The following is a 56,843-nucleotide window of genomic DNA, read 5'->3' on the forward strand; positions in this document are numbered from 1 at the left end:
AAAAGAAGTACGGTGGCAAGAGCAAGAAGGAAACACCTGTAACCATGCCGAACACAGAAGTTAAGCTTCTTAACGCCGAGAGTAGTTGGTGGGAGACTGCCTGCGAGGGTAGGACGTTGCCGTGCTTTTTTAATATTCCGGCTTAGCTCAGTTGGTAGAGCGCTTGACTGTTAATCAAGATGTCGTCAGTTCGAGTCTGACAGCCGGAGCAAGGTTAAAAGAGAAGGTTTAATAACCTTCTTTTTTTGTTTATGAAAATTAAATTAGTGGCACTAAAAGTTTAGTGAGTGCGTGACTTAACCGCTTTTAAAAGGTACAATATAAGTATATATATATTTTATTTAAAGGAGGAATTTTCATGGTAGGAATTGTATTGGCAAGCCATGGTGGCTTTGCGGATGGAATTGCTCAATCTGCAGAAATGCTCTTTGGCGAGCAATCCAATTTTGCTCATGTCATTTTGAGACCTGATGAGGGACCAGATGATATTAGAGGAAAAATGGAAGAGTCGATTTCTTCATTCGATAGCCAAGATGAAGTACTGCTATTAGTTGATTTATGGGGTGGTACTCCGTTTAACCAGGCTAGCGGATTACTTGAAAGTCATCCATCCTGGGCAGTGGTTTCTGGAATGAATTTACCAATGGTCGTTGAGGCTTTAACACAAAGAATGACTAATCCAGAGGCTAGTGCTCATGAAATTGCAACAGCAATCATTGCTCCAGCAAAGGATGGCATTAAGACTAAGCCGACTAATTTGATGTCTGAGATGCAGACGCAGACAGTTGCTTCATCAGATAAATCTGATGAAATTAAGAATAAATCTATTCCAGAAGGAACAGTAGTTGGTGATGGTCATATAAAATATGTATTGGCTAGAATTGATTCACGTTTATTACACGGACAAGTTGCCACAGGTTGGATTCCAGCAATGCATCCAGATCGTGTAATTGTTGTATCAGATCGTGTTGCTAAAGATGATATGCGCAAAAGCATGATTCGTGAAGCTGCCCCTGCTGGTGTTAAAGCGCATACCGTACCATTAGCAAAAATGGTGGAAATTGCTAATGATTCGCGCTTTGGTAATACTCATGCTTTACTTCTTTTTGAAAATCCAGAAGATGTATTAAAAGTAGTTAAGGCGGGAATCGACATAAAAACAATCAATGTGGGTTCAATGTCATATAGTGTTGGTGATGTAAATGCTAATAACGTTTTATCGATGAATCAAGAAGATGTAGACACTTTTCGTGAACTTGAAAAAATGGGTATTAAGTTTGATGTGCGTAAAGTACCAAATGATAAACCTGGCAACATGGATGCAATTTTAAGTAAAGCGCAAAGTTTGCTTAATGAGCAGAATAAATAGGGGAGTATAATATGAACACTATTCAAATGGTTTTAGTGGTTCTTGTTGCCTTTCTTGCAGGTATGGAAGGTATTTTGGACCAGTGGGAATTTCATCAACCTTTGGTTGCTTGTACACTAATTGGTTTAGTAACAGGACATTTAGATTTAGGTATTATTTTAGGTGGGCAATTACAAATGATTGCCCTTGGTTGGGCAAATATTGGGGCCGCTGTTGCTCCAGATGCAGCTCTAGCATCGGTTGCATCTGCCATTATTTTAGTTCAAAGCGGACAAGGTACTAAAGGAATTGGAATGGCAACTGGTATCGCAATGCCTTTAGCAGTTGCTGGTTTGTTTTTAACAATGATTGTCAGAACAATTTCAACTGCTATTGCACATATCATGGATGCTGATGCTAAAAAAGGTAATTGGCGCAAAATTAATATGTGGCAATGGATAGCAGTCTGCTTACAAGGATTAAGAATTGCTGTGCCCGCTGCATTGCTCTTGGCAATTCCAGCTTCAACGGTTAAATATTGGCTAGGCTTAATGCCAACTTGGCTTAACGAAGGTATGTCAATTGGTGGTGCCATGGTTGTAGCAGTGGGTTATGCAATGGTAATTAACATGATGGCAAGCCGTGAGGTTTGGCCATTCTTTGCGATTGGGTTTGCTTTAGCTGCAATTAAGGACTTAACTTTAATCGCTTTAGGTGCAATTGGTTTAGCAATGGCCTTAATGTACTTAGCACTTGAATCTCAAGGCAATAACAATAATTCAAGTACAAATAATGAAGGTACCGGCGATCCACTCGGCGATATTATTGATGATTATTAAAGTGATATTTAAGAGGAGGAGTTTATTATGGCTGATCAAAAAATAAAATTAACTAAAGCCGATCGCTTCAAAGTCATGTGGCATTCACAATTTTTGCAGGCTTCATGGAACTATGAAAGAATGCAAAATGGTGGTTTTGCCTATTCACTAATTCCAGCATTACGAAAGTTATATCCTAATCAAGAGGATATGGCGGCAGCGCTAGAGCGCCATTTAGTATTTTTTAACGTGCACCCTTATTTGGTTTCACCAATTTTAGGTGTTACCTTAGCTTTAGAAGAGGATAAAGCTAACGGTGCTCCAGTTGGTGACGAAGCAGTCCAAGGAGTCAAGGTTGGAATGATGGGTCCCTTAGCCGGTGTTGGTGATCCAGTCTTTTGGTATACTGTGCGTCCGATCGTTGGAGCATTAGGTGCTTCAATGGCAATTCAGGGTAACATTTTAGGACCAGTTTTATTCTTTGTTATATGGAATGTAATTAGAATTGCCTTTATGTGGTATACACAGGAATTTGGCTATCGGGCAGGTTCAGCGATTACTAATGATATGTCAGGCGGATTACTGCAAAAGGTAACGCGTGGAGCGTCCATGATGGGAATGTTTGTCCTAGGTTCTTTAATTGAACGCTGGGTCAATATTAAATTTACGCCAATTGTTTCCCAAACGCCAATTCAAAAGGGCGGTTACATTGATTGGAATACTCTGCCAGCAGGTGCTAAAGGAATCCAACAAGCTTTAATTGCTCAAAGTAATGGTTTATCCTTGACTAAATTTAAGGTAACTACCTTGCAAAATAATTTGGATACCTTGATTCCTGGTTTAGCTGGTTTATTATTAACCTTCTTGTGTACGTGGCTTTTGAAGAAGAAAGTATCCCCAATAGTGATTATTATTGCTATTTTCATTATTGGTGTTGGCTTACACGTTTTGCATGTACTCTAATAAAATGGTTGAATCAAGTAACAACAAGGTTGATTTTACTACTAGTGCAACATGGTTTCGGGGAATTTCAACTTATGGCAAAGCCATGATTGGAAATAAAGCATTTGAATTTTATAATGATCGTAATATTTCTGATTATGTCCAAATTCCATGGGCAGAAGTAACTTATATTGTAGCGGACGTCCATTTCGGTGGTCGATATATTCCAAGGTTTGAAATTCGAACGAAAGTAAATGGTAAATTTATTTTTTCTACACGAAATAATAAAAAAACTTTACGTGCAATTAGAAATTATGTTCCAGCTGACCGAATGCGGCAAGCATTGGGGTTATGGCAAAAAATAAAGCAAAGGTTGATACATAATTAAAAAATCTTAGATCTTTTGATCTAAGATTTTTTGTTATCTATTTTATTCTTGATGGCGAATTTTAACTAAACTAAATAAAATAATAAAAATTAATAGTGCGGCAATCATTGCAATTCGATTTTCTGGCAAAAAGAGTAATAAAATAATCATTATGATAAAGAAGGCCAGAGTAGCAAAATCTAAATAAGGAAACCATGGCATCTTAAAATCAGTCAAGTCTTGTTCCTTTGTTTGGTTACGATATGCAATATGGGTAAGCAACATTAGACACCAAATAATCAAGAACATACTAGTTGAAGTCGAAGAAATAAAATTAAATGCATTATTTCCAATTAAAATGATAACTAAGGGAGCTAATTCCATTAAAACAGCAGATAGGATAAGTGCGTTTTGTGGAAGTTTTCGGTGTAACTGGCCAAAAGTATGGTTCCACTTACCTTTGCCTTGATAGGTAACCGAGAAAAGTAGTCTACCTGCACTGTACAAAAAACTATTAGTAGCTGAAACAGCTGCGGAAATTACTACAAAGTTAATTAGTGAGCCAGCATTTTGGATACCAGTTGCAGCCAAGGTTTGGACAAAAGGACTGGAGTTAGTCGCAACCTTATTCCAGGGAATTACGACTAAAATCGCCACAATTGCTAAAACATAAAATAAGATGATTCTCATAGGGACTTCGTTAATTGCTTTTTTTATGGTTTTGGCTGGATTTTGGGCTTCGGCTGCAGTTAAACCAACTAGTTCTACGCCGACAAAACTAAAGATAACCATCTGAAAGCCAGCGAAGAAGCCAATGCTACCTTTGGCAAATAGGCCACCGTGACTGTTTAGATTGGCAAAAGTAACTGGCCCCAGACTAGTTTTGCTACCTGTTAATAAGAGGTAAAAGACTAAAATGACGAAGGCAATAATTGTTACAATTTTAATAATTGCAAAGCTAAATTCCAAATTACCAAAAAAACGTGCGGACAGTAAGTTAATAATTAATAATACTGCCACCGTTATTAATCCAGGTAGCCAAGTTGGCAGTCGAGGAAACCAATATTGGAAATAAATTCCTAGAGCAGTCATTTCAGCCATCCCCAATGTGACCCAGCTAATCCAATAAAGATAACCTGAAATCAGACCTATATCTTTACCTAAGTATTTTTTGATAAAGTCGATGTAGGTATGCTTTGACAAATCTGAAACAATTAGTTCACCTAGAGCACGCATTAATAAAAATAAAAAAATTCCCACAATAACGTAAATTAAGAGGACACTTGGACCAGCTCGGCGGATACTATTGCCGACACCTAAAAATAAGCCGGTGCCGATTGTTCCGCCTAAGGCAATTAATTGAATATGGGCGTTAGTTAGGGTTCGTTCATAACCACTATTATTGTTTTCTTCATCTTTTTCATTCATTAGATTTCTCCGAAACTATAAAATATTACATTGATATTACAATAGTCGATTATAGCATTTATTAAATTGACATGCTTATATAAAGATGAGATTTTTTTGAGTTGACAATTATTTTGATAATTGTATGATGAGTTTAATTAAGGATTTATTAAAGGAGATAATCAATGTTTGTTTTAGCTACTTTTTCGTTGAACAATTTATCCATTAAGTTAGTTTTCCCGGAAACAAGTCATGCGCAAAGTTTATATAATCTTATTGAGCAGGATCGATCAGAATTATCACGCTTCTTGCCTTGGGCGAATGAAATAAATGCGCTTCAGGATGAACTTGCTTTTATTAAGCTTATGCGAAGTGAGACCGCGGAATATAAAAAATTGGCATTAGTGATTCTTGTGAATAACCAACCAGCGGGTATGGTTGATCTGCATGATATAAAGCTAAATCATCAAAGTGCGGAAATTGGTTATTGGCTTGGCCAGAAATATCAGGGTAAGGGCATTATGACCGAGGTAGTGAGACATTTGATAGATATCTCTTTTTCTGAGTTAAAATTACACCGGTTAAACCTCTTGGTCGATCATCGAAATAAAGCTAGTAGAGCAATAGCCCAGAGACTAAAATTTGACCACGTTGCATTATTGAAAGATGAAGTAAAAAATCACGACCAGTTTTGTGATATAGATTTATATACCGTGATTAATTCTACCAACTAAAAAATGTACTGGTAATATTTACCAGTACATTTTTAGTTTAATCTTCATAACCATGATGATGAGCTTGGTGCCATTGCCATGCACTTGCAATGAGATCTTCAGCACTTTCAAATTGGGGCTGCCAATGTAAGATGGTTCTAGCTTTAGTAGAATCAGCAACAAGACTATCCGGATCACCGCTACGTCTTGGTCCGATTGTGTATGGAATCTGAATTCCGGTAACCTTGCGCGCAGCTTGCAAAATTTCTAAATTGGAGTAGCCGTGTTCAGTACCTAAATTAAAGACATCTGATAGGTTAGTTTTGATTAAATATTGTAGTGCTAAAATATGAGCATCGATTAGATCGGTTACTTGAATGTAGTCACGTACATTAGTACCATCGTGTGTATCATAGTCATCCCCAAAAATGGTGAACTTATTATCACCCTTAACAGCACTATTTAAAATATTGGGAATAAGATGTGTTTCAGGTGCATGGTCTTCACCTGTTTGTCCATCCTTTGATGCCCCGGCAACGTTAAAATATCTTAGTGCAACTGATTTAATACCATCAGCTTTGTCGGCCCAGTGCATGATTTTTTCTATCATTAATTTGGTATCTCCATATGGATTAATTGGATTTAATGGTGAATCTTCAGTAATTGGTAACTTTTTAGGGATGCCATAAGTCGCAGCACTAGAAGAAAAGACCAGGTAATTCACCCTTGCATCCCGCATTGCCTCAAGAAGGGCAATCATTCCCCAAACATTATTATCGTAATACTTGAGGGGGTTTTTCATTGACTCTGGTACTAGTGAATAGGCTGCAAAGTGCATAACAGCATCAATTTTTTCATTACGCAGAATTTGGCTTACTAAAAATTTATTTTTAAGGTCGCCTTGATAAAACTTGGCGCGATTGTCTACAGCCAGACGATGACCTGTGTATAAAGCATCAAGCACAACTACTTCGTACCCGTTATCCAGTAATTGTTTAACTGCATTTGAACCTATGTAGCCGGCTCCACCAATAACTAATATACGCATTTTTGCCTCCATTTTTGTAACCGTTTAAATAGATTTTAGCATAAATTGGTAAATTATTTATATAAATTACTACTAATTGACACCAGGTAGTTTTTGCACTACATTAATTTTAAGTAAGTCAATTCAGAGGGGAAGTAGGCCAATGATTCACAATTCAACCATTGATCAGCAAATTAATCACAGATCGATTAGAAAGTTTAAAGCTCAATCGTTAACAACCGAACAATTAACAACCTTATTCACAGTTTTTCAGCATACGGCTACAAGTCTATTTATGCAAAATACGACTCTCTTGCATATTACTGATGAGGAAAAACTAGCAAAAATACGGCAATTGTGTAACCAAAAGTATGTAGGGGCAGAAGGCGACTTATTTATTTTTGTAGTTGATCTGTATCGTAATCAGCAGATTCGCCAGCAACTAGGTCAAGATGATGGTCGAGTACATACAACTGATCTTTTTATGCAAGGAATGGACGATACCTTACTTGCATGGCAAAATGTAGCTAATGCGGTGGAAAGTATGGGACTAGGTTATGTGCCACTGGGGACAATTAATGACCATCCACTAGCGCTACTTGAGGTGCTGGATTTACCGAAACTAACTTTTCCTGCACTGGGGATGCAGGTAGGGGTCCCCGATCAAAACCCACAATTAAAGCCACGTTTACCCCTAAAATTCACTACGTTTGAAAATAATTATCCACAAAATTTCAATGTTGCTGAGTTAAAAGACTATGACCAAACTGTGGAAAAATATTATGATTTACGAGCAACTAATCACCGCATTGATTCTTTTACCAAACAAATAACCGGGGCCAAGTTGGATAATAAAAAAATTGATCGCGACCAGTTACCTCAATTGCTGCATCAGCAGGGCTTATGTCTTGACTGGAAATAATAAATAAAAGTCATTCATTTGATTGCATGACTTTTTTTGTTTTGGTATAATTTGAATGTTACAAAAAGCGCTGATTTAGCTCAGTTGGTAGAGCGTTTCCCTCGTAAAGAAAAGGTCGCCAGTTCGATTCTGGCAATCAGCATTTTTAATAGTAATTCAAAGTAATCAACCTTTTTCGAAGATAAGTTAAGGTTGATTTTCGTTAATAAAGGTTCTCATGCACAAAAAATGTACAAAGAAAAAAGTTGTGTGTACGAAAAAGTCATTAGAGGCAGACTAGAAGACGATATAACGGGCTTTGTGCCCGCTATTTTTTGTACCTAAAAATTTATTAATCTTCAGAATTCTTAAATCTGGTAGTAGACTAATTAGCTTGAAATTATTTAGCAAACACTCGGTATATATTCTTATAGTGTGGTAGCATGGGAGTATAATTTTATTCGCGGAATATTTTTTTAATAATTTAGAATGGGGCAGATTCCAATAGCTGTTGATATCAGAAAGGAAAGAAGGATAGCTTTATAGCAATATGAGGGATACTTGGATTTTTCAAAGAAGTAACTGATTTTTTAGAGGTGTTAAATGAAACTTACAGAATATTCTGGAATTAATAAAATAACTTTAGATGATTTCTTGTCTTTAGATGAGGAACAGACTATAAGGTTTGATTTTTTAACGCAAGGGAAAGAAGCGGATTGCACCGAATTAACAAATAGTATTTATCATAAGCTTTTTCCTTGGTTTGACGAAAAAATCATGCGGGCGATACGTTGAATACTTATAGAATAGCGGTAAAAAAGTACTATGGTAGTTACTATCGTTTTTTAGATCGAAAAAAACAGTTAGAAATTATTGGTATTATTAAAAAATATACACCACATAATAGTGACCAGATTTTTGAGTTTGAGGCTACTGATAAGAACGGTCATTCATATTATCAACTATGTAATAATTATCAATTAGGTAATTTTTTTATTTTGCCAGTTCATGGTGGAATTAATCCTAAGAGGGCTCGAGTGCCATACAATGATTTCTTTGATAAATTTTTAATTGTATTGAACGATTTTTATTTTAAAAATTTTACTACCTATACTGATTTTATTGATAAGAACTACTTATGGAGTTTTACAGAAAAGGGTACTAAGGATAATATTTCACTACAAAAATTATCAGGTAAATCAACTTTTGAAGAGTATGTTTTATCAATTACAGATATTGTTAAACAGCGGGGCAAAGAACTGTATGCTCTATTGCATGTGGATGCGAGGTAGAGCACAGCGAATAAATCGTCTACTACAAAACATTAAATGGAGGCAGCGTGGCAATATGTTGTCTATTCCAACTGATTGTCTGCAATGTGAACGTGTAGGTTGGACCTGTGATATGCAAGTTTCGCACCAGCTGCAACTTTTTATTATGATACTGAAGATTTTTACCAAAGTACGCTTGATTTTAAAGGTATTTTGAGTTCAGCTGGCTGGGGCGATGCACTCATCATGGTACCTTGGACTCTGTATCAAAGATATGGACACAAGGAAATATTGCTAGAAAACTATGATGCAATGATGAAGTGGCATAATTATAGTGTAAAAAGTGCTGCTGCAGATAAAAAGGGCAATGACTGTTACATTTTGGATACTACTTTTCACTATGGTGATTGGATGTTTCCAAGTATGATGATTGGAAATCCAGATTCGATGAAGTCAGCTAAAGCAACTAAAGATTTAGTTGCGACCGCATTTTTAGCACACTCTGCAATACTTCTTGCTAAAATAAGCAACCTTTTAGGTGAAGATAGTAATCAGTATATTGAATATGCTAATAAGGTAAAAATAGCCTTTACTAATAAATTTGTAAAAGCTGGCAAGTTAACTAGCGATTATCAGGGATGCTATGTTTTGGCACTGGCGTTTGACATGGTTGAAGACCATAATCTTAAACAGCAATTGTTAGCTAGGTTAGTAGAACTAATACATGGTAACAACGACTGTCTTGATACCGGATTTTTATCTGTTCCATATTTATTAGACGTACTAGTTGATAATGATGAAATAGAATTAGCTAAGCAACTATTTTTACAGGTTTTACAGGATAAAAGTGCCCGTCTTGGTTATATGAAGTTGATCATGGAGCTACTACTATTTGGAGATCTTGGGCGGGGATTCAACCTGATAGTAAAGTAGGGATATTTTCCTTTAATCATTACGTTATGGGATGTGTCCTTGATTGATTTATAAGAATGTTATTGGCTTAAATGTAATCAAGCCAGGATATAAAGAAGTTACAATTAATCCGAAGTTCAAAGGCATAGTTAATGACTTTCAGAGGTGTATGAATTTAGCATTCCTGCAGGATGTAAAGCCACTATTTATCCGCCGGATACGGATAAGTTTTTAAAAAAGTATCCACAAGCAAGTGTTGAAAATACAAGAATCACAGTGAAATCAGGTACTTATCAGTTTCTAATAGCTTAAGCTATTAGAAAGTAGTATTCTTTTGATATGATGCATGGTGGTTAAAAGAATGCTTGATTCAATATTGGATTATTAGATGATCAATTTGTCTTTAAGTTCTACTTATAACTGTCTTTTAGGCTACTTCTGCTAACCAGATAAGATTTAATTATACAAAAAGGACAATTTGTAAAAATAACAAAATGTCCTTTTAATTATTAAGCTCTTTAAGCATAATAATTAATAATATCTTTTAAAGTTTGGGCGGCACCTTCCATACCAGTACCCTCTTCATAGTATTTCTTAAATCGTTCATCACAAACATACATTGTAGCCAAATTTTTGTGATTCGTGGATGAATATAACTGGCTAGGCCACATCATCTGTAAATATTCTTTATGTAAAGTAAAAAGTTGTTTAGCAGCAGTTTGTTGGAAATCAGTAGTACCAACTAGTGGCTTTAACTGAATCAAAATTTGTTTAGTGATTTGTTCTAAATGATCAAATTCTTTTTTGGACAGAGCATAGACTTTTTGCTTACTCGTATCAATAAGATCATTACCATATTTAGTACGAATTTCTTTGCCATACATTTTTTCATTATCATTAATTTTTTGCATTTTAAAGGCAATAAATTTTTCTTGATCGCTCATGTTCATGGGTATTTTTCCTTTCATCGATGTAAGTGTTTGATCTAGGTTATCAATCAATGCCGTTAATCGGTTTCTCTCAGCTATTATTTTTTGACGTTGTTGTTTTAAAGCTTGGTATTGGATTGCAGTAGAACTTTGCATGATTTTTTTGATTTGCGCTAAAGGCAAGTCAAATAATCTTAAAAACATTATCTTTTGTAGTTGATCAACTTCGGCCTTGTCATAATAACGATAATTATTTTTAGTATTACGACGGGCAATTAGTAGTCCCGTCTTATCGTAAAAACGCAAAGTTCTCGTTGAAATTCCTGTTAATTTAGCTAATTCGGTGATTGAATACGACATAATTAAATCTCCTCACTTACATTTTGAAGTATAATTGTTGACGCTACGTCAAGGTCAAGGGAAATATAGCAATAAATTTAAATATTTTTAACTCAGGTTAAATATTCTGTTCTCTTCTTGACTTCAAGTATACTTGAAGGATTATATTTGGTTTAAATTAAAAGAAGGCAAAAATGGATAGAGCAAAAGTAGTAGTTCATATGTATGTCACGATTGACGGTAAAATTGATGGTAAATGTGATAGCCCTGCGTCAAGCAAATATTATAATGATGAACTATTTGTTTTAAGTAATGCTGATGGCAATGGTCGGCGGACGATTCAAATGTATGCTGCTCCTGAAACACTTGATTTGAGTCAATACAGTACTGCTGGAATTAAGTATGAAGATTGGCTACCTGATATTGAATCAGCGACTTGGGCTGTTGCCTTTGATCGTAAGGGAAAATGTGGTTGGAATAAAAATTATTTTCTATATCATAATCAACAAATGCGAGCAATTGAAGTTGTTACGAAAAAGGCACGAAAAGAATATTTGTCCTTTCTGCGTACAATGGAAATTCCCTATATCGTTTCTGGAGAGGAGAATTTTAACTTAAAGGAAGTTTTAGTTAAGCTAAGAGCGCATTTTGGCATTGAAAAATTAGCTCTTTGTGGTGGTGCTAGAATTAATGGTGTCTTTTTAGAGCAGCACTTAGTCGATGAAATTTCTCTCGTCATCTCGCCATATGTCAATGGTGACCGCGAGATTAAGACTACTTTTGAAACAACTAGTAGAATTGATGATCAATTTAAAATAGATTTTATCAAAAAACTGCCAGACGGAGGATTACATTTAATTTTTAAAAAAGGTGAATAAAAATAAGCTGCAAAGATTAATTTTGCAGCTTATTTTTTTAATTAACGACATTAACGGCTTTTCCGTTTAAGAAAGCTGATAAGTTGTTGATTGTAATATCTAACAGGCGCTTACGTGTTTCTTTTGGTGCCCACGCAATATGTGGTGTAATGTAACAATTTTTTGCAGATAAGAGCGGACTGTTTACCGGAATTGGTTCTTGCTCGGCAACATCAACACCAGCTGCTCCAATTTTACCATTATTCAAAGCGTGAGCAACATCTTGCTCGTTAATCAACCCCCCGCGTGCTGTATTAAGTAATAGAACGCCATCCTTCATCTTGGTAATTGCTTCTCGGTCAATCATTTCGGTTGTTTCGGGTGCTTGTGGCACGTGAAGACTAATGATGTCGGCTTGTTGATATAATTCATCCAGGCTAACCTGTTTTACGTAGTCTGGAAGATTAGTTTTTGACCGGTGATTATAAAAAATAACGTTCATTGCAAAGGCATGGGCGATTTCAGCGACTTTTTGAGCGATGCTGCCAAAGCCAATTAATCCCATTGTTTTATCTTGCAGTTCGATTAATGGCTTTGCCCAAAAAGTAAAATCAGGATTGTTGCTCCAGCGTCCTTCGTGAACCAGTTTATTGTGCAAACCAACTTGGCTAGTGATTTCAAGGAGTAGAGCAAAAGTAAACTGTGCTACTGCATCGGTGCCGTAAGTTGGAATATTAGTAACCGGGATGTTAGCTGCCCGTGCAGCCGCAGTATCAATCACATTGTACCCGGTCGCGGTGACTCCAATGTATTTAAGATTAGGTGCTTTGGTGATAACACTTCGATTTAATGGTGTTTTATTAGTTAATACTATTTCGGCATCACCGATTCTGCGCAAAATCTCGCCGTTATCATCAACTGGTGTTCGATCATAAATGGTACATTCGCCCAACTGCTTAAGGGGTGTCCAATCAAGGTCACCGGGGTTTAAGGCATAACTATCCAAATTTACAATTTTCATTTTTTAACCTCATTTGTTCATTTTTAACTTCTAGTTTACTACAGTTTGCAAAAGTACTAACTATGAAACAGTTCAATCCAGGCTAATACTACAATTTGACAGTAAAAATAGATAATTTTACAATGAATTAGTGTTCTACCTTTTTAGCTTTTTTTATATATAGTTTAGTTATTTGGGTAAAAGACAAAGTGGGAAGAAGATGTTTTACTATCCAATATTGCTATTCCAGATTTTGGGAGCGGATGAAAGTAGTTAGTATTCATATAATGTTGTTATAAATGTAAGGAGCAAGTAATGAAAAAGTGCCCTAATTGTGGTGCCCTGATGGAAAATGGGGTTAATTTTTGTACTAAATGCGGTAGCGATTTACGTTCAATTACGTTAGAAAAAGAGCCGGAGCAGGCTACTACTGTAACTAAAAAAACTGCACCAGTTGTGGCTGAAGTTAATCAGCAACATGTTAATTCTGGTAGCTATTTGCAAAATTATTGGGAATGGCTGGTTGAATCATGGAAATGTCCCGCAACTAGCAATTTAGCTGCTCAAAGCTGGTACGGCTGGGTAACAATTTTAATTGAAGATGTTTTATTTGTTACTGGATTATATTTCTTTGCTAAGTCAGTTATTACCAGTGCAATTGGCTTAGTCAATCATTTCGGGGGCGATACTAGAGGTTAGGGCAATTTTGATATTTCTTTTGGCATTGTCTTTCGGGTATTTTTAATTGTCCTGATTTTCCAAGTGATTGTGATTGGTAGTCACTTTGTGGCATATAAATTTATTTATGATGAGCAAATTAATCTATTAGATTTTGTTAACCGCGGTATCCATGCTAGTAACCTAAATTTGATTTTGACAGTCATTTTCTTTTTATTAATGGTTTTAGGACTTAATAGTATCAGATTTACTTTATTTTTAGTTTTACTATTATTTGGTTTGTTCTTTATTGGTCAAGAAGTGGCCTTGCTAGCAAATAACGGTGCTCGACGGGATAAAGCATATGGTGCTTTACTTGCTTTTGGTATTATTTTTATTTGTAGTTTGGTAATGAACTCACTTATTTATAATTCCGTTTTACGGTCAATTTTTAATCAAATTATTTCAGGTTTTAATGGTTCAATGTAGATGGTGTAAAGATGAATAAAAATGAATTTTGTCCAAATTGTGGACAACCAGTTAACGAAAACGAGGAGTTTTGTTCCAACTGTGGCGCAAAGCTGTCTAATAATAAGCAAAGTCGGCAGGAATACCGAATGGATCAGACGCCCCGGCAAGCTGCTAACAATAATCCGCGCCAGCCGATGAAAAAGAAAACTAAGATAATTTTGAGCATTGTGGGCGTTTTGGTTGTTGCTTTCATTGCTTTTTATGCTTGGGGCTCAAATCATTATCAACGGAAAAATCAAGTTGATCAGATTACTGCGTATTTAAAAAATCCGCGGGCAAATTTAGCGGACTATGTTACCTCGGATAATCCTAGTGTGCATGTCACTAATGCGGCTTTGAAGCCAACGCAAAATTATTATTTTGATCACAGTAGTGATGCCGATAAGATGGCAGAAGCTTTTAAGTATGGTGATACTTATGAAGACGTTTCGTTAGTACAGTCAGGACGGTACTTACTGTTTTTCCCTAAATATACGTTAAAATTTAAGACTTTTACACCACATATTAAGACTAATCATGCCAATTCGACGATTTATGTTAATGATGAAAAAATCGGTGGGGTTAATGGTAGTGGTGAAAGTTATTATAAGCAGGTACAGCCACTTTTTCCTGGAAAATATCATATTGTAGTTAAATCGACTGCTGCTGGTCATAAGTTAACTGCTGATAAAAGCGCCAATATTTTTTCAAATAGTGCAATTAATATGAATATCAAGACCGTCAATTTTACGGTTAAAAGCTCTCCTGGTGCGGATGTCTATATTAACGAGAAAAAAGTTGGTATGTTAGATAAGAACGGCGAAAAAGTATTTAACGAATATCCTGCTACGGATGACATGAAGATTTATGTCATGATGAAGGTTGACGGTAACGCAATCAGATCAAAGGTAGTTGATTATGATGATCTAGGCTTTGATGATGACGATGATAGTAGTAGTAATGTCGTTAAGCCTGAATGGCCGGGCTTAATCAGCGAGGATGATGCCAAAAATATCTTGGAAGACAACTTTGAAGATCCAGCTGAAGATGCATTTGTTGGTGGCGCGGAAAATAAGGGTTACCAAGAACTGCATGAGCAGATTGGTAACTTTAATGACAATGACGAAATAATTTCTTATGATATGGATTGTAGCATTGTTTCCATTTCGCCTGCGCCAGATAATAGTAGTAATGTTGTCTATAAGATAACTTACACTTTTGAGCATGATGATTATGAGCATAAACAAGTAATGCTATATTCTGGTTGCGTCTTCCACCAAAATGGTGATGACGATGATGCTTCACAAAAAATTAAAGCAATCGGTAATGGAAAGATTATAAGTGATAAAAAGTATAATAACTAAACTAATAGGGCACATCACATGTGATGTGCTTATTTAGTTTCAAATTACATTGATGAGTAAATTGGCCAAGATAAAAGATCATCAATCTATTAAATTTCAAAATAATAGGAGAACTTAAAATTAATAAATTGCGTAAGAATTATCATGAAAAAAGAAAGTATTGTTCCACTATTTTTTAAAGGAAATTTCCTTTTTTGGAATACTGCATATGTGTTTTCATTAAAGAGTGGGCGAAAACTTAATCTTAAAGACTATCCTGAACTTAATAAATTGGGTTACTGAATTAAGGTTAATGATTAAACTAATTAACGGGTATGGTCACTTTTAGGGCTTCCGGCGTTTAGCTAAAAATTTTGTCGAATAACAGGGCTTCAACCAGATGATTTTTACGTAAATTTAGTTTCTGGTTCAATCATTGGCATATCTTTGGCAATTCAAACTTATGCAGCACCTGGAGCAGCGATTTTTGCTGTGGTAATGGCAGCAATTATGTATGTCTTTTTTGAGCAATCGCCAGTTCATAAGAAGGTAAGCCATGTAGCAGAGCAAGAAGAAGACGGCTTTGATGAATTTTAAATAGCTCATACAAAAATAATGTTAAGAAGCATTCTATTTTGTGAAGATCAAATAGGATGCTTTTGTTTTGTTTTTTTATTCACATATTCTACTAGCTTGAATTTTCCGACAAATGCAAGTTACTTTACTGGTAAAATTGTTCGTTTATATTTACTTGATTTCGCTTACATAAGTTACAAAAGGTTACATTAATTTACTATTATTATCAAAAATTGAGGTTAAAACTAAAATATATTGTGAAATATGTAATTAATTAGGAGGAGAAAGATGAATATTGCGAAAGCGATTCAAGTGACATTTTCCAATGTTGCGATAGTTAGCTCAGTAACATCAACAATTTTTATTATTTTATTGGGTTTTTATTTACGTAAGCGTAATATCTTTACAGAAAAGTATGGTAAGCTTTTATCTAAGATTGTTTTAACAGTTGCGCTTCCGGCTTTGGCATTCAACTCATTTATGCAACCGATTAATGGCGAAACTTTTTCGCAAGGGATGAATGTGTTAATTTGGGGAATTGTAATTTATATTATTTTGATTTTGGTAACCCCAATTTCTTATGCCAAATATCCTAAAGATAAGCGGGATGTTCTAGCAATTTTAACCACTTTTGGTTCAACTACCTTTTTTGGAATTCCAATTGTTGGTGCGGTCTTTGGTACCAAGGGCATAATGTATAGCTCGATTTTTAATATTGGCTACCGGATTTTTTTATATTCTTATGCTTATATTAAGATGTCTGGCTTGAAAATGAATGCAAGCAATATCAAAAAAATGTTTGTCAATCCGGTGGTAATTGCTACTTTTTTGGGACTGATTATGTGGCTAGTGCAAAATTACATGCCACAGGTAGCTGTAAGACAAGCTGTTAATGGCGTAATTAATCCTGGTGCACCAATAATTAAGGTTGCCTTTTACCGAATTGATCAGACTGCAATTTGGTTGTACAAACCACTGCAATATCTGGCTAACCTGGCATCACCACTTGCTTGGCTATCAATCGGTGCTACTTTAGGTTCGACTTCATTTAAAAAAGCTGCGGGAAACAAGACTTCTTGGTATTACAGTTTTAATAAGGTTGTCTTAGTACCACTGCTTAACTTGGTAATATTGGCCATCTTAAATGTGACTAACATCTTACCGATTAGCTATGTTGCCTTAGGTACAATCATTATTATGATGGCTACGCCAACCGCTGCCGTTGCTTCGTCTTATGCGATTAGCTTTGATCGTGAGGCGGTATTATCGTCCAATGCATCCTTTGTATCGACAATTTTAGCGGTAGTGGCAATGCCATTTTGGATTGCCTTTCTCGGTGTTCTTAGTCAAAGCGGATTATTTCATTAATTAGGAGGTTTTTATGTTTAAAATTGTTGCTTATGGCGTACGTGAAAATGAAGTAGATTACTTCAAGAAATTAAATAAATATCATTATGATGTGCAATTGGAATCTGAATTGTTAACTCACGATAATATTGAAACTGCTAAAGGCGCAGATGCTGTTTTGTTACGTGCCAATTGTAAGGCAGACGCACAAAACTTGGCGAAATTAAATGAGTGGGGCATTAAATACGTCTTTACTAGAACAGTAGGTTTTAACCATATTGATCTTAAGACTGCCGCCAAATATGAAATGAAAGTTGCTCGTGTTCCGGCATATTCACCATATGCCGTAGCCGAATTGGCAATGACCTTAGGAATGATGCTCTTTAGACATACTGCTTTGGCAGTCGATATGACCAGGCAGGGAAACTTTAGTGTTTCGACCGCCACTTTTTCTGGGGAAGTTCATTCAAGTACTGTGGGAATTATCGGAACTGGTCGAATTGGGGCGACTGAAGCGCAGCTATATAGTGGAATGGGAACCAAAGTCTTGGGCTATGATCCTTATCCAAGCGACTTCGCTAAACAATATGTTGAATTTGTTGAGCAGGATGAATTGCTAGCAAAATCAGATATTGTTTCAATCCACGTGCCGTATTTCCCAGGTCAAAATGATCGTTTAATCGATGCGGACTTTTTAAAGAAAATGAAACCAACTGCTGTTTTGGTTAATACGGCGAGAACACAACTTGCTGATTATCCTGCTATTATTAAGGCAATCACTCAAAATCAAATTGCTGGTTTTGCTAGTGATGTTTTACCGGACGAAGTTGAAGTGCTGGGACATGATTTTAAAGGCAATATCACTAATGAACTGACTAAGCAGTTAGTTGATTTATATCCTAAGGTTCTACTAACTCCGCACATTGGTTCTTACACGAGTCCAGCTTTAACGGATATGATTGCAGTCAGCTATGAAAACTTCCACCAAGTTTTAGAGACAGGTAAGATTGATAACGACATTAAGTTAGACTAAGTTAATACACAAAAAAGCGAGCTATCAACTGATAGTTCGCTTTTTATTTATTAGCTTTGTAAAGTTTAATTGGTCGACCTACTTTTAGGTAATGTGTTTTGATTGTTAATTCATTAGTTTTTACTAAATAATCTAAATACTTTTTCGTGGTAATCCGTGAGAGTTTAGACTTACGGGCAATCTCCTGATTAGAAAAATAATCGGGTGTTTCTGCGATGATTGCCTTTATTTTGTTAAGAGAAAAATTTGATAGTCCTTTAGGCAAGGAAGTCATTTCTTTTTCTCCAGCAAAATCTTGTGTAATGAAAATCTGATCGAGTTCAGTTTGCGATAATTGTCGATCTTGGTTTAATACCTCATTATATTTTAGAAAATGCTCAATTGCCTTATGGAATCGCTCAAAAGAAAATGGTTTTACCAGGTAATCGAGTACGCCATAGTTTAACGCTTGGTTAACGCTTTGGCTATCTTTAGCAGCTGATAACATGATTACATTCGGATGGAGATTGTGCTCAATAAATAAGTGAAGAAGCTCAGTACCTGAAATTTTAGGTAAATAAATATCGAGTAAGACCAAATCAAGCTGCATTTTTTGCGCAAGGGCTAAAGCTTTATCTGCCCTATCTACTTGATAAAGCTGCATTTTTGCGGGCGGAATTATTTTCATTAGGTACTGTTTATCAACTGAATTGACCATGGGGTCATCTTCCACAATGAGAATCTGTAACATTTTTACTCCTCGCTGTTAATCGGTAATTCAAGATAAAAATTGCTACCATGTGGATTACAAGGTGTAATGTCAATATAGCCGTGATGATTATCGATAATCTGCTTAACCAGCATTAAGCCGTAACCATGACCTTTACCTTTAGTAGAATATTTTTGCTTAAAAAGTTGTTCTCGGACAGCAGGCAAAATACCACTACCGTTATCGGTCACTTCTATAATCAGGGTCGTACTTTCGGTATCATAATTAAGTTCGAGTTTAATGGTACCACTGGTATCAATGGCAGCTAAGGCATTGTCGATTAAGTTACCCAATATCTTGATCAGATCAAGATTTAATTGGGCTGAAACAATTGCTTGTGGCAGATAGGAATCAGGAGTAAGTGTCAAAGTCACTTTTTGCTCTTTAGCCTGATTAATTTTACCGGTTAAAAAACCGACTAAAGCTGGTGATTCAATCTGCTGGTTTAGCTGGCCAAACTCTTGCTGGTAATTAGCATTAACTTTACCAATAAAATTAGTAACATTATCATATTGCTTTAATTCAATCATACCGTAAATTGCCTGTAATTTATTGCGAAATTCATGCGATTGCGCTCTAAGGGCTTGAATGTATTGCTCACTTCCAGCTAATTGTTCAGACAGTTGTTGGTATTTGGATTGATCTTGCAGTAGAGCAATTTGGCCATAAGTTTTGTCATGATAAACTAGCCTACTAGTGGATACAATGTACTCTTTAGCGTTAATTAAGAGCGGAACATTGGTCTTATTTTGTGAATGATTATGATTAAAAATTAGTTTAGCTAAATTGGAATCTAGTGCAGTACCCACTTTAACTGCTGGAAATGTTTTTTTAGCTAAATAATTGGTTGTAATTACGATGTTTTGTTCATTAACGGCAATTAAGATTTCATCAATACTATCAATAATAGCGTGTAGTTCCGTCAGCTTGGTAGCAATTTCATTTGGTTCCATATTAAAAAGAGATTTTTTAATCCTTTGCGCTAAAAAAAGTGCCAAAATTATGCCAGCACATAAAGCAAATAATGAACCAAGAATAACCGCTTTTTGAGCAGATAAAATTGCCCGGTTAATTGAGCTATCGGTTAGGCCAACGCAAACAATGCCAACTTGTTGTTTGTTCTTGAAAACAGGCACAAAGATGCGGTAACCCGTTCCTAAAATACCTTTGCGATGTGAATAATGGCTTTTACCAGTGCTTGATTTTTTAGCATCTTGCGGAGAACTAAATCTTTTGCCAATCCGACTAGTATCAGGGTGGGAGTAGCGCATTAATTTCCGATCTAAAATGACAACGAAATCAACATGAGATGCCTGTGTGATTTGATTGGCATATTTTTGCAATGAATTATTTTGGGTGGGCTGGGGATGCTTTTTTAGAGTTTCCTTAACGGTTGCATCTTGAGCAGCAATTCTAGCAACTCCAGCAATTTTCTCTTTGATTATTTGCTTTTGACTCTGTTTGACATGGTATGAAGCGATACTGCCAGCAGTAATAACAAAAATAACTGTTGTTAAAAAAACTAGTAAAACAGATTTAGTTCTTAAGCTAAAGCTTGATTTTCGTGGCATGTTTTTCCTTTTTATATCGTTACAACTGATTACTATTAGTATAAACTACTAAATCATAAAAAAGCTTAACCAAAGGAAAATTTTATCAAGTGCTTAAATAAATAACTAAAATATCTTTTAAACTAAAAATAGCAGTCATAACTGATAGTTACCAGCTATACTTAAAGTTAATTGATGTCAAAAATTGCAAATTGAGCTAATAGAAGTGTTTAAAGGTGACTAATGTAAATAATATCGGGTTACTAAATTCACTAAGTGAATTAATCAATTCTCATTATGATAGTGGCAATCACGCAATTGTTAGTGGAAAATCTCTCCCGATTAGACCAGGTGACTGTTAATGAAATTATCAATCATGCTTAATGTTTTGCAATCTATTGTCAGACACTTTTGCGAAAAATCAGCTTATTCAAGTTTGATTTGAAATCATCGCTTTCTAAAATAATTTTCCCCATTGATTACTGTTTCTACTTCTGGAAAATACGCTGAAATTTTGAATGATTTTTTACGAAAATTATCGGAAGACAAAATTTTGTAAAGAAGCCATTGATTTAATAATTTTTGAACAACATGATATAGAATAGATTTAGAAAGAAGAAATAACTTGCAGCTAATTATTCTTAATCTGTTTATCAAACATGTTCAAACATTGACAAACAAAATAGAACAATTATACTAAAAGATGAACTAAGTTAGTTGCTTAATCTAGTTTAAAAAGTAGGTAACCATGTTAAAAAGTGAAAGATTAAAGACGATTTTACAGATAGTAAACACGCAAAAGTTTGTAACAGTTGATGAATTGGCTCAAGCCCTCAAGGTGTCTGATATGACAATTAGGCGGGATCTAAATGAATTGCATAAGTTCAACAAGATTATGCGTATTCACGGTGGCGCGCAGATTTTGTCAGACCCAAGCCGTATTGAAAAAAGTTACAAACAAAAAAGAGAGATTCATAGTAAGGAAAAGATTGAAGTTGCCAAGCGCGCCTGCAATCTAATTCATGAAAATGATTCAATTTATGTTGGTCCGGGCACTACTTTAGAATTAATGGTTGCTAACTTGAAAGTTAAGCATCTCAGGATAGTGACTAATTCACTGCCAGTTTTTGAAGTGGCTAAAAACAGTCCTAATAATTATGATCTGATCATGATTGGCGGTTCTTATCGGAGAATCAGTGGTGCTTTTTTAGGGGCTCTTGCTAATAGTGAACTTGCAACAATGTCTTTTTCAGTCGGCTTTGTAGGTGTTAATGGCATTAAAGATACTTCTATGACAACAGCTAACTTAGAAGAGGGTCAAACCGAGAAAATCGGATTAGATCATTCACAAGTTAAATTGATTGTGGCTGATTATTCTAAATTGGATCACAGTGATTTTCATCAATTTTATGACTTGCGCGATGTTGATGGTTTGATTACTAATCATGGTATCGATCCTGAATTGGAAAAACATTATAGTCAATTTACAACCATTTATAAATAGTTGTTTTGAGAGGAGTTTTAGCTATGAAAGTTGTTATTGGTAGCGATCAGGCTGGCTTTGACTTAAAGGAAAAAGTCAAGCAGTACTTGGAGGATCACAATTATGAGGTCTTGGACGTTACAACAAAAGCAGCAGCAGATTTTGTTGAATCTAGCTTGCTAGTTACACGTGAAGTACTGGATAACGGTATTAAAAAAGCCATCATGTTTGATGAATATGGTGTAGGATCGGCAATGGCTTCTAACAAGGTCAAAGGGATGGTTACCGCAAATGTGAACGAGGAAAGAACTGCCCACATGACAGCGATGCACAACGGTGCCAAGGCTATCGCTTTGGGAAGTGGCATTGTTGGTGAAAAATTAGCCTATTCGATCGTGCAACATTATCTTGATACTGATTATGCTGGCGGACGGCATCAGATTCGGCTAAACATGTTAGAAGAAATGATCTGAGGGAGGGCTAAAAATGTTAGATAATGATCGACCACAACCAGAATTTGTTGATCCTAAAATTGATAAGCATACGGTGATTGCCTTGGGTAATGACCATATTGTGACTGCAATTAAAATGGCTATTTCTGATCACCTTAAGGATGAGGGCTATCGTGTAATTGATGAAGGTACACATGACAACACAAGAACTCACTATCCAATGTATGGTAAACGCGTGGCAGAAGACGTTGCTGATGGCCGCGCTGATCTTGGTATCGTTCTTTGCGGGACAGGCATCGGTATTTCAACGGCCGCTGATAAAAATGAGGGTATTCGAGCAGCGATGGTTGGCGACGCTACTCAAGCTGAATATGCCCGCCGTGAATTAAATGCAAATGTTATTGGCTTTGGCGGTATTGTCCTTGGACGTGATTTCATTTTTGATATTGTAGATTCATTTTTGAATGCTAGGTATGCCCCAACTGACGATAACCGCAAATTAATTACCAAAATTGATGGTATTGCAAAGCCAAATCCTGATCAAAAGGATAATGTTCACTTCTTTGATGAAGAAAATAAGAAGTGGGCCGAAGGCGTATACCACGACTAATAAAAGTAAATAAAAAACAAAGTTTAATCGCACACAAATACAAAAGATCATGCAGAGATTGTCGTGGTCTTTTTTTGTATTCGTTAAGGCAGAGAGAAATTTGTTTAATAAAATCAGAATGATAAACAAAGTTTCACTATTTCAATTTGTAGAAAATTAAGAAAATTTGTTGCAATTTTGAATCCGGTTACATATAATATCAATAGACAAGCAAACAAAATAAAACATTTTCAAACAAAAGCGAAAGAGCTTGCCTAGTATGGAAAAGGAGTCTGAGCTGTGAAAGTAGATAGCTTGTTTTCACCAAAAGCTGTATTTGTCAGCGATGCGATTGATTCAACCGCGGTTTTAAGGGAAGTTTCAGAGCAATTGCTACAACAAGATCTTGTTAAGGCTGATTTCTTTACTGAAATCGCCAAACGAGAGGCCGATTACCCGACTGGAATTGACACATCACCGATTACAAAAGAACTGCCTAATATTGCAGTACCGCACACTGAAGGGGAATTTGTTAATACGCGTTTAATAATTCCGGTTGCCTTGAAGTCGACGGTTGGATTTAAAAATATGATTGCGCCTGATCAAGAATTACCAGTGAAATTCTTATTTATGATTTTAAATAATGATCCAGAAGGACAGGCAAATATCTTGGCACAAATAATGGACTTTCTTCGACTTACGTCTGTTTCAAAACTACAAGAGTTATTCAGTCTTACTAACCCTGATAAAATTTATCAGTTTTTAAGTGAGCATTTTGAGCAATAGGGGGTATTTTTATGAGTAGAGAAGTTAAATTTATTGCTGCGTGTGGGGCAGGGGTTAACTCATCGCACCAAATTAAAGATGCAGTTGAGGAAGAAATGAGAAAGCGCGGCTATAACGTTAAGGTTGATGCTTACATGGTTAAAGATGTCAATGAAGAATTATTGTCACACTATGATGGCTACCTAACAATCGCCAAGACGGATCTTTCATTTGCACCAAAGATTCCTTTGATTGATGCCGGTGCTATTTTGTATCGGATACCAACAATGGCCAAACCAGTTTATGACAATGTGGAAAAAGTAGTTAAGGAAATTAATGCAAAATAGTTTTATTTGAAAGGAACTAATAATGAACGGAATAATTAATTTCGCTAATTCACTTTTTAAACCACTTATTGATATGGGTGCAGCCACGATAATGCTAATTGTGTTAACATTTATTGCCTTACTCTTTCGGGTTAAATTTTCTAAAGCGCTCGAAGGTGGTATGAAATTAGCGATTGCAATTACGGCAATCGGTAATATTATGAATATGCTAACTATGGCATTTCAAAAGCCAATGATGCAGTTTGTTAAGCACACTGGAATTCATATGGATATGCAGGATATGGGGTGGGCACCATTAGCAACAATTACTTGGGGTTCACCTTATACTCTTTTTTACCTCTTAGTATTAATCATTTTGAACGTTCTTTTACTAGTAATGAACAAAACCAACACTTTGGATGTTGATATTTTTGACGTTTGGCACTTAGCCTTCATCGGCTTGTTCTGTGTTTATGTCGGAGCACCATTATGGCTTTCGACTCTACTGGTTATCTTTATTGGAACAATGAAGATCATCAACTCTGATTTGATGAAACCAACTTTCAATGACTTACTTGATGCGCCTGAAGGTAACCCAATGACGACCACGCACATGAATTACATGATGAATCCTATTATCATGGTCTTCAACAAGTTCTTTGATGAATGTCTTCCGTGGCTTGATAAATTCGATTTTGATTCAACCAAGTTGAATGAAAAAATTGGTTTCTGGGGCAGCAGATTTGCCATTGGTGTTTACCTTGGTGTCTTTGTTTCCTTACTTGCAGGTAACAACTTAGCCACTGAACAGGGATGGAAAGATATGTTTACGCTATCCTTTGTTGGTGGTTCATGTATTGAACTCTTCTCCGTTATTGGCTCATGGTTTATTGCTTCGGTTGAGCCACTATCACAAGGAATTGCAGACTTCGCCACCAAGAAATTTTCCGGCAGGTCATTTAACATTGGTCTTGACTGGCCATTTCTTGCTGGTCGGTCTGAAATCTGGGCAGCTGCCAATGTCTTGGCACCAATTATGATGCTTGAAGCAATGATTTTGCCAGGTAACAGATTAATGCCACTCGGTGGTATTATTGCCATGGGTGTAACGCCAGCTTTGTTAGTTGTTACTCGCGGTAAAATCATTCGAATGATTATTATCGGTACGGTTGAACTACCAATCTTCCTTTGGGCAGGCACAATGGTTGGTCCATTTGTTACCAACATGGCTCACTCAGTTGGTGCAGCAATTCCGGCCCACACATTGGTTTCTGATACTACGATGGAAGGCCCAGTTGAAAAATTCTTGGCTTATTTAGTTGGTAATGCATGGAAGCAACACGGTATGTTCATTATTTATGCAATTGCCGCTTTGGTAGTCTATCTTCTATTATTCTGGTGGTATGCACGTGAAATGAAGAAGAGGAATATAGAATACACCGCAGCTAAAAATCATAGTTAATTACAATGATTCTAGTAAGGATGATTTGAATGAAAAAAGAAAAGGTTACACCAAAAGAAGTAGCTAGACGTAACGGTCTTTTTATGTGGACTGTGTTTGTAATTGTGATTAATCTTGTGCAAGTACTTTTCAAAAATTGGTTAACCAGTTTAGTTGCAATGGTAGGAACAATTTATGCATTGTATCGGGTAGTCGTTTATGATAACCCAAAAAATCGCCTCAGCCAAAAGTATTACGATTGGCGCGGTAATAAAATAAATAAATAAAATCATGACAAAGGTCAGTAAGGTGAACAATCTTACTGGTCTTTTTTATGACTAAAATGTTGCGAATGCTGTTAAAAGTAAGTAACAGTTCAGATAAGTACTGATGAAAAAAGATAAAATAAGCTAAAATTAAATTGAAATTAACCGCTTTCTTTGATACACTCAAATCATAAGTGGTATCAACCAGTTGGAAAGGAAGAAAGACAATGCAAAAACCGCTTTATCAGCGGGTGATTACTGATTTAGAAAAACAAATCAAAAAGATGAATCCCAATGCTCGCTTACCAAGTGAGCGTCAACTTTTAATTAAATACGGTATTAGTCGTAATACTATTAGATTAGCGTTGCAAAATCTAGAAGAGCGCGGATTAATTTATCGTCTTCATGGCAAAGGAACTTTTGTTGCGAGTGTTGTTCTTGATCAACCTAATATCGGCGGGATGTATTCTTTTTCTGAGGAATTGAAACGGGCTGGTCAAAAAGCCTCGACTCAAAATCGAAGTTTAAAATTAGTTATTCCGAATCAGCATATCATCGAACAACTGAATTTAGCCGAAAATGAACAAGTTTATGAGTTGGTACGAATACGTTTAGCCAATAATCAACCACGGATTTTTAGTAAAAGCTACTTACCAGCCAGGCTTTTTCCAGATTTTAAGATTACCGACTTGCAAAATCAGCAGCTGTACGGCGTTTTCAAACAAAAGTACAACCAAATTGGTGTAATGGCGTTTGAGGACGTGCAGGCTGTTAGTTTAAGTGAACGAGAGGGCCGGTATTTAGATGAAAAAGCTGGTTCACCGTGTTTGAAAATTTTCCGTAAAACTATCAATGAAAAAAATATTCCGATCGAGTTTACGATATCACTAGCCCGCGGTGACAAGTTTATTTATCGTTCACGCCAATACAATAAGTTATTTTGATTTTTAATAGAAGGAGAAAATAAATGTTTACTAAAATAGATGCAGAATTAGAACAAATGAATGCTAAAATCACGACTCGTGAAATTGAGCAACAACCTAAATTATGGCTGGAAACATGGGAAATATACCAGGAAAAAAAAGATGAAATCTCGGCTTTTTTAGCCAAAATTAGCCAACAATGGAGTAAGGTACGGGTTATTTTCACTGGGGCTGGAACTAGTGCCTATGTTGGCAATACCGTGATGCCATACTTGCAAAAGCATGGCGATCGCAATAAATATAACTTCGAAGCTATCGATACCACTAAAATTGTATCTACGCCAGAAGATTACCTTGAACCAGAAACACCAACGATTTTAGTTTCGTTTGCACGCAGTGGTAATTCGCCTGAATCAGTGGCAACAGTTGAATTAGCAAAAAAAATGGTCAAGCACTTGTATCAAATTGCCATTACCTGTGCACCGGCTGGTCAATTAGCTCAAGACCTGATTGGTGATCCATGCGGACTAGTATTGCTAATGCCAGAAAAATCGCTCGACCAAGGCTTTGCGATGACTGGTTCATTTTCATGTATGAGTCTTGCAGCTCTAATCGTTTTTGACCAAATGGCTGATGAGCAAAAGGGTAAGATAATTGAACAGATTGCCCAAATGGGCGAAAGTGTCATTGAACGGGAAAGTGAAATACAAACGATCGTTGATACTGATTTTAACCGTATCACTTATATAGGAAGTGGTAGTCTTGGTGGTCTTGCCGAAGAAGCAAGGCTGAAGATTTTGGAATTGACTGCTGGTAAAGTAGCTGCCCTCTTTGATACGTCAATGGGGCTTCGTCATGGTCCAAAGTCATTTTTGGACAAAAAGACAATTGTTTTTGATTTTGTTTCAAATAATTTTTATACCAGACAATACGACTTGGATATCTTAAATGAGATCAAGGATGATCAAATTGTGCCGCTTGTGATGGCAGTTGGTCAAGAAAAAGAGGGCCAAAACTTTGACGGAAAATCATTCACTTTTGCTGAAAAAAATTTGTTACCCAATGCCTATTTGGCCTTACCAGATATAATGTTTGGTCAAACGCTCGCACTATTGACCTCAATTAAAGTAGGTAATAAGCCAGATACGCCATCGCCAACTGGAACGGTTAATCGAGTCGTTAAGGGAGTAACAATTCATAAATTTTAAAAGGTATTTGACAGTAAAAAAATTTAATACAGTAAAATATTAATGCTTTAATTATTTATGAGCTGTTTGTTGACAAAAATTGGTTGGTACCTTATTATGTAAATGTGAAAGCGGTTTCTATTAATTATTTAAATTTCCTTAATATAGATAGATGGAGGAGCAGATATGAATATTGTGGGTGCAAGAGTTGATGAACGCTTGGTTCATGGTCAAGTAGCCAATCTTTGGACTCCTAAGTTGCAAGTAGAACGAATTATCGTTCTTGATGAAGTAGCGGCAAAGGATGAAATTCAAAAAAGCGGCTTAAGAATGGCAACTCCAATGACAACTAGATTAAGCGTTTTACCAACTAGGGTTGCGGCAGATCATTTGAATAATAATCGTTATGGTAATCAGCGAATTTTTATTGTAGCAAAAAAGCCACAAAAATTTCTTGATCTTCTTAACTTGGGCGTTAGTCTTGAAATGATTAATGTTGGGAATATGTCTAAAAAAGAGGATACTACTGAATTAACCAAACAGGTTAATATTAGTTCAGAAGATGCTGAGATTTTTAAACAAATTGCTGCTAAAGGTGTGAATTTAATAGCTCAAGTTAATCCAAGCGTTGATGCACGTGACTTAATGAAACTGATTGATGAAAAAATGAAGTAGAGGGGAAGAAAATGGCTTGGTGGCAAATACTACTGCTTACAGTATACGCAGGTTTAGAGATTCTTGATGAGTTACAAATTTATTCATCATTGAACACTCCTGTTGGTGCCGGTATGATTGCAGGAATAATTATGGGAGATTTACAAACTGGGTTAATCATTGGAGCTTCAATGCAGCTAATGGTTTTAGGAGTAGGTACTTTTGGTGGTGCTTCAAAGATAGATGCAACAACTGGAACAGTTTTAGCAACTGCATTTTCAACTAGCGTTAAGGGTATGAGCCCACAAACAGCTATTTCATCAATTGCGGTACCAGTTGCAGCAATTATGGTTGAGTTGGATGTTTTAGCAAGATTTGCTAATACTTATTTTTCACATAGAGTTGACCATTTGATTGACCAAGATAAGATAAATTATAGTGCGGTTGAAAGAAATTTGTTATACGGTGCAATCCCGTGGGCCTTATCTCGGGCAGTACCAGTATTTATTGCTTTGGCGTTTGGACGTGGTTTGGTTCAAACAATTGCTAAAGCATTAAACGGTGATTTAATGTGGTTAGGTACTGGGTTAACTGTTGCAGGTGCTACACTTCCAGCAGTTGGATTTGCAATTTTATTACGCTATCTTCCAGTTAAAAAGCATATTGCGTATTTAATACTAGGTTTTACTGTCACAACTTTATTCTCTGTTATTTTTTCTAACATCCAAGCTTTGGGTACTGGAGTCACTGCAGCAAATAAATCATTCACAGCGACTTTCAATGGACTTCCAATGTTAGCAATTGCTATGATAGGATTAGCTTTAGCAATTCTTCATTACAAGAGTATTCCAATTAATAAAGTGACTGCTAAAAATGTCGTAGCCCCAAGTGGAAATGTAGATTCAAAGATTAATGATAATAAAGGAGAGATCACTGATGATGAACTCTAAACCAAAGTATCAATTAACAGATAAAGATTTTAAACAAATTAATCGTCGATCATTATTCGGCTTTCAGCTGGGATGGAATTATGAAAGGATGCAAAATAGTGGTTATTTGTACACAATTTTACCGCAGCTAAGAAAAATCTATGGTGATGATAGTCCAGAATTGAAAGAGATGTTGAAAACGCATATGCAGTTTTTCAATACTTCCAACTTCTTTAATACAATTGTCACTGGTATTGACTTGGCCGTAGAAGAGAATGAAGGAATAGAGGGTAAGGATACAGTTACAAGTTTAAAAGTTGGCTTGATGGGTCCATTTGCCGCGATTGGAGACTCGATCTTTGCTTCCCTTGTTCCAACCATCTTTGGTGCTTTGGCAGCTTCAATGGCTGCACAAGGCAACCCTATCGGTATTATTATCTGGGTAGTTGCCAGTTTGTTAATTTGTATTTTCCGTTGGAAACAGCTACATTTTGCTTATGATAAGGGAGTATCTCTTGTTACTGATATGCGGGATAGTTTAAATGCTTTAACCGATTCTGCTACCGTATTGGGAGTATTTATGGTCGGTGCGCTAGTGGCTACAATGGTTAATATCAAGTTTGCCTGGGTGCCACAAATAGGTAAGGTTACTATGAATGTTCAAAATAATCTTGACATGATTATTCCGAAACTTTTGCCAGCGGCAGTGGTAGCCTTTGTATATTGGCTGCTTGGAAAGAAAGGGATGACTTCAACTAAGGCAATTTTAATTGTATTAGTGCTATGTGTTGTCTTAGGTGGACTTGGTGTTATTGCTAAAGTCTGAATAATTAAATAAGTAATTTTATGGGAGATATAGATATGGCAGAGAAGGAATTAATTTTAATTAGTCATGGAAACATGGCCGAGGGAGTAAAAGCTAGTGCTGAATTAATTATGGGTGAACAAGAGCATGTTCATGCTATATGTTTACTTCAATCAGAAGGTCCAGCTGATTTTAAGCAAAAATTTGAAAAGGAAATTGCTGGTGTCAATCCAGAAAATATTACGGTTTTTGCTGATTTAATGGGTGGTACACCAGCTAATGTGGTTAGCCAGCTGATTATGGCAGGTGAACAGCTCCATTTGATTGCAGGAATGAATTTACCCCTAGTTATTGAATGGCTGAATAGTCAAATGAACGGTATAGATTCTGATTATATTACGGCTGGAAAAGCTGGGATGGTTGATGTTTCAAAAATGCTAGCAAAAATGAAAAAATAAAAAGTTAAATAAAATAAAACCTGATTTGAAAAGAAAATCAGGTTTTATTTTTTACATGAATTAGAACAATAGTTGAATTGTTTCGAGTGGATTAAGTTTGGTAGAAATAGTGGCAATATTATTTTTAACTTTAATTGATAATATCTCACGAATAAAAGATTTTCCTTTTTGCTTAATAACAGTTACATTATCTTTGGATAACGGTTGAGACAAGTGCCATCGAATTTCCTTGTAACTGTCTAAAGTAAAGTTAGTTAACCACGCAATTTTACCATCATTTTGAATATTTAATTTAACATTGGGCATATCAACTAAATAATCAACGGAATGAATCTGATTAATCATTTGTTGTAAAAGTCCTTGTTTATAACTAGTATATTGAGATTCCCAACCGTATTTAGGATCTTGATCCATTGGTAAAATAATTGTTCGCTTGTTAACGATGGCCATAAAGTTGCCCAATTTTTCTCCTACTGAATTATATGCATTAGAGTAAATTTCAACAGGAGAATTTTTTTCATAGTCAAGTTTTAAGTAATTACCAGTATGTTGAAGCATCGTGATTCGTGGATTAGCAATATTATTAATTCGATAACCATCTGCTTGTTCGTATGTTTGATAAGCTGTTCTACATTTGTGCCATTTTGCTTTTTTAATATGTAATAAACTATTTAAGCCACGATCTAAAAGCACTTGCACGCTTTCCCCATCAAGTAAAACAAAGTTATTGCTTAATAAATCAGTAATTTTTTCATTAGAAAAGTTGCGCAACAGTTGTCCAGATATAGCAATAGTTTCGTTGTTTAGTTGACCTTCTGAATTAACAGCAGTGATTGTTATGGCAAAACCAAAAGATCCAAGCAAACTGGCCCAGTTTTTTTCATGGGGCAGAAGCTCAGTGATGTCCTTACCTGTTGGGGTTTGAAGACTGTAACTAGAATCTTGATTGACTAATACCTTAATGCCACGTAAATGGTTTATTAACAAGCGATTATTTGAAAGTTCAGTTAGAAACGGCTTGATTTCAGATAGCATTTCAGCATAGTGCCAAGAGTCGTTAATACCATTGCCCATCATGTCAAATAGGTTGAGCAAAATACCTTTGCTACCTACAAGAACAGCTGTGATAATCTGAAACTTTGTAAAAGATAACGATTTGACTAGTGGTGAGTACATATAGTTTTCTAGTTCAGGATAAAGGTCAGTTTCTTCTCCTAAAAAAGCCGCAGTAATTCTAGTATATGCTTCAAAATCACGACCATATTTTAATGGTGCTACTTCGTTATAAGCTGGCAGATGAGGACGAGCAATTGGAGTATGTCCTGAGCCATCTTGTGTAATAATTAGTTTTTGCCAATCACGTCCTTCAAGTGCATGCCAGTCAGGATAGGAAGTCATTTGAGCCAAATCGGTTTCTGGACTAACTCTATGCACTGCCTGTTCAATTAAATGTTCATTTTCAATCATTTCTTGGCGAGCTTGGTCAAGATAAACTTGTCGCTCTTGGGAAACTTTTCCTGTTTGAAGAAGTTTATTAACAAAATCTGTGCGTGATTCTGCAAAACCTAATCTTTGCTGATATAACTTCATATGGTATGGACAAAAGCACATTAACCCAAGTGGTGAGTGATTGTAATGGCGAAAATCGTCTTCAAGCCAAAGACGCCGGGGATGTATACTGGCATATTGAGCGTAAATTTCACAAATATATTTGCGCCAATGAGGATCAGCAGGACAAGCCATATCTTTTGCTTTATTGCCATTAAGATCAACAAAGGTTTTGAAACCAATTGTTAGATTAATTTGATAACCTCTATCTGAATGCATAATTGTAGTCCAAGGATTTAAGCTAGTTGTAATGCCTAATTTAGCTAATTCTTTTTGCACAGGCTTAATTGCATTAAGCCATATTTGAGTCTCTTTTTTAGTTAGGTGGCTATGGTTCAATTCTTCTCCATTAATAAAAAATGCAACATCATCAATTTTTGCATTTTTAACAAAATTTAGTAGTTTTTGTTTTTTTTCTGACGTATTTGTGCGTGGATCCAACATGTATCTTAGCGTATAAGTGAATGTCATAAAAATGCTCCAATAATTAATTAATATGACTGATTTTGTAAAAATATTTTAAATATAGTAATAAGTAATAGCAAATATAAAATATTTATAAATTAAGTAAAACTTTTCTAAATTTAGTCATTATATGTAAATCTTTTCAAGTATATTGATAGCGCTTTAATCAATAGCTAAATAAGTATATAATTGCAATGTGCGATTAAAATAAAAGGAGATATATAATGAGAACAATTACTTCTACCGTTGCTAAACATATGGAAAATTTATCAACTGAAGATGGTATCATTAGTGCATTAGCAATCGATCAACGTGGATCGCTTAAAACAATGCTGGCCGATGCAGCAAATAAACCAGCAGATGAAACAACAATTGTTGATTTTAAAAAGGCCGTTTCAAGTGAACTAACACCGTATGCTTCATCAATATTGACTGATCCAGAATACGGTCTTCCTGCTACTAAAGTTAGAGATAAGAATTGTGGTTTACTGCTTTCTTATGAAAAAACTGGTTATGATACAACTGTACCTGGTAGAATGCCTGATTTAATTGAGAATCAATCTGGGTTACGAATTAAGAATGAGGGTGGTGATGCAATCAAATTTTTAGTTTATTATGATCCAGACGAGGGAGAAGAAATCAATGATAAAAAGAAAGCTTTTGTTGAAAGAGTAGGTGCTGAGTCAAAAGCTAATGAATTGCCATTTTTCTTAGAAATATTGACTTACGATGCTAAAATTAATGATACTAAAGGCGAAGATTTTGCTAAAGTTAAGGCTAATAAAGTTATTGCAACCATGCAAGAGTTCTCAAAACCTCAATATAATGTGACGGTTTTAAAGGTGGAAATTCCCTTTAATCTTAAGTATGTTGAAGGCTTTAATGGCGATAACAACGTTATTTATACTCAAGCTGAAGCTAAAAAATTATTGAAAAAGCAATCCGAAGCAACCGATCTACCCTATATCTTCTTATCAGCTGGTGTAACAAGCGAGGAATTTATTGCTGAGATTAAAATGGCTGAGGATGTGGGAGCAAAATTTAATGGCGTTCTTTGCGGGCGAGCTACCTGGAAACCAGCGATTAAACCGTTTGCTGGTGAAAGTGAAGAAGCTGGCCGTAAATGGCTTGCAACTAAAGGTAAGGAAAATATTGAAAATTTAAATAAAGTGCTCAGCGGTGCAAAATCCTGGCGTGAAAAATTAAAAATAGAATAATTAAACAGTATAGGAAAAGCCATCTATATATAGATGGCCTTTTTATTTGCTTTCATAAAAACCAGTTCTAACAGAATAAGCATCACTAAAAATACGTGTCATAATTTGTAAAGGTAAGCGTGAACGCACCTCATATTCAGGAAAATAATTTGTTTTTGACATATATCCGATAAATGACATGGTGGAATAAGGCATGATACTTCCGGCTGGATTGGTAGTAAAAGTTAGAGTTGGTATTTCATTTTTATTCAAAATGGCTGCTGCTGCAACTAGTTCTTCGGTTTCGCCATTTAGAGTAATAAAAATTGCAAGTGCATTAGGTTTAATTTTACTAGCCATAGTTTTAATAATATTTGGATCAGAATGAAATTCACAATATTTCCCAGTTAACTGCAACTTAACCATTAATTCATTGGCAATTGATTCTGATAAACCTCTGGCAAAAATATAAATAATTTTTGCTTGTCTAGTTAATGAAATACTATCTTCAATCGTGCTGTAGCTAAGATTATGGAGGGTATTATTCATTTCAATCTCGTTTTTAGTAATGACATGACGGATTTTATCGTCAGCGTCATTTAAGACGCTAAAGGCAGAGTTTGATTTACTCTTTAATTTTAAAGATTCACGGTAAGAAGTATAACCGCTATAGCCCATTTTTTGCATTGTGCGTACGATTGTCGCAGTAGATACATTTGCGAATTGACTTAATTTAACTATTGACATTTTTGCAATTTGTTCAGGATTATTTTCGACAATGTTCCATAAGTGGAGTTCAGCAGAACTGAGTTCTTTAGTTGGCATTGATTTACCTCATTTGTAAAACTTTTTCTATATTATAAAAGTAAACGCTATCATTAAGAAAAATGTTACAACAAATTATCTATATAATAAAGTAAAAGTCAATAAAAAGGAGTGAAAATTTTGATTTATACAATAACTCTAAATCCGGCAATTGATTTAGTGATTGTGACAAAAAAGTTGGAACCTAAGGTAGTTAATAGAACTGAAAAATTTGAGTTACAACCAAATGGTAAAGGCGTTAACGTATCATTTATTTTGAAAAAATTAGGTATAGATAGTGTTGCTACTGGTATTGGTGGTGGTTTTACATTGGATTATATCGTTTCTGGATTAAAGGAAAAAGGTATACAAACTAATTTTTTTAAAGTTAAGGAACCAACTAGAGTTAATGTTTTTACAAATGTCATTGACGAAAATACTGAATATAAAGAGGTAAATCCGGGACCTATAATTAATCAAACCGTTCAGGATAAATTTTTGCAGTATCTAACCACTAATTTGGTAACTAATGATATTGTAATGATTTCTGGAAGTTTTTCCAAGGGAATTAAACCCAATATTTTGGTTGAAATTGCTAAAATTGCTAATAATAAGAAAGCTAAGTTAGTTATCGATAGTAGTTATGCGGCAATTCTTGATACTTTGCCATTTCAACCATTTTTGCTAAAACCGAATGATGCAGAATTGGCAAAACTTTTTAACTGCAAGGAAAAATTAACTAAAAAGAAAATCGTAGAATTGTCACAAAAATTAGTGGCAGGTGGTTGTAAAAATGTTTTGGTTTCTTTAGGGGCACAAGGAGCAGCATTAATTAATGATAATCGCATTTTATTTGCCAATGCGCCCAAAATCAAAGTAGTCAATTCAGCTTGTGCAGGCGATACAATGCTGGGAACTTTTATTGCTCTATTAGAAAAAAATAAATCAGTTGAAGAAGCTTTAAAGATGGCGGTGGCGGCAGGTAGCGACACTGCAAGCAGAATTGGCTTAACTGAGTTTGCTTTAGATGAATTATTACCACAGATTTCAGTAAAAGAAGGGGTATATTAATATGGCAAAATATGATTTGGTTGGTGCAACAGGTTGTGCTACTGGTGTTGCGCATACTTTTATGGCCGAAGAGGCCTTGGAAAAGGCCGCGAAAAAGCTTGGCTATACGATCAAAATTGAAACTCACGGACAAACTGGGGTTGAAAATCACTTGACAGCTGAAGAAATAAGAGAAGCTAAAGCTGTAATTGTTGCATCTGATATAGATGTTGATACTGATCGTTTTGCAGGTAAAAAGTTAGTTGTAGTTCCTGTGGCTCATGGATTAAAGGAACCTGAAGAGTTGATTAATCGTGCATTGAACGCACCTATTTATAAAGAAGGTCAAAATTCGGGTAATTCTGATATGATTAGTGAAAATAACCAAAGTGTAGGAAACAAATTGTATACATCACTAATGAATGGTGTATCGCATATGTTGCCATTTGTTGTTGCAGGTGGTGTTTTGATTGCAATTTCTTTTTTCTGGGGAATTAATTCGGCTGATCCTAAGAGTAGTGAATACAATCAATTTGCAGCTATGTTAAACACAGTCGGTAGTACGACCATGAATTTGATGGCTCCAGTTTTAGGAGCATATATAGCAGAAGCATTAGCTCAAAGAACAGGTTTTGTTGTTGGATTAGCTGCTGGTTTTATTACATTTAATGGTGGTGGTGGATTCTTAGGAGCTATTGTTGGTGGTTATTTAGCAACAATTGTGGTTTGGGGATTACAAAAATTATTTAAACCATTACCAGATGATAAATTTCGCGGCTTAAAATCAATTTTCCTATTTCCAGTTCTAGGAGTTTTAATCACTGGTTCCATCATGTATTTATTAAATACACCGATTAAAGCGATTAATGTAGGTATGATGACATGGCTCAAAGGTTTTGAAAACACTAATCCAATTTTACTGGGAATCATTGTCGGAATAATGTGTGCATCTGATTTTGGTGGCCCAATAAATAAGGCTGCCTATGTTACAGGAACAGTTTTACTTGCTCAAGGTAATTATTTCTTTATGGCTGGTGTTTCTGCCGCATGTATTGCTCCACCATTAGCTACAGGATTCGCTGTTTTAATGAATCCTAAAGCATATTCTAAGAGCGAAAAAACAGCAGGTTATGTTAACTTTTTGCTAGGATCAACTCATATTACTGAAGGTGCTATTCCATTTGCTGCAAAACATCCTTTATGGAATATTCCAGCTTTTATGGTGGGATCAGCAATAGCAGCAGTATTGACATATATTACTAAAATTAGTGTTCCTGCACCTCACGGCGGTTTTATTGTTTTACCATTAGTTAACAAGCCCCTTTTATGGGTTTTATGGATTATAATAGGTTCAATTATCTCTGGTGTTTTATTGGCACTAATTGCTGGACGATTCGCAAAAAAAGATACAGTATCCGCTGAAAATAGTGTGATAACTACTTCTTCTAAAATAAAAAATGGAACCTCAGCAATAAATGAGGAAACATTTGATCCAAGTGATATCTTAGAAATAAGAAATATTAAAACAGATGTTGATATACCAAATCGTGATGAGGCTTTAAAATATTTAGCTGATTTTGCAGTTAACAATAATTTAGCTAATGATAGTAAAAAGGTTTATGCCAGTTATGCTAACCGTGAACAAGAAGGTTCGACAGGTATGACAGATGGTTTTGCAATACCACATGCTCAATCAGCTGCAATTGAAAAATCAGCAATGCTAATTCTTAAATTAAAGCATCCAATAGACTGGCAATCACTAGATGGGCAGAAAATTGATATAGTAATTTCATTTTTGATTCCACAAGTTGATAGTAATGAGCACCTAAAATATTTGTCGAATACAGCCAAGTTGCTAACTCATGAAGATTTTATTGCTAAGCTAAAGATTGCTAATACGGCTCAAGATATTTTTAACTTGTTTAAAAATACTAAAATTTAAAATATGGATTAATAGAGGAAAAATCAAAGTGTTTTTCCTCTATTATTTTTTATAAATATAATTTGTACCATATATTTCCTTTTGAGATAACGATATTAACTTTTTTGTAAATAAAAAGCTTTCTCAAAGAGAAAGCAAAAGTTAACAACTTTAATTTTTAATCTTCGACTTTTTTGGCTTCAGCCAAGGCCTGCATGATTGAATCATTTTTAGAATGACAATCTTTAATCATTTGCCAGTCTTGTTCGCTTAATTTAACGATATACTTACTCAATTCATTCACCCTTTCTTTGAAATCTCAACTTTTATAATAGCACTTTTCATGATTAAAGAAGAAAAGCAAAAATAATATTTTTCATTTATGTTGCAAAATTAGAGGTTTAGTTAGAATATACCGATAGAAAACCTTTGTTCTTGTATATGACAAGTATATTTGCAATCTTTACTGGGACTTAATTTTTAGTTTGGCATGAATGTGAAGCAAATGTTACAAGTATGACATTATCTTTAACAGAAGTAATATTTTTTTAAAGCCTGAGTGATATTCCTGTTATAGTTCTGCAATTTAAACACTGTAGTATGTAGGCAATCGAATTGATTAATGCATGTTTGTCAATTTGATGAGGAAATGATATGAAATTTGATAAGGAGAGAATTTTTTTGAAGGTAAAATCAATCTTAGTTAAATCAGCAGCAGTAGCAGCATTATCTGTTTCAGGCGTTGCGCTGATGAACAGTACCAAAACTAATACTGTTCATGCAGCTACCGTTGAAAATGATGCAGCAGTTGTAACTGTGAACTATGTTGAAGGAAATGGTATTCACGTTTGGAATAGTTACGAGCAGCCTGAAGCTACTGGACAAATTTTACCAAGTAATTCATCTTGGAAAGTCATAAAAACTGCCTATGATCATAATGGAGAAAAATGGTATGATTTAGGCAAAAATCAATGGGTAAAAGCAGAATACGTAAATTCAGGCTATTATCCAGTAAATATAAATGAAACTGAAACTCAATCTCAAGTAACAGTAGAGTCTGATAGTTCTACTGTTGCTGCAAATAATAATCCTACCAATGCACAGAATGAGACAATGGTTGGAAATGATGCAGAATCTAGTGCCAAGGCCTGGATTGCTAATCGTGAATCAGGTAGCTCATATAGTGCACAAAATGGTCAATATATTGGCAAGTACCAATTAGCAGCTGCGTATCTAAATGGCGATTATTCCGCTGCTAATCAAGAACGTGTTGCCAATCAATATGTTGCTAGTCGTTATGGCTCATGGGCAGCGGCTAAACAATTTTGGCAAGCAAATGGTTGGTATTAATTGTTTTAAATAAATTCAATATACAAAACAGGAGCTAGTTAACCTTATTAGCTCCTGTTTTTGCTATAAATTATAAAATAACTTAAATAATAGTTATAAAAATTAATAATACATTGGCAATAGTTATTAATTAGTTTTAAAATTATTTAATAATGATGAACAAATTATTTAAAAGATACTTTTGAGGAAAATTTAATGAAAAAAAGCCAAGCTACTATTGTAATAGTTAATATCATTTTTTCAGTAATTATTTCAGTCAAATTTGTAAATAAGCCACAGGAAATAATCGCGACTACAGTTAATAGATATGTAAAAACTAAAGCAAACGAAAAGGCCAGACTTTATAACAGTTCAGGTAAATTATCGCATCTATATGCTATGCCTAAAATAAGATATCAGTATAGTGAAAAAAAGAAATTAGGACGAAAGAAACTTTTGGCCTATAAAATAGGAAATAATTCTCAGTGGCTTCTGGCAAAGGATGCTCAGCTGGTCAAACAGAGTAAAGTAAAAGCACGAGTTAAGCCTAATATTAAAAAATATGTGCGAGCAACAATAAAATTACCGCAAGGTTATACTAAAAAAGAATTGTTAAAGGCCTATCAGGGAAAAGCTAGTCAAGCTTTTATTAATGCATCAATGTATGGTATGAAAGCAAACGATTTTAGTCGGTTAAAACTTGGGGAAAATGCCAAAGATAAAAATACAAAAGTAGATGTAGCTAATCTCAGCGCTGATCAATTGGCTACACTTAGTTCTTTTTCCTTACGGTTAATTAATGAAGCTAGAAGGGATTTAAAGTTAAAGCCATGGCGAGAAAGTTATGGTGCAAGTAAACTGGCTGACGATATAGCCAGAGAGTACTTTGTCAATAATAGAACTATTAGAGAAAGTCATTATATAGAGGGAATTGTGCGGGCTTGTCATAAAAATGGATTGAACTTTGACAATAATTATATTGAAGATATGGCGGGCTTTTATAATCATAATCAAATAATGACCATGACGGAATTAAAACAATGCGTCTATTTTGGCTTAAAGCAAATGATTTTTGGTTATGTAGGTAGTGGTGAAGCTGGACGTTTTGACCGCAGTAACTATAAAGAATGGGAACATGCTGGAGATTTATTTAACACGCAAGGCTCTCTATATGATGGCGATTATAATTATTTTGGCTTTAGTATTTCTGTTACAAATAATATTTGTTCAATGCACTTTATCAGCATACCAACCAATGTTGTTAAAAATAAAAAATATAATTTTGCTTTTAAACCCTAAGATAAAATTAGTCTTTACTGGATTAAATTTTTATAGTGAGAATTAAGGTGTAAAGGAAAAAATATGGCAATTTATCTTCAACAAGCAACAAATAAAGATATCACAAAAATTATGCAAATTATTAATCAAGCTAAGCAGTTATTAAAAGAAGATGGTAACCCTCAATGGCAGAATGGACGGCCAAATCAAGAAATAATTACAATGGATATTGTAAAAAAACAAGCTTATTGTCTAATGGTCGATCAACAAATTGCTGGTATTGCAATTTTACAAACGACTCCAGAAACTACTTATGCCAAGATTGATGGAGCATGGAATCAAGAGCACCTGCAATATGCAACAATTCACCGAATAGCTATTTCAGCTGATTTTCGTGGACAGCATTTAGGCCAATTTTTTATGTCGAACTTGATTTCACAAGGAAAATTAAAGGGGATTAACAATTTTAGAATTGATACCCATCCTGTTAACTTAAGAATGCAAAAGTTAATTAAAAAAACAGGTTTTAAATATCGTGGAACTGTTCAAATTGACCAAACCAAAAATGGTCTGCGCTATGCTTATGAACTTAACCTATAAAAAAATTATTTTTTGCTTGACTTAGAAGCAATAATTTCATATACTATTTATCGTTGAGTGACAAGTAAAAGCTCAAATGAATTGGGTTATAGCCAAGTGGTAAGGCACTAGTTTTTGGTACTAGTATGCGCTGGTTCGAATCCAGCTAACCCAATTGTTCATACGAACACCCAACCCGAAAATAGACAGCTAGCTGTCTATTTTTTTTGCTTTTAAATAATTGGTATTATTATGAAAAAATAGGTAGAAAATAATTGCAATTAAATGTATAATTGATGAAAATATAAAGAGGATAGGTGAAAAAATGGTTGATTTGATAAAATACATGAAGTCTGGTTTAACTGATATTCCCCAAAATTTAATTTTAAAATTTTCAGATTATGCCAGTAAAATTCCTGATGTAGTTAAGTTTACTATTGGTGAACCTGACTTTGACACTCCTGAGCATATTAAAGAAGCTGCTCAAAAAGCAATTGTACAAAATCACTCACATTATGCGCCATCAAACGGGACAATAGGTTTACGACAAGCAGTGGGGACATTTTTAGCTCAAAAGTATGGGCAAAAATATGATCCTGAAACTGAAATTTTGGTTACTAATGGGGTAACTGAGGCAATCTTTGATACAGTAATTGCAACTCTAAATCCAGGCGATATTATGGTTGTGCCTACTCCGATATTTCCATTATATATGAGTGATGCCAGAATGATTAGTCAGCAAATTAAAGTTGTTGAAATCGATACTTCAGCGGATAACTTTAAATTGACGCCTAATAAATTACAAGCGGTACTTGATCAATATGGGGATCGCGTGCGCTTATTAATAATGAATTATCCAAATAATCCAACTGGTGTGACTTATAGTCAAGCGGAACTAGATTCTTTAGCCGATGTGATTCGTGATAAGCCAATCTTTGCATTATGTGATGAAATTTATAGTGAACTTTGTTATGATCAAGATCATGCATCAATGGAAAAAACTCTACACGATCAAGTTATTTTACTAAATGGTGTTTCTAAATCTTGGGCAATGACAGGTTATCGCATTGGTATTATTTGCGCACCAAAAAATATTGTGGCACAAATTGCAAAAGTTCATCAATTTATAGCCACTACTGAGCCTACACCAATGCAGGATGCAGCTGAAGAGGCTTTTAAAAATGGGATGAATGATGCACAATTAATGAAGGCAGAGTTTAAAAAACGACGCGATGTTTTATATAACGGGTTGACTAAGTTAGGTTTTGCTTGTGTTAAACCTCAAGGAGCCTTTTATATTTTTGCTAAAATTCCTGCTGGGTTTGAGCAAGATGACAATAAATTTATCTATGATTTAGTTGATAAGGCTCATGTTGCAGTTACTAGCGGTTCCTGTTTTGCCCAAGCAGGAGCGGGTTATATTAGATTCTCTTATGCGGTTTCGATGGCACAAATTGATGAAGGACTAAAGCGTCTTGAAAAATATATAAATAAAAATAAAAATTAAGCAAAAAATTGCTTGCAATTATGCACGTTTTTCGGTAATATAATTTACGTGCGTAACGGAGGAGTAGCGAAGTGGCTAAACGCGGCGGTCTGTAAAACCGCTCTCTCTGAGTTCGGCGGTTCGAATCCACCCTCCTCCATTGTCACTGGGTTATAGCCAAGTGGTAAGGCACTAGTTTTTGGTACTAGTATGCGCTGGTTCGAATCCAGCTAACCCAATAAGATAATTGATTTAAGGCAGCTGTGATAGTTGCCTTTTTACTTGCTTTTATGCAAAAATATGCGGCAATGGTTTAAGGACTACTTGTACTTACTATAATTTAATAAAGTAAGCACAAATAGCAGGAAGTGGACGTTGATTTTTTCATTAAAAGGAGAATTTTTATGGCTAGACTAGTTAAAGTTGGTGCTAGTATTGAAGAAACTAATTGGCATGAGGCTTTAAAGGATCTCAGAACAGATGATGTTCTCCTTTTGGAACCTGGATTTTATGATTTACCACAGGGGATACTTTTTTCTGATATTACAATTAAAGGTACGGGAACCTTGCCTGAAGATACAACTATTTTAGGCTGCATCAATGTGGCCAATGACAGTCGATTTGTCAATTTAGAAAATCTTTGTCTCAATACTAATGATGAAGCAAATAGTTTATATATTCCTCCTAAAGCTAATACATATTTGACTTTACGTAATTGCATAATCAAAGGATATGGGGATGATACAGCGGTAATAGCTTGCAACGGCAAAGTAACGTTAGAGTTATACTCAACAATTATTTTAAATGGATCAGTTTCTCTATTTGCTGATGCCGATTTTCGTTTAGAAATGAATGATTCTACAATTGAAAATGTTGTAAAAGACGTTGCGGCTTTGGCTCTTGAAGGTCGTGGTACAGCAATTATCAATAATTCACAGATAAATGGTAGTATTGAAACATATGATAATTCCAATATAGAAATTAATTTTAATAATTCACAGGCAAATACATTATTAGTTCAAGGCGAAGTTTGGTTAAATATGCTAAATAGCGAACTTTCTTTTCAAGATGATACTTGCCTGTATATTACAGATAGAACTTGGGTTAACATTGTTGGTTGCAATTTTAAGGGCTGCGTTTATCTAGATTCTAAACCACACGTGATTATTCAAAATAGTCAAATAGATCGTTTAATTGGTGTTAACGAGGCCCAACTAACGATTATTAATTCACTTATACTTAGTCATACTGATTTTCAAGATAAAGCAAAATGTAGTGCACGCCAAACGACTTTTAATGGTGGACTTGAATATCAGTATTTTTTAGCATTGGGCGATGATGCAGAGTTTGAGGGGCGAGATTTGATTTTTAATTCTAATGGAGCTCATTTAGCGGTAAAAGATTCTGCCAAATTAAGTGCTAGTGTCATTGCAACTAGTGATGAAGAAATTACAGTAGAGCGTAGCTATGAAGCTAAATTCAAGCTTTTGGGAATGAAGTGGATTACTAAAGAAAATAATTAAAAATAATATAATTATTATTTTTAATTTAGCCTATAATACTGGTATAGTTGGGGGTGCAAAATGGAAGAGCCAATGTATATTAAAATTCATAATCAAATTAAGCGTGAAATTGAAAGTCATATTTATAAGGTTGGCAGCAGGATACCATCTGAACGGCAACTTGCTCTTAAATTTGGTGTTTCTCGGATGACTTTGCGCCAAGCAATAAAAACTTTAGAAGATGAAGGAATTTTAGAACAAAGACTGGGTAGTGGCACCTATGTCGCAAATCAAAAAGTACAAGAAAAAATGTCGGGTATTATGTCGTTTACTGATATTACTCATGCCAACGGTCAAATTCCTTCTAGTAAGTTAATTTCATATCGTGTTGGTAAGCCTTCTTTATCGGAAATGGAACGATTGCATTTGGCTAAAGATCAAACAATTTTACGCATGGAACGAATTCGTTATGCCGATAATGTGCCAATTTGCTATGAAGTTGTTACAATTCCCCATAAATTGATTTTAGGCATGTCTAAAGAAAATATATCAACGCATTTATATCGTACGTTAGAGCAAAATGGCTATGAAATTGGTCGCGTAACCGAACATATTTCTGCCGCAATTGCGAATGAAAATGCGGCGCGCTTACTTAATGCTAAAAAAGGTGAAGCTTTAATTACCCGTTTACAAGTAACAGAACTTTCATCTGGAGAGCCATTTGAATATACAAGAGCAAGTTATGTAGCCGATCGTTTTGAATTTACATTTTCTAAATAAAAAAGCTTTAATTAACCCGTAGGTAATTAAAGCTTTTTATTTTAAGTCATTTTTGATTTTAGTCGTTGAAATACCCGGTGTTCGCGATAGATAAGTTACTTGACAGTATGGCTTTAAAAAATCAAATTTACCCTGCCAGTCACTTCCCATAACAAATAAGCTAATATCGTATTTTTGAATATCAGCAATTTTTTGATTCCAATCTTGTTCGGGAATGACTTCATCAACGTAGCGAATTGCTTCTAAAATATATTTTCGTTCAGCAAAATTATTGTATGATTCTTTATGCTTTTGTAGTTCGTTAAATTTATCTGTTGAAAGGCCAACGATAAGGTAATCGCCCATTTCTTTGGCTCGTTGAAGTAGGCGAATATGACCATAATGCAATAAATCAAATGTTCCATAGGTGATAACTTTTTTCATATTAGTGCTCCTATTAATTGACGAATTAATATTATCATATTTATAGAAAAGGTAAAACATGTCACGTAAAGTTTGATAGTTTGCTAAAATATAATAAATGGAACATGGAGGAATTTGTCATGGATAAAGTGAATGTTCTAGGTGTTGACTTTGATAATAAATCTTTTCAACAATTCCAAAATGAATTTATTGGCAAAATTAATGCTCATCAATCGACTTTGGTTGTGACTGCTAATCCGGAAATTGTTATGGCTACTAATGAAAATCCAGAATTTATGAAAATTTTAAAATACGATGCAGATTACATTACGGCTGATGGGATTGGAATTGTTAAGGCAGCAAAGTATTTAGGTAACCCAATTATTGAACGAGTTACTGGCTATGACTTATTTACTTGGTTAATGTCATTTGCCAATGAACGCAACTTACGAGTTTACCTAATTGGGGCTGAGCCTAGTGTGATTGAAGCAACTAAAGCAAAAATTATTCAAGAATACTCTGATATTCAGTTAGTTGGTGCAAGGGATGGCTATTTTAAAGAAGACTTAGAGTTAGTTGCTTATCAAATTGAACGAACAGAGCCAGACCTTGTTTTTGCGGCTTTAGGCTCACCTAAACAGGAACAGCTTTTAGCCCTTTTGCGCAAAAATTTGTTACCATCTTTGATGATGGGGGTGGGAGGAAGCTTTGATGTCTTTTCAGGCAAAGTCAAAAGAGCACCGCAATCCTGGCAAAAGTTACACCTAGAATGGTTATATCGTTTGTTAAAAAATCCTAGCCGCTTTAAACGGATGCTAGTTTTACCTAAATTTGTCCAAAAAATATACCAATCTAAAAAGGAACAGAAAGTGTTATGAAAATTTTGCATGTAAATGCAGGTCTTGAAAATGGCGGTGGGCTAACCCATATTGTTAATCTACTTAGGCAGGCTAAAGCGGCGGGGCAAGATTTCACCTTATTATGTTTGGCTCCAGGACCTGTAGCTAGTGCTGCAGCAAATGCCCAACTAAATGTGCATGTTTTAGGGGTGAATAATCGTTATGATTTAACTGGACTTAAGCGCTTGCGTACCTTTATTAATCAAGGAGAATTTGACATTGTGCATACCCATGGTGCGCGCGCTAATTTATTTGTTGCCTTGATTAAGCATAAAATTAAGGCCAAGTGGTGTGTAACAGTCCATTCAGATCCATATCTAGATTTTGCAGATCACGGTATATTAGGTCATGTATTTACAACAGCCAACTTATACGCCCTTAGACAAGCAGAATGTGTTTTTGCAGTGACCCAAAAATTTGCCCAACTTTTAGTAACAAGAGCCAACTTAGACGCGAATAAAGTACACGCTATATATAACGGAACAAAATTTCATGCTAATAGTGCAATTCCTGTTAAAGAAGAACATCAGTGCTTTAATCTTGTAAATGTTGCCCGCACAGAAAAAGTAAAGGGGCAAGATTTATTATTAGAAGCACTAAAAATAATTAATAATCCCAATGTTCATTTATATATTGCTGGTAATGGTACCCAACTTGCAAGTTTGAAAAAATTGGCGCAAAAGTTAGAGTTGACAAAGCAAGTTACTTTTTTGGGATTTATATCACAAAAACAGTTGGAAAATTTATATCGCAAAATGGACTTAGCTGTTTTAACTTCATATTCTGAGAGCTTCCCTTTGGTTTTACTGGAAGCTAGTGATAACCTTTTACCACTACTTTCGACGGCTGTTGGTGATATTAAAATGATGATTCCAGATAAGCAACATGGTTTTATTGCTACTGTGGGTAATATTAATTCAATTGCTGCTAATTTAAAAAAGGCAATTGAATTATCAAAAGAACAGTTATCGCAAATGGCGCTAAGCGAAAAAGAATATGTAGCCAGTAGATTTTCATTAAAAAAACAACTTGAAAGTATTTTAAAGGCTTATGAAGTACTTTTGGCAGAATAACTAATTGTTTAAAAAGTTAGAAATGTTTATAATAAAGCAAAAATTAGTTGGAATTAGAGGAAATAATGTTTTATCAAGAACTAGGGCAAGACGATTCTTTGACCCTGCATACAGATTTGTATGAATTAAATATGATGTATACGTATTTTAAAAAAGGAATTGCACAGCGAAAAGCCGTTTTCGAGGTTTATTATCGGCAAGAGCCTTTTGGTAACGGCTATTGTGTCTTTGCTGGTTTAGAACACGTGATTTTATACTTGCAAAATTTAAAATTTAAAGCAAGCGATTTACAATATTTAAAAGAAGAAGTTGGCTATGATGATGATTTTATTGATTATTTACGTCACTTCGAAATGAAATTAACCTTACGTTCAATGCGTGAAGGTGAAATCGTATTTGCTAATGAACCTCTTATGCAAATTGAAGGTCCTTTAGCACAATGTCAATTAGTTGAAACGGCCATATTAAATATTATAAATTATCAAACTTTGTTAGCCACTAAAGCAGCGCGAGTTAAATTAGCTGTCCAAGGTGATGGGGTAATGGAATTTGGGACAAGACGGGCCCAAGAAACAGATGCCGCTCTTTGGGGAACACGTGCTGCATATATTGGCGGCTTCGATTCAACCAGTAACGTGCGAGCTGGTAAATTATTTGGTATTCCGATTTCTGGTACCCACGCACATTCATTGGTGGAAGCTTTTGGTAATGAATATGAAGCGTTTAAAGCTTACGCTGAAACGCATACCGATTGTGTATTCCTAGTTGATACCTATGATACTGTAAGAAGTGGAGTTCCTACGGCGATTCGTGTAGCTGATGAAATGGGTAGCAAAATTAATTTTCAAGGGGTTCGCATTGATTCAGGTGATATGGCATATATTTCTAAGCAAGTGCGACGAGAATTAGATAATGCTGGCTATAAAGATGCAAAAATATATGCTTCAAATGACCTTGATGAAAATACGATTACTAGTTTAAAGATGCAGGGGGCAAAGATTGACGTTTGGGGAATTGGTACGAAGTATATTACCGCTTATGATCAACCAGCTTTAGGAGCGGTTTATAAACTAGTATCAATTGAAGATGAAAATCAGCAAATGCGTGATACCATAAAAATTTCATCTAATGCAATTAAAGTGTCAACTCCAGGTAAAAAACAAGTATGGCGTATTTCGGCTAATACTCAGAAAAAGAATGAAGGTGACTGGGTTTGTCGTGCCGGGGTTGATCCTCGCCAATTTGATTCATTATTTATGTTTCATCCAGAATATACTTATATTAATAAAGTGGTAACAGATTATACAGCTGAGCCACTTTTAAAAGAGATTTATATTGATGGCCAACTAATTTATCAACAACCACAATTAAATGAAATTAAGGCGTTCTGTGCAGCAAATTTGGATGGCTTATGGGATGAATACAAACGTAGCTTGAATCCGCAAGAATATCCCGTTGATTTGTCGCAAGAACTTTACGATAGTAAAATGAATTTAATTCAAGATATTCGCCATCAAATTGCTAAAGGAGATGCAAATAAATGAGACCCTTACAAAAAGAGATAGTTGACTATGAGCATGTTTTACCAAAGATTGAACCGGAAAGGGAAATACGGCAATCAGTTGATTTTTTAAAAGAATATCTAAAAGCTAATCCTTTTTTAAAAGCTTATGTATTAGGAATTTCTGGAGGCCAAGATTCAACTTTAACTGGTAAATTATGTCAAATAGCAATTACCGAAATGCGGCAGGAAACAGGGGATAAATCCTATCAGTTTATTGCTGTACGTCTGCCTTACGGCGTGCAGGCTGATGCTCAAGATGCAGCTGATGCGGTTGCTTTTCAAAATCCAGATCAAGATTTAATTGTTAATATTAAACCAGCCGTTGATGCAATGGTCGCTAGTTTAGTTGCTACTGGTCAAAAAATTACTGATTTTAACAAAGGCAATATTAAAGCACGTCAGCGAATGGCTATTCAATATGCTATTGCCGGGGCCAATCATGGTGCTGTAGTGGGGACAGATCATGCTGCTGAAAACTTTAGTGGTTTTTATACTAAATATGGTGACGGTGCTGCAGATATAACACCGTTATTTCGCTTAGATAAGCGGCAAGGTAAACAATTATTAAAAGAACTTGGATGTCCGAAGCATTTATATTTAAAAGCACCAACTGCTGATTTAGAGGAAAATAGACCTAGTTTACCTGATGAAATAGCTTTAGGTGTGACTTATGAGGAAATAGATGATTATTTAGAAGGACGCGAAGTTTCTACTGAAGTGGCAGAAAAAATCGAAGCATTGTGGCGTAAAAGTGAGCATAAAAGGCATTTACCAGTTACAATATTTGATAACTTTTTTAAAGAGTAGTTTGAATTGAAGGGAAGCTTTATTAATAATGATAAGAAATGCCAAAGTGTCTGATGCAGATGCTATTCAAAAATTAAATCAAGCCGAGTTAGGGTATGATTATGCTATAGAGAAAACAGCGGCTAATCTAAAGAAACTGCTGTCGGACTCTAAGCATCACTTATTATTGGTTTTTGAAGACAATGCTACTAAAAAAGTTGTTGCTTACCTGCATGCTGAACTATATGAAGAAATTTATTTTGATCCAATGTATAACATTCTAGCACTAGCGGTTAGCCACTCCTATCAACAGCAGGGCATCGGGACTAAACTGATAGGTGAGCTTGAGAAAAGGGCAATTAGTCATGGTATTAATGAAATAAGACTGAATTCTGGTGAACAGCGAATTAAGGCGCATCAGTTTTATGAAAAATTAGGGTATATTACTAATAAAAAGCAGAAGAGATTTGGTAAAAAGTTAATTTAAGTGGTTTTAATTTAGCTACTTAACATTGACAAAGATTGTGCAAGTAGTACAATTATTTTTAACTTAAGATATGTTTTTTAAATTAGCAATTCACAGAGAGGATCGAAAGCTGAGAATGATTTATTGCTACTTAAGAAATGCTCCTTATGTTTTTTATTAAGATTAAATGAAGAGGTAACAAGCACTGTTGCAATTGAGGTGGTACCGCGTTTTGAGCGTCCTTAAGTTTGGCAACAGTGTTTTTATTTTGTTATAAGGGAGAAAATTTGATGAAGAAATTGACAAGTTCAGAATTTAGGCAAATGTTCCTGGACTTTTTCAAAGAGCACGGTCACATGGTTTTGCCCAGTCAATCATTAATTCCACAAGATGATCCAACGCTACTTTGGATTAATTCAGGTGTGGCAACCATGAAAAAATACTTTGATGGTTCAGTTGTACCTAAAAATCACCGAATTACTAGTTCACAAAAATCAATTAGAACTAATGACATCGAAAATGTTGGTAAAACTGCTCGACACCAAACTTTCTTTGAAATGCTAGGTAATTTTTCAGTTGGTGATTACTTTAAAAAAGAGGCAATAAGTTGGGCTTGGGAATTTTTAACCAGTCCAAACTGGCTTGATTTAGACAAAGAAAGACTATATTGTACCGTTTATCCCAAAGATACAGAAGCATACCAAGTTTGGCTTGAAGTTGGTATGCCAGAAGATCATATTGTAAAATTAGAAGAAAATTTTTGGGATATTGGTGAAGGACCATGTGGTCCTGACTCTGAAATTTTTTATGATCGCGGTCAAGAAAATAATGATGTTTCAGAAGATGATCCAGAAAATTTCCCTGGTGGAGAAAATGCTCGTTATTTAGAAATTTGGAATATTGTTTTTTCACAATTTAATCATTTAGCCGATGGTCAATATGTTGATCAACCACATAAAAATATTGATACGGGTATGGGCCTAGAACGGGTTTTATCAATTTTGCAAGATGCACCGACCAATTTTGAAACCGACCTATTTTTACCAATCATTCACGCAACTGAAAAAATGAATCCAGGTAAAGAATATGGTAAAGTAGCAGCTGATACAACTTCATTTAAAATAATTGCTGATCATGTTAGAACCGTCAGTTTTGCTATTGCTGATGGGGCTTTGCCCTCTAATACAGGACGTGGTTATGTATTAAGACGCTTAATTCGCCGTGCTGATTTAAATGGCCAACGCCTAGGTATTAAAGGAGCTTTTCTTTATAAGTTAGTTTCAGTTGTCGGTAAGATAATGGAGAGTCATTATCCACAAGTGACTGAACAAAAAGACTTTATCGCTAAGGTCATCAAGAATGAAGAAGAACGTTTTCAATTAACACTAGAATCTGGGCTGACTTTACTTGATAATTTGATTTCCGAAGCAAAAGAAAATAACAGTAAGGTTATTAAGGGCCAAGATGCTTTTAAACTATTTGATACTTATGGTTTTCCATATGAACTAACCTTTGAAACTGCTCAAGATGCTGGCTTAGAAGTAGATAAAGCAGGTTTTGATGCCGAAATGAAAGTGCAAAAAGCTCGTGCTCGTGAAGCGCGTGGTAATTTACAATCAATGGGCGAGCAGAATGAAACTCTAATGAATTTAAAGGATAAATCTGAGTTTGAGTATGGCGTTTATGAGGAGCATCATGCCAAATTAATTGATATCATTGTTGCTAATCAATTAGTTGATCGAGCAGAAGGTGATCAGGCAACCTTAATTTTTGATAAAACTCCGTTTTATGCTGAACGTGGGGGACAAGTTGCTGACCATGGAAATATTTATGATCAAGATGGTAATCTGGTAGCTCAAGTAACAGATGTTCAGCATGCCCCTAATGATCAAAATATGCATTTCGTAGATGTTATTTTACCCTTGGAAAAGGGTCAAGAGTACACTCTAAAGATTGATCGTGCACGGCGAGAAGGATTGCGTCATTCACATACAGCTACGCACCTATTGCACGCTGCTTTAAGAAGTATATTAGGTGAACATACTCATCAAGCTGGTAGCTTGGTAGAACCGGATTATTTACGCTTTGATTTTACGGCGATTGAACCAATGACTGCCCAAGAAATTAAATCTGTTGAGACCTTAGTCAATCAAAAAATTTGGTCAGCAATTGAGGTTGAAACTAAAATAACTGATCCAGATCAAGGTAAAGAAATGGGTGCCTTAGCCTTATTTGATGGCAAATATGGCGATCAGGTGCGGGTAGTTAGAATGAGTGATTTTTCAATTGAATTTTGTGGTGGTACTCACTGCGCCAATACAAATCAAATTGGAATTTTCAAGATTACTTCTGAATCAGCCATTGGTGCAGGTCATAGAAGGATTGAAGCTGTGGTCTCTAAAAAGGCTTATGAGTATTTAGCACAAAGATCGGAATTGCTTGATCAGATTCAATCTACTGTAAAATCAACCAAATCGGAAAATATTATTGACAAAATTACGAGTCTTGAGCATGATTTACACCATACGCAAAAGCAAGTGGAAGATTTAAATATGCAAATTAATCAAACTAAGGCGGAAGAAATTTTCAATGATATTAAACAAATTGGGGATTTAACTATTATTGCTCAAAAAATTGATGCCAATGGAATGAACGATTTGCGTGAGCTTGCAGATACTTGGAAAAATAATGCTAAGTCAGATATCTTGGTTTTGGCTGCCGCTAATTCTGGTAAGGCTAATATGATTATTAGCTTGAACCAAAAAGCATTAGATAAAGGGCTCAAAGCGGGTGATTTAATTAAGCAAGCTGCCCCTATCTTTGGTGGTGGCGGTGGTGGTCGCCCTAATATGGCTCAAGCAGGTGGTAAAAATCCAGCCGGTCTGGAAGATGCAATTCAAGCGGTGATTGAGGCGATTTCTCAAAATTAATTAATTGAGTTTACACTTTTTTTCAAGTAAAATTGTGTTAGGAGGAATAACTATGAGTTCGCTAGATAAGACAATGCATTTTGACTTTAATGAGAATAAAGGCAAGAATATTTATGATACCCTACAAGATGTTTATAATGCCTTGGAAGAAAAGGGTTATAATCCAATTAATCAGATTGTTGGCTACTTATTGTCTGGTGATCCAGCTTATATTCCACGGCACAATGATGCGCGTAATTTGATTTTGAAACATGAGCGTGATGAGATTATTGAAGAACTTGTAAAAAGTTATCTTGGCAAAAATAAATAATGCGTTTAATAGGTTTAGATGTGGGATCAAAGACTGTTGGGGTAGCAGTAAGTGACGCATTGGGTATTACTGCGCAAATGGTTGAAACTATTATGATTGATGAGAATCGTTATAATTTTGGTATGCGCCCATTAAAAAAAATTGTCCGTAAATATGAGGCAAATGGTTTTGTATTAGGATTACCCAAAAATATGGATGGCTCTGCAGGTGCATCAGTTGCGCGTAGTAAGGCATATGCCGAAAGACTAAAAGCAAAGTTTAACTTACCAGTTTACTTTTCTGATGAGAGATTGACCACAGCTCAATCACAAAGAGTTTTAGTTGAAGAAGCTGGGGTACATAATCGTCATAAGCAAAAAGCAATAATTGATCAGATGGCGGCAGTTTTGATTTTACAAAATTATTTAGATCTAAATCGAAAGGATTAATATGACACAAGAAGTTCACGGTGAAGACCGTCAAATTACCTTAGTTGATGATAAGGGGAATGAAGAATTATACGAAATTTTATTTACTTTTCATTCAGATGACTATGACAAGTCTTATATTTTACTTTATCCAGCTACTTCTAGCGAAAGTGATGAAGTTGAAGTATTAGCATTTAGTTACGATGCTGATGAAGCAGGAGATGTAACTAGTAGTGATTTGCATGAAATTGAGGCAGATGATGAATGGGATATGGTTCAAGGAGTGCTTAACACATTTTTGGACGATGACCGTTTAAGTGGTGAATAAATTAAAAACTGGCCTGGCCAGTTTTTTTTATTGATAGAGAATTTTAGGCATGGATAATAAGACATTAAAGACTTTAGAATTTGCTAAAATAACAGAAAAATTGCAACTACAGGCAATTACTGAACCAGCTAGAAAAAGAGCAGCTACTTTAACGCCAAGTATAGATTTTAATCAAGTTAAACTCGCTCTTCAGCAAACATTAGTGGGTGCAAATTTATTACGTATTAAAGGGCAACTACCTTTAACCGATTTTGCTGATGTAACACCAAGTACTAAGCGCTTAAGGATTAAAGCAAATTTAAACGCTCAAGAATTAGGCAATTTGCTGCTGGTACTAACATTAGCCAGTGATGTAAATGATTTTTTAGTGGAAATTGATGAAGAAAATCTAGATTTAACAGCTATTGCAAGTATTCTGGATAATTTAGAAATACCGGAGTATTTGTTTAGTGAACTTAAAAAAGCAATTGAGTTCGATGGAACTATACTTGATACTGCTTCAACCAAACTAGCTCATTTACGTTACGAACTAAAAAGTAATGACCAAGAAATCAAAAAAAAGCTGGATGGTTATCTTAAAGGTAATGCGAGTAAATATTTATCTGAACAAATAGTTACTATTCGTGATGACCGCTATGTTATTCCAGTTAAGCAGGAATATCGAAATAAATTTGGTGGTGTTGTTCATGATCAAAGTTCCAGTGGGCAGACTTTATTCATAGAACCAAGTGCGGTCTTGAATTTAAATAATCATCAACAGAATATGCTTGCGCAAGCAAAGCAGGAAGAACGACGTATTTTACGTAATTTATCTGATTTAGCACGCCAAGAAGTTGATTTGATTGATCAGATTGCTGCCTCCCTGGTAGAACTGGACTTTTTGCAGGCTAAAGCGAAATTAGCTTATGAGATGAAGGCAACCGAACCAAAATTGACAACTGATCATTCATTGAGTCTTTTAAAAGCACGCCATCCACTGATTAATTCTGCAACAGTAGTCGCAAACGATATTTATTTAGGAAAAGATTTTGATACGGTTCTAATTACGGGTCCCAACACTGGGGGTAAGACAATTACCTTAAAAACTGTGGGGCTACTCCAACTGATGGCTCAGGCTGGGCTATTTATTCCGGCAGCAGAAAATAGCAAGGTAGGAATTTTTAGAGATATTTGTGTCGATGTTGGCGATGAACAATCAATCGAACAATCATTAAGTACTTTTTCGTCTCATATTAACGGAATCATTAAAATGATGAAAAAAGTTAACGATGAATCCTTAGTCTTAATTGATGAAATTGGTGCAGGAACTGATCCAGAAGAGGGCGCTAGTCTTGCTATAAGTATTTTAGATTTTTTCCGTCATAAAAAGGCTAAAATTATGGTTACTACGCATTATCCTGAATTAAAACTTTATGGCTATAACCGACCTAGAACAAGCAATGCTTCAATGGAATTTGATTTAAAGACTTTAGCGCCAACTTATCATTTACAAATTGGAATTCCTGGTCATAGTAATGCTTTTGCTATTGCACGCAGATTAGGGATGCGTGAAGATGTTGTCAAAAATGCTGAAAGCTTATTAGATGAAGATAATGCTGATATCAATCAGATGATCGAGCAATTGACTAAGCAAACTAATGCGGCTACGGTAGCGCGTAACCATCTGGAGTCTTCTCTTGATCGGTCTAAAAAATTAGAAATAAAACTTGAGCATGCTTTAGATTGGTATAATCAGCGCGTGCAAAAGCAACTTGAGTTTGCTCAAGAAAGAGCTGATGAGGTCATAGCTAAGAGCCGTAAAAAAGCTGACCATATTATTGCACAGTTAGAGCAGCAACAGGGTAATATTAAGCAAAATCAATTAATTGCTGCTAAAGGTGAATTGAACCAATTAAAACAACAAAATGATAATTTGATTCATAACCGGGTATTACAGCGAGAAAAACGACGGCACCAGGTTAAAGTAGGTGATCAAGTTAAGGTTTTATCATATGGTCAAGTTGGCACAATAGCCAAAAAATTAAGTGAGCATCAGTATGAGGTGCGACTCGGAATTATTAAAGTTAAAGTCAGTGATCAAGATATCGAAAAGACTGAATCTTCTCATAATTCTAAGGCTAAGGCAAAGGTGTATGCAGTCAGTGCGAAGCGTCGCAGTAACGCTAAAAGTGAATTAGATTTACGTGGCCAGCGTTATGAAGAAGCTATGAATAATCTTGATCTTTATCTTGATTCTGTCCTTTTAGCAGGACTCGATGTAGTTACAATTATTCATGGTATTGGTACAGGTGCAATTAGAAAGGGCGTTTGGCAATATTTACAATCAAGTAGGCATGTTAAAAGCTATAATTATGCCCCAGCAAATGAGGGGGGAAATGGTGCTACAATTGTGCATTTAAAGTAAAAACATTTCACTTGTAAAAAGTAAGCATAATGCTATAATTACATTATCAAAGAAAGATTTAATGTATTATTGGTGAGGTATGACTATGGTAGATGAACTGACAGATCAAAATTATGAAACAGAAACTAAAGATGGTGTTGTACTGATTGATTTTTGGGCAACTTGGTGTGGACCATGCAAGATGCAGTCACCAGTAATTGAAGAACTAGCTGAAGAGCGGCAAGATGTAAAATTTACCAAAATGGATGTCGACCAAAATAAAGCGACGCCTAGTTCATTAGGTATTATGGCTATCCCGACGCTTGTTATTAAGAAAAATGGTGCGATTGTTGACAGATTAACGGGTTATACGCCTAAGGCTAAACTCAATCAAATTTTAAATCAGTATACAGATTAAGAGCTA

General features: G+C 35.3%; 59 protein-coding genes, 5 tRNA genes, 1 rRNA gene and 1 pseudogene. 57 read left to right on the plus strand and 9 right to left on the minus strand.

Features of this window, described 5'->3' with window-relative positions; translation table 11 throughout:
- Positions 1–8: 8 nt before the first annotated feature.
- The 6 genes from rrf (at position 9) to F5ESL0230_RS01285 (ending at position 3,496) form a co-directional block, all read left to right on the plus strand.
- Positions 9–125 (plus strand): 5S ribosomal RNA (gene rrf / locus F5ESL0230_RS01260).
- 11 nt (positions 126–136) lie between these two features.
- Positions 137–209, plus strand: a tRNA-Asn gene (locus F5ESL0230_RS01265).
- A gap of 149 nt (positions 210–358) precedes the next feature.
- Positions 359–1,369, plus strand: coding sequence for a mannose/fructose/sorbose PTS transporter subunit IIA (locus tag F5ESL0230_RS01270; RefSeq protein ID WP_122021279.1), 1,011 nt, complete (start codon positions 359–361; stop codon positions 1,367–1,369).
- 11 nt (positions 1,370–1,380) lie between these two features.
- Complete coding sequence (locus F5ESL0230_RS01275) at positions 1,381–2,187, plus strand: PTS mannose/fructose/sorbose transporter subunit IIC (RefSeq protein ID WP_122021280.1); 807 nt, start codon at positions 1,381–1,383, stop codon at positions 2,185–2,187.
- Positions 2,188–2,214: 27 nt separating this feature from the next.
- Positions 2,215–3,129 carry a PTS system mannose/fructose/sorbose family transporter subunit IID gene (locus F5ESL0230_RS01280; protein ID WP_122021281.1) on the plus strand — a complete coding sequence of 305 codons (915 nt, stop codon included), beginning with the start codon at positions 2,215–2,217 and terminating at the stop codon, positions 3,127–3,129.
- Positions 3,130–3,133: 4 nt separating this feature from the next.
- A complete protein-coding gene (locus tag F5ESL0230_RS01285; protein WP_122021334.1) occupies positions 3,134–3,496 on the plus strand; it encodes a DUF956 family protein in 363 nt (120 codons plus the stop codon).
- 42 nt (positions 3,497–3,538) lie between these two features.
- Here the strand turns inward: F5ESL0230_RS01285 and F5ESL0230_RS01290 are convergent, their stop codons facing one another.
- Positions 3,539–4,903 carry an amino acid permease gene (locus F5ESL0230_RS01290; protein WP_122021282.1) on the minus strand — a complete coding sequence of 455 codons (1,365 nt, stop codon included), beginning with the start codon at positions 4,901–4,903 and terminating at the stop codon, positions 3,539–3,541.
- Between the two features lie 164 nt (positions 4,904–5,067).
- Here F5ESL0230_RS01290 and F5ESL0230_RS01295 point away from each other — a divergent pair, with 164 nt between their 5' ends.
- Complete coding sequence (locus F5ESL0230_RS01295; protein ID WP_122021283.1) at positions 5,068–5,616, plus strand: GNAT family N-acetyltransferase; 549 nt, start codon at positions 5,068–5,070, stop codon at positions 5,614–5,616.
- Between the two features lie 37 nt (positions 5,617–5,653).
- Here the strand turns inward: F5ESL0230_RS01295 and galE are convergent, their stop codons facing one another.
- Complete coding sequence (galE, locus tag F5ESL0230_RS01300) at positions 5,654–6,643, minus strand: UDP-glucose 4-epimerase GalE (protein ID WP_122021284.1); 990 nt, start codon at positions 6,641–6,643, stop codon at positions 5,654–5,656.
- Between the two features lie 142 nt (positions 6,644–6,785).
- Between galE and F5ESL0230_RS01305 the strand changes: the two genes are divergently transcribed.
- The 7 genes and pseudogenes from F5ESL0230_RS01305 (at position 6,786) to F5ESL0230_RS08605 (ending at position 9,774) form a co-directional block, all read left to right on the plus strand.
- Positions 6,786–7,544, plus strand: a complete 759-nt coding sequence (locus tag F5ESL0230_RS01305) for an NADPH-dependent oxidoreductase (RefSeq protein ID WP_122021285.1) — start codon at positions 6,786–6,788, stop codon at positions 7,542–7,544.
- Positions 7,545–7,613: 69 nt separating this feature from the next.
- A tRNA-Thr gene (locus tag F5ESL0230_RS01310) sits at positions 7,614–7,686 on the plus strand.
- 440 nt (positions 7,687–8,126) lie between these two features.
- Positions 8,127–8,318, plus strand: coding sequence for a hypothetical protein (locus F5ESL0230_RS01315; protein ID WP_122021286.1), 192 nt, complete (start codon positions 8,127–8,129; stop codon positions 8,316–8,318).
- Entirely contained in the window at positions 8,315–8,815 is a 501-nt protein-coding gene (locus F5ESL0230_RS01320) for a hypothetical protein (protein ID WP_122021287.1), read from the plus strand. Before F5ESL0230_RS01315 ends, F5ESL0230_RS01320 begins: the two co-directional genes overlap by 4 nt.
- Entirely contained in the window at positions 8,805–9,011 is a 207-nt protein-coding gene (locus F5ESL0230_RS08665; protein ID WP_369931534.1) for a hypothetical protein, read from the plus strand. Before F5ESL0230_RS01320 ends, F5ESL0230_RS08665 begins: the two co-directional genes overlap by 11 nt.
- Positions 9,012–9,040: 29 nt before the next feature.
- Positions 9,041–9,565 (plus strand): annotated as a pseudogene (locus tag F5ESL0230_RS08530) (alpha-L-rhamnosidase); the annotation flags it as partial.
- A 119-nt stretch (positions 9,566–9,684) separates the two neighbouring features.
- Complete coding sequence (locus F5ESL0230_RS08605) at positions 9,685–9,774, plus strand: hypothetical protein (protein ID WP_255409253.1); 90 nt, start codon at positions 9,685–9,687, stop codon at positions 9,772–9,774.
- Positions 9,775–10,224: 450 nt separating this feature from the next.
- On the opposite strand, the gene F5ESL0230_RS01330 is transcribed toward F5ESL0230_RS08605, so the two are convergent.
- Positions 10,225–10,995, minus strand: coding sequence for a MerR family transcriptional regulator (locus F5ESL0230_RS01330; protein WP_122021288.1), 771 nt, complete (start codon positions 10,993–10,995; stop codon positions 10,225–10,227).
- A 173-nt stretch (positions 10,996–11,168) separates the two neighbouring features.
- Between F5ESL0230_RS01330 and F5ESL0230_RS01335 the strand changes: the two genes are divergently transcribed.
- Positions 11,169–11,852 (plus strand): dihydrofolate reductase family protein, encoded by a 684-nt coding sequence (locus tag F5ESL0230_RS01335; protein ID WP_122021289.1) that lies wholly within the window; start codon positions 11,169–11,171, stop codon positions 11,850–11,852.
- A 37-nt stretch (positions 11,853–11,889) separates the two neighbouring features.
- Here F5ESL0230_RS01335 and F5ESL0230_RS01340 read toward each other — a convergent pair whose 3' ends face one another.
- Complete coding sequence (locus tag F5ESL0230_RS01340) at positions 11,890–12,852, minus strand: D-2-hydroxyacid dehydrogenase (RefSeq protein WP_122021290.1); 963 nt, start codon at positions 12,850–12,852, stop codon at positions 11,890–11,892.
- Positions 12,853–13,146: 294 nt separating this feature from the next.
- Between F5ESL0230_RS01340 and F5ESL0230_RS01345 the strand changes: the two genes are divergently transcribed.
- The 6 genes from F5ESL0230_RS01345 (at position 13,147) to F5ESL0230_RS01365 (ending at position 18,297) form a co-directional block, all read left to right on the plus strand.
- The gene (locus F5ESL0230_RS01345; RefSeq protein WP_122021291.1) at positions 13,147–13,530 is read left to right on the plus strand and encodes a zinc ribbon domain-containing protein; all 384 of its coding nucleotides are present in this window, start codon (positions 13,147–13,149) and stop codon (positions 13,528–13,530) included.
- A gap of 87 nt (positions 13,531–13,617) precedes the next feature.
- Positions 13,618–13,977, plus strand: a complete 360-nt coding sequence (locus tag F5ESL0230_RS01350; protein ID WP_122021292.1) for a hypothetical protein — start codon at positions 13,618–13,620, stop codon at positions 13,975–13,977.
- 11 nt (positions 13,978–13,988) lie between these two features.
- Positions 13,989–15,362: a zinc ribbon domain-containing protein gene (locus tag F5ESL0230_RS01355; protein ID WP_122021293.1), complete on the plus strand. Its 1,374-nt coding sequence runs from the start codon at positions 13,989–13,991 to the stop codon at positions 15,360–15,362.
- Positions 15,363–15,788: 426 nt separating this feature from the next.
- Positions 15,789–15,938 carry a hypothetical protein gene (locus F5ESL0230_RS08365; RefSeq protein ID WP_158593043.1) on the plus strand — a complete coding sequence of 50 codons (150 nt, stop codon included), beginning with the start codon at positions 15,789–15,791 and terminating at the stop codon, positions 15,936–15,938.
- 267 nt (positions 15,939–16,205) lie between these two features.
- The gene (locus F5ESL0230_RS01360; protein WP_122021294.1) at positions 16,206–17,285 is read left to right on the plus strand and encodes an AEC family transporter; all 1,080 of its coding nucleotides are present in this window, start codon (positions 16,206–16,208) and stop codon (positions 17,283–17,285) included.
- A 13-nt stretch (positions 17,286–17,298) separates the two neighbouring features.
- Entirely contained in the window at positions 17,299–18,297 is a 999-nt protein-coding gene (locus F5ESL0230_RS01365) for an NAD(P)-dependent oxidoreductase (RefSeq protein ID WP_122021295.1), read from the plus strand.
- A 43-nt stretch (positions 18,298–18,340) separates the two neighbouring features.
- Here F5ESL0230_RS01365 and F5ESL0230_RS01370 read toward each other — a convergent pair whose 3' ends face one another.
- Together F5ESL0230_RS01370 and F5ESL0230_RS01375 are read right to left on the minus strand one after the other, a co-directional pair.
- Complete coding sequence (locus F5ESL0230_RS01370) at positions 18,341–19,027, minus strand: response regulator (RefSeq protein ID WP_122021296.1); 687 nt, start codon at positions 19,025–19,027, stop codon at positions 18,341–18,343.
- 2 nt (positions 19,028–19,029) lie between these two features.
- Positions 19,030–20,616 (minus strand): sensor histidine kinase, encoded by a 1,587-nt coding sequence (locus F5ESL0230_RS01375; RefSeq protein WP_122021297.1) that lies wholly within the window; start codon positions 20,614–20,616, stop codon positions 19,030–19,032.
- 727 nt (positions 20,617–21,343) lie between these two features.
- Here F5ESL0230_RS01375 and F5ESL0230_RS01380 point away from each other — a divergent pair.
- The 13 genes from F5ESL0230_RS01380 (at position 21,344) to F5ESL0230_RS01440 (ending at position 30,873) form a co-directional block, all read left to right on the plus strand.
- Positions 21,344–22,099 (plus strand): DeoR/GlpR family DNA-binding transcription regulator, encoded by a 756-nt coding sequence (locus F5ESL0230_RS01380; RefSeq protein ID WP_122021298.1) that lies wholly within the window; start codon positions 21,344–21,346, stop codon positions 22,097–22,099.
- Positions 22,100–22,122: 23 nt separating this feature from the next.
- Positions 22,123–22,551 (plus strand): galactose-6-phosphate isomerase subunit LacA, encoded by a 429-nt coding sequence (gene lacA / locus F5ESL0230_RS01385; RefSeq protein ID WP_122021299.1) that lies wholly within the window; start codon positions 22,123–22,125, stop codon positions 22,549–22,551.
- A 13-nt stretch (positions 22,552–22,564) separates the two neighbouring features.
- Positions 22,565–23,140 (plus strand): galactose-6-phosphate isomerase subunit LacB, encoded by a 576-nt coding sequence (gene lacB / locus F5ESL0230_RS01390; protein ID WP_090093551.1) that lies wholly within the window; start codon positions 22,565–22,567, stop codon positions 23,138–23,140.
- Positions 23,141–23,419: 279 nt separating this feature from the next.
- Positions 23,420–23,905 (plus strand): PTS sugar transporter subunit IIA, encoded by a 486-nt coding sequence (locus tag F5ESL0230_RS01395; protein WP_122021300.1) that lies wholly within the window; start codon positions 23,420–23,422, stop codon positions 23,903–23,905.
- Between the two features lie 11 nt (positions 23,906–23,916).
- Entirely contained in the window at positions 23,917–24,231 is a 315-nt protein-coding gene (locus F5ESL0230_RS01400; protein WP_122021301.1) for a PTS fructose transporter subunit IIB, read from the plus strand.
- 22 nt (positions 24,232–24,253) lie between these two features.
- Positions 24,254–25,672 (plus strand): PTS transporter subunit IIC, encoded by a 1,419-nt coding sequence (locus F5ESL0230_RS01405; protein ID WP_122021302.1) that lies wholly within the window; start codon positions 24,254–24,256, stop codon positions 25,670–25,672.
- A gap of 29 nt (positions 25,673–25,701) precedes the next feature.
- Positions 25,702–25,938 carry a hypothetical protein gene (locus F5ESL0230_RS01410; RefSeq protein WP_122017783.1) on the plus strand — a complete coding sequence of 79 codons (237 nt, stop codon included), beginning with the start codon at positions 25,702–25,704 and terminating at the stop codon, positions 25,936–25,938.
- A gap of 206 nt (positions 25,939–26,144) precedes the next feature.
- Positions 26,145–26,861 (plus strand): GntR family transcriptional regulator, encoded by a 717-nt coding sequence (locus tag F5ESL0230_RS01415; protein WP_090093561.1) that lies wholly within the window; start codon positions 26,145–26,147, stop codon positions 26,859–26,861.
- Positions 26,862–26,884: 23 nt separating this feature from the next.
- Positions 26,885–28,048: an SIS domain-containing protein gene (locus tag F5ESL0230_RS01420; protein WP_122021303.1), complete on the plus strand. Its 1,164-nt coding sequence runs from the start codon at positions 26,885–26,887 to the stop codon at positions 28,046–28,048.
- A gap of 165 nt (positions 28,049–28,213) precedes the next feature.
- Positions 28,214–28,702: a PTS sugar transporter subunit IIB gene (locus tag F5ESL0230_RS01425; protein WP_122021304.1), complete on the plus strand. Its 489-nt coding sequence runs from the start codon at positions 28,214–28,216 to the stop codon at positions 28,700–28,702.
- A gap of 11 nt (positions 28,703–28,713) precedes the next feature.
- Positions 28,714–29,631: a PTS sugar transporter subunit IIC gene (locus F5ESL0230_RS01430; protein ID WP_122021305.1), complete on the plus strand. Its 918-nt coding sequence runs from the start codon at positions 28,714–28,716 to the stop codon at positions 29,629–29,631.
- Positions 29,618–30,436, plus strand: coding sequence for a PTS system mannose/fructose/sorbose family transporter subunit IID (locus F5ESL0230_RS01435; RefSeq protein WP_090093568.1), 819 nt, complete (start codon positions 29,618–29,620; stop codon positions 30,434–30,436). Before F5ESL0230_RS01430 ends, F5ESL0230_RS01435 begins: the two co-directional genes overlap by 14 nt.
- A 35-nt stretch (positions 30,437–30,471) precedes the next feature.
- On the plus strand, positions 30,472–30,873 hold the full coding sequence (locus F5ESL0230_RS01440) for a PTS sugar transporter subunit IIA (RefSeq protein ID WP_122021306.1): 402 nt from the start codon (positions 30,472–30,474) through the stop codon (positions 30,871–30,873).
- 60 nt (positions 30,874–30,933) lie between these two features.
- Here F5ESL0230_RS01440 and F5ESL0230_RS01445 read toward each other — a convergent pair whose 3' ends face one another.
- A complete protein-coding gene (locus F5ESL0230_RS01445) occupies positions 30,934–32,952 on the minus strand; it encodes a hypothetical protein (protein WP_122021307.1) in 2,019 nt (672 codons plus the stop codon).
- A gap of 218 nt (positions 32,953–33,170) precedes the next feature.
- Here F5ESL0230_RS01445 and F5ESL0230_RS01450 point away from each other — a divergent pair, with 218 nt between their 5' ends.
- Positions 33,171–34,163 (plus strand): tagatose 1,6-diphosphate aldolase, encoded by a 993-nt coding sequence (locus F5ESL0230_RS01450; RefSeq protein WP_122021308.1) that lies wholly within the window; start codon positions 33,171–33,173, stop codon positions 34,161–34,163.
- Positions 34,164–34,205: 42 nt separating this feature from the next.
- Here the strand turns inward: F5ESL0230_RS01450 and F5ESL0230_RS01455 are convergent, their stop codons facing one another.
- Positions 34,206–34,967 (minus strand): MurR/RpiR family transcriptional regulator, encoded by a 762-nt coding sequence (locus F5ESL0230_RS01455; protein ID WP_090093575.1) that lies wholly within the window; start codon positions 34,965–34,967, stop codon positions 34,206–34,208.
- A gap of 120 nt (positions 34,968–35,087) precedes the next feature.
- Between F5ESL0230_RS01455 and pfkB the strand changes: the two genes are divergently transcribed.
- The 11 genes from pfkB to F5ESL0230_RS01515 all read left to right on the plus strand — a co-directional run bounded on the left by pfkB (position 35,088) and on the right by F5ESL0230_RS01515 (position 44,871).
- Complete coding sequence (gene pfkB / locus F5ESL0230_RS01460; protein WP_122021309.1) at positions 35,088–36,017, plus strand: 1-phosphofructokinase; 930 nt, start codon at positions 35,088–35,090, stop codon at positions 36,015–36,017.
- A gap of 1 nt (position 36,018) precedes the next feature.
- Positions 36,019–37,938: a fructose-specific PTS transporter subunit EIIC gene (locus tag F5ESL0230_RS01465; RefSeq protein WP_122021310.1), complete on the plus strand. Its 1,920-nt coding sequence runs from the start codon at positions 36,019–36,021 to the stop codon at positions 37,936–37,938.
- Between the two features lie 660 nt (positions 37,939–38,598).
- A complete protein-coding gene (locus F5ESL0230_RS01475; RefSeq protein ID WP_122021335.1) occupies positions 38,599–39,267 on the plus strand; it encodes an SLAP domain-containing protein in 669 nt (222 codons plus the stop codon).
- A 195-nt stretch (positions 39,268–39,462) separates the two neighbouring features.
- Positions 39,463–40,545 (plus strand): SEC10/PgrA surface exclusion domain-containing protein, encoded by a 1,083-nt coding sequence (locus F5ESL0230_RS01480; RefSeq protein ID WP_122021311.1) that lies wholly within the window; start codon positions 39,463–39,465, stop codon positions 40,543–40,545.
- Between the two features lie 63 nt (positions 40,546–40,608).
- Entirely contained in the window at positions 40,609–41,124 is a 516-nt protein-coding gene (locus F5ESL0230_RS01485) for an N-acetyltransferase (RefSeq protein WP_122021312.1), read from the plus strand.
- A gap of 82 nt (positions 41,125–41,206) precedes the next feature.
- A tRNA-Gln gene (locus F5ESL0230_RS01490) sits at positions 41,207–41,278 on the plus strand.
- A gap of 150 nt (positions 41,279–41,428) precedes the next feature.
- Complete coding sequence (locus F5ESL0230_RS01495; protein WP_122021313.1) at positions 41,429–42,610, plus strand: aminotransferase class I/II-fold pyridoxal phosphate-dependent enzyme; 1,182 nt, start codon at positions 41,429–41,431, stop codon at positions 42,608–42,610.
- A 57-nt stretch (positions 42,611–42,667) separates the two neighbouring features.
- Positions 42,668–42,749, plus strand: a tRNA-Tyr gene (locus F5ESL0230_RS01500).
- Positions 42,750–42,756: 7 nt separating this feature from the next.
- Positions 42,757–42,828 (plus strand) — tRNA-Gln (locus F5ESL0230_RS01505).
- Between the two features lie 165 nt (positions 42,829–42,993).
- Positions 42,994–44,112, plus strand: a complete 1,119-nt coding sequence (locus F5ESL0230_RS01510) for a hypothetical protein (RefSeq protein ID WP_122021314.1) — start codon at positions 42,994–42,996, stop codon at positions 44,110–44,112.
- Between the two features lie 60 nt (positions 44,113–44,172).
- Positions 44,173–44,871: a GntR family transcriptional regulator gene (locus F5ESL0230_RS01515; RefSeq protein ID WP_090093596.1), complete on the plus strand. Its 699-nt coding sequence runs from the start codon at positions 44,173–44,175 to the stop codon at positions 44,869–44,871.
- Between the two features lie 36 nt (positions 44,872–44,907).
- On the opposite strand, the gene tagD is transcribed toward F5ESL0230_RS01515, so the two are convergent.
- Complete coding sequence (tagD, locus tag F5ESL0230_RS01520; RefSeq protein WP_090093597.1) at positions 44,908–45,294, minus strand: glycerol-3-phosphate cytidylyltransferase; 387 nt, start codon at positions 45,292–45,294, stop codon at positions 44,908–44,910.
- A 119-nt stretch (positions 45,295–45,413) separates the two neighbouring features.
- Between tagD and F5ESL0230_RS01525 the strand changes: the two genes are divergently transcribed.
- The 11 genes from F5ESL0230_RS01525 to trxA all read left to right on the plus strand — a co-directional run bounded on the left by F5ESL0230_RS01525 (position 45,414) and on the right by trxA (position 56,837).
- Complete coding sequence (locus tag F5ESL0230_RS01525; RefSeq protein WP_122021315.1) at positions 45,414–46,151, plus strand: WecB/TagA/CpsF family glycosyltransferase; 738 nt, start codon at positions 45,414–45,416, stop codon at positions 46,149–46,151.
- Positions 46,148–47,245 (plus strand): glycosyltransferase, encoded by a 1,098-nt coding sequence (locus tag F5ESL0230_RS01530; RefSeq protein WP_122021316.1) that lies wholly within the window; start codon positions 46,148–46,150, stop codon positions 47,243–47,245. The genes F5ESL0230_RS01525 and F5ESL0230_RS01530 overlap by 4 nt, the downstream gene beginning before the upstream one ends.
- A 65-nt stretch (positions 47,246–47,310) precedes the next feature.
- Complete coding sequence (locus F5ESL0230_RS01535) at positions 47,311–48,789, plus strand: nicotinate phosphoribosyltransferase (protein WP_122021317.1); 1,479 nt, start codon at positions 47,311–47,313, stop codon at positions 48,787–48,789.
- Positions 48,786–49,616, plus strand: a complete 831-nt coding sequence (gene nadE / locus F5ESL0230_RS01540) for an ammonia-dependent NAD(+) synthetase (RefSeq protein ID WP_122021318.1) — start codon at positions 48,786–48,788, stop codon at positions 49,614–49,616. The genes F5ESL0230_RS01535 and nadE overlap by 4 nt, the downstream gene beginning before the upstream one ends.
- Positions 49,617–49,644: 28 nt before the next feature.
- Complete coding sequence (locus F5ESL0230_RS01545; RefSeq protein ID WP_122021319.1) at positions 49,645–50,082, plus strand: GNAT family N-acetyltransferase; 438 nt, start codon at positions 49,645–49,647, stop codon at positions 50,080–50,082.
- A gap of 269 nt (positions 50,083–50,351) precedes the next feature.
- Positions 50,352–52,991 (plus strand): alanine--tRNA ligase, encoded by a 2,640-nt coding sequence (gene alaS, locus F5ESL0230_RS01550; protein ID WP_122021320.1) that lies wholly within the window; start codon positions 50,352–50,354, stop codon positions 52,989–52,991.
- A 52-nt stretch (positions 52,992–53,043) separates the two neighbouring features.
- Positions 53,044–53,301 carry an IreB family regulatory phosphoprotein gene (locus F5ESL0230_RS01555; RefSeq protein WP_090093608.1) on the plus strand — a complete coding sequence of 86 codons (258 nt, stop codon included), beginning with the start codon at positions 53,044–53,046 and terminating at the stop codon, positions 53,299–53,301.
- On the plus strand, positions 53,301–53,729 hold the full coding sequence (gene ruvX, locus F5ESL0230_RS01560) for a Holliday junction resolvase RuvX (protein ID WP_090093610.1): 429 nt from the start codon (positions 53,301–53,303) through the stop codon (positions 53,727–53,729). Before F5ESL0230_RS01555 ends, ruvX begins: the two co-directional genes overlap by 1 nt.
- 1 nt (position 53,730) lies before the next feature.
- Positions 53,731–54,036, plus strand: coding sequence for a DUF1292 domain-containing protein (locus F5ESL0230_RS01565; RefSeq protein ID WP_090093612.1), 306 nt, complete (start codon positions 53,731–53,733; stop codon positions 54,034–54,036).
- Between the two features lie 49 nt (positions 54,037–54,085).
- Positions 54,086–56,440: an endonuclease MutS2 gene (locus F5ESL0230_RS01570; RefSeq protein WP_122021321.1), complete on the plus strand. Its 2,355-nt coding sequence runs from the start codon at positions 54,086–54,088 to the stop codon at positions 56,438–56,440.
- Between the two features lie 85 nt (positions 56,441–56,525).
- Complete coding sequence (gene trxA, locus F5ESL0230_RS01575; RefSeq protein ID WP_122021322.1) at positions 56,526–56,837, plus strand: thioredoxin; 312 nt, start codon at positions 56,526–56,528, stop codon at positions 56,835–56,837.
- Positions 56,838–56,843: the final 6 nt, after the last annotated feature.

The sequence above is a fragment of the Lactobacillus sp. ESL0230 genome (assembly GCF_003692805.1).
Taxonomy (GTDB): domain Bacteria; phylum Bacillota; class Bacilli; order Lactobacillales; family Lactobacillaceae; genus Lactobacillus; species Lactobacillus bombicola.

Excerpts from the sequence above, each read along its gene's own strand:
- trxA (WP_122021322.1), top strand. The coding sequence starts at position 56,526 with ATGGTAGATGAACTGACAGATCAAAATTATGAAACAGAAACTAAAGAT.
- ruvX (WP_090093610.1), top strand. The coding sequence starts at position 53,301 with ATGCGTTTAATAGGTTTAGATGTGGGATCAAAGACTGTTGGGGTAGCA.
- F5ESL0230_RS01485 (WP_122021312.1), top strand. The coding sequence starts at position 40,609 with ATGGCAATTTATCTTCAACAAGCAACAAATAAAGATATCACAAAAATT.
- F5ESL0230_RS01440 (WP_122021306.1), top strand. The coding sequence starts at position 30,472 with ATGGCAGAGAAGGAATTAATTTTAATTAGTCATGGAAACATGGCCGAG.
- F5ESL0230_RS01355 (WP_122021293.1), top strand. The coding sequence starts at position 13,989 with ATGAATAAAAATGAATTTTGTCCAAATTGTGGACAACCAGTTAACGAA.
- F5ESL0230_RS01545 (WP_122021319.1), top strand. The coding sequence starts at position 49,645 with ATGATAAGAAATGCCAAAGTGTCTGATGCAGATGCTATTCAAAAATTA.
- lacA (WP_122021299.1), top strand. The coding sequence starts at position 22,123 with ATGAAAGTTGTTATTGGTAGCGATCAGGCTGGCTTTGACTTAAAGGAA.
- F5ESL0230_RS01400 (WP_122021301.1), top strand. The coding sequence starts at position 23,917 with ATGAGTAGAGAAGTTAAATTTATTGCTGCGTGTGGGGCAGGGGTTAAC.
- F5ESL0230_RS01375 (WP_122021297.1), bottom strand. The coding sequence starts at position 20,616 with ATGCCACGAAAATCAAGCTTTAGCTTAAGAACTAAATCTGTTTTACTA.
- F5ESL0230_RS01525 (WP_122021315.1), top strand. The coding sequence starts at position 45,414 with ATGGATAAAGTGAATGTTCTAGGTGTTGACTTTGATAATAAATCTTTT.
- F5ESL0230_RS01455 (WP_090093575.1), bottom strand. The coding sequence starts at position 34,967 with ATGCCAACTAAAGAACTCAGTTCTGCTGAACTCCACTTATGGAACATT.
- lacB (WP_090093551.1), top strand. The coding sequence starts at position 22,565 with ATGTTAGATAATGATCGACCACAACCAGAATTTGTTGATCCTAAAATT.
- F5ESL0230_RS01370 (WP_122021296.1), bottom strand. The coding sequence starts at position 19,027 with ATGTTACAGATTCTCATTGTGGAAGATGACCCCATGGTCAATTCAGTT.
- nadE (WP_122021318.1), top strand. The coding sequence starts at position 48,786 with ATGAGACCCTTACAAAAAGAGATAGTTGACTATGAGCATGTTTTACCA.
- F5ESL0230_RS01335 (WP_122021289.1), top strand. The coding sequence starts at position 11,169 with ATGGATAGAGCAAAAGTAGTAGTTCATATGTATGTCACGATTGACGGT.
- F5ESL0230_RS01530 (WP_122021316.1), top strand. The coding sequence starts at position 46,148 with ATGAAAATTTTGCATGTAAATGCAGGTCTTGAAAATGGCGGTGGGCTA.
- F5ESL0230_RS01275 (WP_122021280.1), top strand. The coding sequence starts at position 1,381 with ATGAACACTATTCAAATGGTTTTAGTGGTTCTTGTTGCCTTTCTTGCA.
- F5ESL0230_RS01495 (WP_122021313.1), top strand. The coding sequence starts at position 41,429 with ATGGTTGATTTGATAAAATACATGAAGTCTGGTTTAACTGATATTCCC.
- F5ESL0230_RS01450 (WP_122021308.1), top strand. The coding sequence starts at position 33,171 with ATGAGAACAATTACTTCTACCGTTGCTAAACATATGGAAAATTTATCA.
- F5ESL0230_RS01270 (WP_122021279.1), top strand. The coding sequence starts at position 359 with ATGGTAGGAATTGTATTGGCAAGCCATGGTGGCTTTGCGGATGGAATT.
- F5ESL0230_RS01430 (WP_122021305.1), top strand. The coding sequence starts at position 28,714 with ATGGCTTGGTGGCAAATACTACTGCTTACAGTATACGCAGGTTTAGAG.
- F5ESL0230_RS01405 (WP_122021302.1), top strand. The coding sequence starts at position 24,254 with ATGAACGGAATAATTAATTTCGCTAATTCACTTTTTAAACCACTTATT.
- F5ESL0230_RS01445 (WP_122021307.1), bottom strand. The coding sequence starts at position 32,952 with ATGACATTCACTTATACGCTAAGATACATGTTGGATCCACGCACAAAT.
- F5ESL0230_RS01425 (WP_122021304.1), top strand. The coding sequence starts at position 28,214 with ATGAATATTGTGGGTGCAAGAGTTGATGAACGCTTGGTTCATGGTCAA.
- tagD (WP_090093597.1), bottom strand. The coding sequence starts at position 45,294 with ATGAAAAAAGTTATCACCTATGGAACATTTGATTTATTGCATTATGGT.
- F5ESL0230_RS01305 (WP_122021285.1), top strand. The coding sequence starts at position 6,786 with ATGATTCACAATTCAACCATTGATCAGCAAATTAATCACAGATCGATT.
- F5ESL0230_RS01510 (WP_122021314.1), top strand. The coding sequence starts at position 42,994 with ATGGCTAGACTAGTTAAAGTTGGTGCTAGTATTGAAGAAACTAATTGG.
- F5ESL0230_RS01360 (WP_122021294.1), top strand. The coding sequence starts at position 16,206 with ATGAATATTGCGAAAGCGATTCAAGTGACATTTTCCAATGTTGCGATA.
- F5ESL0230_RS01435 (WP_090093568.1), top strand. The coding sequence starts at position 29,618 with ATGATGAACTCTAAACCAAAGTATCAATTAACAGATAAAGATTTTAAA.
- F5ESL0230_RS01565 (WP_090093612.1), top strand. The coding sequence starts at position 53,731 with ATGACACAAGAAGTTCACGGTGAAGACCGTCAAATTACCTTAGTTGAT.
- F5ESL0230_RS01280 (WP_122021281.1), top strand. The coding sequence starts at position 2,215 with ATGGCTGATCAAAAAATAAAATTAACTAAAGCCGATCGCTTCAAAGTC.
- F5ESL0230_RS01420 (WP_122021303.1), top strand. The coding sequence starts at position 26,885 with ATGTTTACTAAAATAGATGCAGAATTAGAACAAATGAATGCTAAAATC.
- F5ESL0230_RS01465 (WP_122021310.1), top strand. The coding sequence starts at position 36,019 with ATGGCAAAATATGATTTGGTTGGTGCAACAGGTTGTGCTACTGGTGTT.
- F5ESL0230_RS01315 (WP_122021286.1), top strand. The coding sequence starts at position 8,127 with ATGAAACTTACAGAATATTCTGGAATTAATAAAATAACTTTAGATGAT.
- F5ESL0230_RS01410 (WP_122017783.1), top strand. The coding sequence starts at position 25,702 with ATGAAAAAAGAAAAGGTTACACCAAAAGAAGTAGCTAGACGTAACGGT.
- F5ESL0230_RS01330 (WP_122021288.1), bottom strand. The coding sequence starts at position 10,995 with ATGTCGTATTCAATCACCGAATTAGCTAAATTAACAGGAATTTCAACG.
- F5ESL0230_RS01365 (WP_122021295.1), top strand. The coding sequence starts at position 17,299 with ATGTTTAAAATTGTTGCTTATGGCGTACGTGAAAATGAAGTAGATTAC.
- F5ESL0230_RS01555 (WP_090093608.1), top strand. The coding sequence starts at position 53,044 with ATGAGTTCGCTAGATAAGACAATGCATTTTGACTTTAATGAGAATAAA.
- F5ESL0230_RS01290 (WP_122021282.1), bottom strand. The coding sequence starts at position 4,903 with ATGAATGAAAAAGATGAAGAAAACAATAATAGTGGTTATGAACGAACC.
- F5ESL0230_RS01535 (WP_122021317.1), top strand. The coding sequence starts at position 47,311 with ATGTTTTATCAAGAACTAGGGCAAGACGATTCTTTGACCCTGCATACA.
- F5ESL0230_RS01515 (WP_090093596.1), top strand. The coding sequence starts at position 44,173 with ATGGAAGAGCCAATGTATATTAAAATTCATAATCAAATTAAGCGTGAA.
- F5ESL0230_RS08665 (WP_369931534.1), top strand. The coding sequence starts at position 8,805 with ATGCGAGGTAGAGCACAGCGAATAAATCGTCTACTACAAAACATTAAA.
- F5ESL0230_RS01570 (WP_122021321.1), top strand. The coding sequence starts at position 54,086 with ATGGATAATAAGACATTAAAGACTTTAGAATTTGCTAAAATAACAGAA.
- galE (WP_122021284.1), bottom strand. The coding sequence starts at position 6,643 with ATGCGTATATTAGTTATTGGTGGAGCCGGCTACATAGGTTCAAATGCA.
- F5ESL0230_RS01345 (WP_122021291.1), top strand. The coding sequence starts at position 13,147 with ATGAAAAAGTGCCCTAATTGTGGTGCCCTGATGGAAAATGGGGTTAAT.
- F5ESL0230_RS01380 (WP_122021298.1), top strand. The coding sequence starts at position 21,344 with ATGTTAAAAAGTGAAAGATTAAAGACGATTTTACAGATAGTAAACACG.
- F5ESL0230_RS01480 (WP_122021311.1), top strand. The coding sequence starts at position 39,463 with ATGAAAAAAAGCCAAGCTACTATTGTAATAGTTAATATCATTTTTTCA.
- F5ESL0230_RS01295 (WP_122021283.1), top strand. The coding sequence starts at position 5,068 with ATGTTTGTTTTAGCTACTTTTTCGTTGAACAATTTATCCATTAAGTTA.
- F5ESL0230_RS01285 (WP_122021334.1), top strand. The coding sequence starts at position 3,134 with ATGGTTGAATCAAGTAACAACAAGGTTGATTTTACTACTAGTGCAACA.
- F5ESL0230_RS01340 (WP_122021290.1), bottom strand. The coding sequence starts at position 12,852 with ATGAAAATTGTAAATTTGGATAGTTATGCCTTAAACCCCGGTGACCTT.
- F5ESL0230_RS01415 (WP_090093561.1), top strand. The coding sequence starts at position 26,145 with ATGCAAAAACCGCTTTATCAGCGGGTGATTACTGATTTAGAAAAACAA.
- alaS (WP_122021320.1), top strand. The coding sequence starts at position 50,352 with ATGAAGAAATTGACAAGTTCAGAATTTAGGCAAATGTTCCTGGACTTT.